Genomic DNA, 42,635 nt, shown 5'->3' on the forward strand with positions numbered 1-42,635 from the left:
CCAAATAGAGCGGCGCCGTGTAGGACGCGATACCGACGGACAAGCCGAGAATCAGGCGAAAACCGATGAGCATGTCAACGTTAACGGCAAGGCCGGAACCGACAGAGCCGACGATAAACAGGGCGGCCCCGGTAAGCAGGCTTCGCTTTCTACCGATGCGGGCCGTCATAAACGCGGCACACAAGGCCCCGATGGCAGCCCCTACCATCATACAGCTGACTACCCGTTCTTGAGCGGCGCTGTTGAGGCCCCATTCAGCCGTAATAAAAGGCAGCGCCCCGGCGATGACCCCTTGGTCGAGGCCGAATAACAAACCTGCCATACCGGCCGTAAAATAAATGAACTTTCGTACTCGTGAAGCGTGAGACTTCTCTAACACTTTGTCGTCACAAATCATGGCTGCTTCTTGATTCATCATGGTCACATCTCTCCTAACGTCATTTATAAAGTTGCCAAATCTTGATAACATCCGGCTAATTGCCGATATAATTTCTGATATAAAGCGTGGCCTTTTTCATAATAGGCGTGTGCTGTCGGGTCGGGCTGGCAGTATGTCTTAGTATCGATGAAATCACGGCAGGCCGTGACGACGTTCTTAAACAAACCGGCTCCGACACCGGCCAGGATCGCTGCCCCCAGGGCAGGACCTTCCTTCGACGATACCGTTTTGACTTCGCAGTTATACATATCAGCCAGCATCTGACGCCACAAGGGACTCCGTCCACCGCCACCGCAGGCCATCATTTCCTGAACGACGATGCCCATATCGCGGAGGATATCCTGGCAGTCGGTCAAGGAATAGCTGACGCCTTCCATAACGGCGCGGAGCATATCGTCCTGCGTATGGATAGCCGATAACCCGAAGAATACACCGCGGCAATCCGGATCGAGGTGCGGCGTCCGTTCGCCCATAAGATAGGGTAAATAAAGGAGCCGACGACTGCCTATGGGCACGTGTTCGACGTGGTGATCCATGACGACATAAGGATCAAGACCGGCCTGTTCGGCTTCTTTCATATAGTCATGTCCCAGCGTATCACGGAACCAGCGAAGTGACAAGCCGGCCGCCTGAGTTACGCCCATGACGTGCCAACAACCGGGAACAGCGCAGCAGAATGAATGGACGCGCCCTTTGGGATCGATATGAAGATCGCTCGTATGGGCAAAGACGACGCCGCTGGTTCCGATCGTCGTAAAGGCTTTGCCGTCACTGACGATGCCCGTTCCGACGGCAGCCGCTGCATTGTCACCAGCGCCGCCGACGACGATGGTCTGCGGGAGAAGTCCCGTTGCTGCGGCAAAAGCAGTTGTCAGCGTTCCGGTCACATCGGGCGACTCGTAGACTTTAGCCAGCCACGACGGATCGATGTCGAGGCGGTCCAGGATTTCATCGGACCAGCAGCGATGGCGTACATCGAGGAACTGCATGCCGCTGGCATCAGAAACGTCAGTCGCATACTGACCGGTCATGCGCAGGCGTACATAGTCTTTCGGCAGTAAAATGTGCCGGCACTGGCGATAATGTTCCGCTTCATGATTGCGCACCCAGAGGAGTTTCGATGCCGTAAAACCGGTCAGGGCCGGATTGGCCGTAATCTTCATCAATTTATCAGCACCGACGGTCCGGGTGATTTCAATACATTCCTTCCCGGTCCGCTGATCACACCAGATAATAGCCGGTCGAATGACTTCTTCCTTTTCATTCAGCATGACCAGACCATGCATCTGCCCCGATAAACCGATACCGACGATGTCTTTCGCATCTACCGGGGACTTAGCCAAGATTTCCCGTATCGTCTGGACAACGGCTTGATACCAGTCTTCCGGCTGCTGCTCTGCCCAGCCGTTCTGGGGCTGATACAAAGGATACTCGCAAGACGCCATAGCAACGGCCTGACAGGTTTCATCAAAGAGTACCGTCTTCGTCGCTGACGTGCCAATATCAATTCCCATTACATACTTCATATATCTTCCTCCCTATGTCCTCCATTTATTTCGAGGACCTTACGCCTTATTGCGTGCCTAAGCACATGTCTATGTTCGAAGTATACCATGACAAAATTAGATGGTCAACAGGAATCTTCATACATGCACTTTTGCTATATTCTAGGGTTTACCTGTATTTTTTCTGCATAATGCTGTCTTTCGTAAAAAAATGTCAAACTATGTATTGACAGAAATTTGACAAGCGTGCTATCATTCCCTTAACGAAATGTGCCTAGGCACTCAAAAATTTATAAGTATCCCTTACATGGGAAAGGAGACCTTATTATGAATATTCCTGAAGTGAAATGCGGTATTATTTCTGTCAGCCGTGACTGCTTTATTATTTCTTTATCACAGAACCGTCGTCAGGCTATCGTCGATGCCTACACGAAACAATATGGCGACCTCTATGAAGTACCGACGGTCGTAGAAAATGAAACGGATATGCTCAAAGCCGTTGAAGAAGCCAAAGCTGCCGGCTGTAACGCCCTCGTCGTTTTCTTAGGCAACTTCGGCCCTGAAACGCCGGAAACCTTAGTCGCCAAATACTTCGATGGCCCGGTCATGTACGCTGCTGCTGCCGAAGAAACGGGCAAGAACCTCATCAACGGCCGTGGCGACGCTTACTGTGGCATGCTCAACTGTTCCTACAATTTAGGCCTTCGTAAATTAAAAGCCTATATTCCTTCGTATCCTGTAGGAACGGCTGAAGAAGTCGCAAAAATGATTGCCGACTTCCAGCCCATGGCCCGTACCCTCATCGGCCTCAGCCAGTTAAAAATCATCACCTTCGGTCCCCGTCCTCAGGACTTCTTTGCCTGCAACGCACCGATCAAGCCGCTCTACGACTTAGGGATTGAAATCGAAGAAAATTCCGAACTCGACCTTCTCGTATCGTACCAGGCTCATAAAGATGATCCGCGTATTGCTGACGTCGTCGCCGATATGACCGAAGAACTCGGCAAAGACGGCAACCCCTGGCCGGACCTCCTGCCCCGCATGGCACAGTATGAACTGACCCTTCTCGACTGGGCCGAAGCCCACAAGGGTTCCCGTCAGTACGTAGCCTTTGCCAATAAATGCTGGCCGGCCTTCCCGTCCCAGTTCGGCTTTGAACCGTGCTACGTCAACAGCCGCCTCGTATCCCGCGGCATCCCCGTCGCCTGTGAAGTCGACATCTACGGCGCCGTCAGCGAATACATCGGCATGTGCGCCAGCGGCGATACAGTCACCCTGCTCGACATTAACAACTCCGTCCCCCGTGATCTCTACGAATCGGATATCAAACCGCCGACGAACTATACGCAGAAAGATACCTTCATGGGCTTCCACTGCGGCAACACCCCGCTGTGCAAATTGAAAAAGGGCGGCGTAAAATATCAGCTCATCCAGAACCGTCTCTTAGAAGACGGCGGCACGCCGGACATTACCCGCGGCACCCTCGAAGGCGACATTGCCGAAAGCCCGATCACCTTCTTCCGCCTCCAGAGCACGGCCGGCGGACAGCTGCGGGCCTACATCGCTCAAGGTGAAGTCCTGCCGGCTGCAACCCAGTCCTTCGGCGGCATCGGCATCTTTGCCATCCCCGAAATGGGCCGCTTCTACCGCCACGTCCTCATCGCCAAGCAGTATCCGCATCACGGCGCCGTCGCCTTTGCTCACATTGGGAAAGTCCTCTTCTCCATCTTCCAGTACCTGGGCATCGAAGACATCGCCTTCAACCAACCTAAAGGCATGCTCTATCCTACGGAAAATCCCTTTGATATCTAAGTTTTAGCTCATAAAAAGAGGCTGTAACGAAAGCGTTTTGAACTCGCATTTCGTTACAGCCTCTTTTTCAATTAATCAGCAATCCATCTTGAAGTCGGCTTTATTGGGTCTACACCGACACAATCCTAAATCGTACGGCAGACGGCTAGTCAAAAATCTCATCGAAGATATCACTGACGGCCCCAGCCACAGCACAGGCCGCCGTAAAGCCAATGATAACCGGAGCCGCCACAACAGCAGTACCAACCGTCGTTGCAGCCAGGGCCCCAGCAGCGGCATTGCCAGCAACGGCCGAAACGGCCCCGATCACACCGCCCTTAACACCGGCGCCGGCAATATCTACCGCCGCATCGACCACATCCTTTTTACCGTCCATGACATCAGTCACCGAGGACACGGCCTCCATGCCAGCCCCGAAAAGAGCTCCGGTGGCCCCACTGTTCTTCACAGCCATCAAAGGCCAAGAACCGACCGAAGCCGGATACCCCTTTTTAGCTACAGGAATCCCGACTTCTTTATAAAATTTCTGGTTGTTCATCATGATAATCCTCCTCTTGAAAAACTCTTACTCCTTATACAAATTGGGGCAAAATCAAAGAATTATAAATCCGAGATACAGCGTTGGCCCCGGTCCTCGATCCGCTTGGCGTTTTCGGCAAAGGGAAGCAATACCGATCATCGTTGTTATAGTAAAGCTTGTAATGCTTTCTGCCTTCAACAACGGTAATCCCGATTTCAGCCAACGCCCGCCGAATCGATGCATTCATCCTTCGATACTGCTTAAAAATTTTCTTTAACATTGCTCGAATATGCTGTGCTTCATCCAACACTGCTTTTTTCGCCATCCACAGATCTCCCTTCCATTTTAAGAGAACAAAAAGATCATGTTTCATATTACATTATCATTATATCAGTTATCTGTTGCTAATGCAATAGCAAATGCAATATATTTTTATTTTCTTCATATTACCCTGCCATTGATTATAAAATCGTTATATGTTAAAATAATGACAAAAGACAGAGGAGGTGATTTTATGCCATTACCCATATTGACAGCTTTGCGGGCAGCAGGAATCATTGCAGCGGGAGCTACCGGATCCCTTCCACTGGCCTTAATTGCAGGGGCAGTAACGGAAGCTATGGTCTCGACGGAAACTGATAACTCAGGAGAATCTGAGACGAAAACAGCCGAAGCCCAAAAAAACTCGACGGAGACTACGGATACACTTACGGAACCGACTGAGGCTGCCACAGCCGCAGGAATGGCAGCCGCAACGGAAGAAGCAGCTAAGACTATAGGAAACATCATGGAAAGAGCTTCTTTAAAAACTGGTGACAATTTCTCCGATGAAAAGAAAGAATATACCGTAGCCGAAGCTGCTGATTTGCTGGGAATCAGCCAATATACGGTAAAAAAGAAAATCCGTGAAAAAAAACTTCTCGGACGCATCGATGGAAAGAAATATATGGTTTTCGCGGAGTCAATCCAAGAGTATTCTAAAAACGCCAAAAAGTCTGGACATATTCTGGGAGATCCAGTAAGCGGCGAAGAGTCCGCTACCGAGGCGTGGAAAAATCCCGCTCTACTGGAAAAATCTATTGAAAGTGCAAGATTACAGCAAGAGATCTTCTCTCTAGAAATGGAAAAACTTGAGTTATCAAAAAAAATGGCCAAGAAATCAAACGACGAAGATCAAGTAGACAAATTGAGCCAACAAATTATCGATAAAAAAATTCAAATATTAGAGATTTCTAAAGAGATAAAGATATTCGAAGCCCAAATTCTGTATTTATCAGAGCATCCTGACCTCTCCCAAGACAACGATGAGGATATCAATATAAAGTCTTTTATGGAAGACGATTCGGATTTTTTCACGAAAGATGATTCGGACCTTTTCCCAGAAACTGATAGAGCTGTTGAGAAAGAGCCTAACAGAAAAAAAATACCCAAGAGAAAATAAAAGTCTTTACGGGTACAAAAAAAGGGGCTGAAAACATTGTTTTCAGTCCCTTTTACATTTCTATAAGAAAACCTTGGATGATCGGTTTATTCGTCATCCAAGGTTTTTTTTGATCAATATATCCCCTTTTTAAAGAGGGTCATCATTTCCATCGTAAGGCTGGCTTTTTCTAAGTCATCGGGAATATCCTGTCGGTCGATCCAATCGGCAGTTGCCAGTTCCCGGTGATCGACTTTCAGCGTATCATCACCGTCAAGGTCACAGAAAAATCCCAGGAGCAGGGTATCGGTAAAGCACCAGGGCTGACTCTTATAGAAGGTCAGGTTCTTGACCTTGATGCCTACTTCTTCCATGACTTCGCGATGGACCGTATCTTCGATAGACTCGCCGACTTCGGCAAATCCGGCCAATAGGGCGACATTCTTATATTCCCTGCCTGCGTATTTTGAAACCAGGAGTTTATCGCCATAGCGGACGGCTACGATGACAGCCGGGCAGATGCGCGGATAGATCATAGTATGGCAAGCATCGCAATGGACCATACGCTCTGTGTCGCTGTGTTTCATCGGACGGCCGCAGTGACCACAAAAGCGGTGGTTGCCGTACCAAACGGATAAGGACAGGCCGACGATGCCGGCAAAGGCCAGGTGACGCGGTGAAGCTCCCCGCATAAAGTTAATATTGACGTAAGAAAATCCGTCTTTTTCCGGCAAGGCTTCGTCAGCCAGATAAAACTGCTGACTATCTTCGGCAAAGAGCCAACGGAACCGATTGGCCTCCAGGCCATCGTAATCACCATAAGTCGGATAGGTGAAAGATTTTTCGCCGGTCAGCTTTACCAGGACCTCCCGACCGCGATAAGACAAGAGAATACCATCCCGTGCCAAAGGCACCGGACGGTATTCAACATGATACGTATGATCTCCGATATCTTGAATCATCAGATGAGCTTCGCTCCTTCATTACTGCATTTTAAAACGTGGCCCGTTGCTTCAATGCCGTGGTCGTTAAAGCAGTTGATCATGGCTTCCATGATGGCCGCTTCATTTCCCGTAGCAAAGGCGATGAGCGTCGAACCGGATCCGCTGATCGTAGCTCCGAGGGCACCGGCTTCTACAGCCTTCTTCAAGACTAAGTCACCGCTGGGGATGAGGCTCAGCCGGTATGGCACGTGGAGCTTATCCTGAAGGCCATAGGCGATGCGATCGTACTGTTTGGTAAACAGCGACGATACCAGGAAGCTGACGCGGCTGACGTTAAAGACGGCGTTTTGATAATCGATGGTCTTAGGCAGTGCCTTTCGCGCTTCTTCCGTCGAGATTTCGATTTCCGGACTGACGGTCACGAAAGAGAGTTCATCGTCAAGGGGAATCGAATTGGTCAAAGTCTTGCCGTCGACCATGACAGAAACGGCCAAACCACCGTAAATGGCAGGGGCCACATTGTCCGGATGGCCTTCGAGGACCGTTGCCAGGGACAACATTTCGTCGCGGCTCATAGTGCTTCCCGTCAAGGCGTCACCGAGGAGGATGCCGCCGACAAGAGCTGCCGAGCTGCTTCCGAGGCCGCGGGCCGGCGGAATGGCATTGACCAGTTTCAAGGTGCCACCCTTGGGAAGGGCCTGGCGTTTTTTGACGGCAACGGCTTTCATCGCCTGGCCGACCATATTTTCGTCAAAAACCTTGGGCAGTTTGTTGGCTCCGAGGCCTTCGATTTCCACGGTAATCGTGTCCTTGCCCGGTTCTTCCGTAAAATAAATGTCATTGTACAAGGTTAGAGCAATACCGACGGCATCAAAACCGGAGCCGACGTTAGCGGATGTTGCAGGAATCTGTGCATGCAATGTTTTTGTCATATCTTACACCTCAATTACACGAATGGCATTTTCAATTTTGCGGACGCACGACAATTCTTCGATTTTCTGGAGCGATGCCTGGACCAGACCATCGGCGGATTTGTCGATAAGGATGACGATTTCCGCAATTTCTGTCGTTTCATCCTTTTGAATCAGAGAGCGGATACTGATATTGTGTTCAGCCAGAACCTTCGATACCGACGACAAGACGCCCGGCGCATTGTTGACAATCATCCGCAGGTAGTAGGGCGAGCAAATTTCCGCCTGGGGCTTCAATTTCGCTTCGTGCCATACATAGCCGCGCTTACCGGTCATCTTCAGGTTGCGGTGGAGGATGACGTTCATGACGTCACTGACGACAGCGCTGGCCGTCGGAAGAGAACCTGCGCCCGGACCGTAGAACATGACGTTGCCGACGCCATTGCCGCGGACGCAGACGGCATTATAGGCACCGTCGACGTGGGCCAGGGGATGGTCTTCCCGAATGAAGGCCGGATGGACGTTGAGGGAAATACCGTCGTCCGCCTGGCGAGCAATGGCCAAAAGCTTAATAACGTATCCCATTTCTGTCGCGTGTTCAATATCTTCCTTGGAGATATTTTGAATGCCTTCGACGGCAACGTCGTCAAAGGTAACGGCTGAATGGAAGCCTAAGGTTGCCAGGATGGCAATCTTACGAGCCGCATCATAGCCGCTGACGTCATTCGTCGGATCGGCTTCGGCGTAGCCTTTTTCCTGGGCTTCTTTCAAGACTTCTTCATACGACGAACCATGGGCCGTCATATTCGATAAGATAAAATTGGTCGTCCCGTTCATGATGCCAATGATTTCTTCGATGCGGTTGCTGTTAAGCGACGAATACATGGGACGAACGATGGGGATACCACCGGCGACGCTGGCTTCAAACTGGAAGTCGACGTCATGCTCATAGGATAAGGTCAACAAGGGAATCCCATAGTCGGCGATGAGGTCTTTATTGGCGCTGATAACGCTTTTGCCGCGCCGGAAGCACTGTTCAATGCAGTCTTTGGCAAAGTCGGCGCTGCCCATGACTTCGACGACGATTTCGATGTCATCGTCGTTGATGATGTCGCTAAAATCGGTCGTCAGTCGAATGGAATCGGGCAGGCCTTCCATCTTTTCATACTTGTTCAAATCACGGATAAGGATACGCTTGATATTGATTTTGGTATCGAGCTGTTCTTCAATGAGCGGACCGTTCATCGTCAGTAAATCGACGACGCCTTTCCCGACAGTACCGCAGCCTAACAGAGCAATAGAAACGCTTTTCATGGGCCTACCCCCTCTTTTATTTACTTACGCTTGTCCGATAATATTTACTTTGCTGACACCGGACAGTTTTTCCAACGTCTTCATCAAATCCTCGACCGATACGGTCATATCCTTGGTCTCAATGGATAAGCTGACTGCCGCCATACCCTGAAGGGGAATGCCCTGATTGATGGTCAGGATACTCCCATTGTTGGCAGCCACTGTATTGAGGACCTGCGACAATTCGCCGGGACGGTCAAAGATCATGACCGACAAGGTGACGATTTTGCCCTGCGTAACGTCATAAAAAGGAGAAACGTAATCCTTATATTTATAGTACGCACTGCGGCTCAAATCCATCATCTGGACGGCTTCATTGATCGTCCGCGTCTGATGGCGCTTGAGGATTTCTTTGACCTTGATGGTCTTCTTGATCGCTTCAGGCAAAATATCTTCGCGGACTAAGTAAAATTTGTGCTCCTTATCGTCTTTCACTTGGCTTCTTCCCTTTCGCAAAAATATTGATACATCGCCATGAGGCCGGGCATCAGGTTCATCTTGGGACGCCAGTGGAGTCCTTTCTCGGCCTTTTCAATATGCAGTGCCGAGCGGGATATGTCACCCTGGCGTGCATCTTCATAAGAGATAGAAATACCGGCATGCGTAAAATACAGTAAAATGACTTTTAGCGCATTGATCGTCGTCTCCATCTGCGTGCCGATATTATACGTTTCAGCCAGGATTTCATCGGCCATGGCCGCCAGATTGGCCCGGACGACGTCGCCAACGTAAATGAAATCACGAGACTGTTCTCCGTCGCCAAAGATGGCCGCATCTTCGCCGTAAACGACAGCACGGGTAAAGCGGCTGACGACGCTGTCCTCTTCTCCTTCGCCATATACATTGGCATAGCGCAAAATGACATATGGCAGGCCGTGCTGTTCATGATACTGGCGGACACAGTCTTCAGCAGCCGCTTTCGCCTGTCCCTCAAAGGTGATGGGACGAAGGTCATCTTCTTCGCGGACCGGAATGCGGACCGGTTCGCCATAGACGGCAGCAGACGAGGAAAAGATGAATTTTTTTACCCCGCAGCGACAGCACTGGTCGAGGACCGTCCGGAGTCCCTTAAGGCTCTCTCTGACATCGTCTTCCGAAAAGTCGTTTGACTCGGAAAGCCGCCGCTGCGGCGCTTCATGAAAGACGATATCGAAAGGCGTTTCGGCAAAGACAGCTGCGACGGCCTGTTCATCGGCAATGTCGCCGTCGATACAGCGGACTTCGTCGGGCAGCTGCGCAAAGGTCCCTTTAGAAAGGTTATCCAAGACCGTGACCTCATGACCTTCTTCAAGCAGGGCTTTGACCAGGCGGGACCCGATGAAGCCGGCACCTCCCGTAACTAAAATATGCAAGACAAGTCCTCCCGGGCCTTACGGCAGATCGCCGTAGGTAATGAGTTGAATCTCTCTTTTTTCGAGTTGACGGCGAATGGCCGGCGACATGAGAGCCTGAAATTCATCCTGCCAATGATACTCCCAGGAAAAGCTCTGGCTGAGAACGGCTGTACTGCGTCCCGGATGCATCATGATTTCATGAACGCCGAAGGGCAGCCGGTCGATGAGGTACTTCAGGTTTCCTTCGTTCATGTTGCCGCCATCGACCATGCCCCAAAAGAAATCCGTCGTCGTAAAATGAAGGCGCTTCACGGCATCCATAGCCTTCTGGGACAAGAAGGTCAGGCCGTCACGGCCGGCGATGCGCACGGGATTGGCCGAAAACAGTTTGTACGAATACGCTTCTCGCGGAATGCGCACCCGATGGATGCCGTACTTCATCATCAGCGACTGAACGATGTTCCAGATCTGCGGCAGGACGTGCAGGTGCTGATGGCTGTCGACATGGTCGATGGGAAGGCCCGTGGCCATGATTTTTTCCATCTGGGCATCGAGTTCCCGATATACCTGGCCGTAATCGAGATGCCCCTGGCAGGCCCGTTTAATGACTTCCGGATAACTGTCGGGGACCCGTCCACTGTCAGTCACCAAGGTAGGTACTTCCTGCGGGGACAAAACGGTGGGCAGCGACCCGACGAGGCATAAGTGGATACCGATACCCAGGCCGGGACAAGTCCGAGCCAGCGAGACGGCTTCCTCAAAGGCGGGTCCCGTCGGCAATAAGGACGTACTGGTCAGAACGCCCTGCTCACAAGCCTCGATAATGGCATGGTTAACTTCCGTATGGATACCGAAATCATCGGCATTAATAATGACTCTATTCATCTTTTACGCTCCCTGTCCTTTCAGGATGCACTGCACATCGGCTTAATGACTATTATACACGGACAATCGTATTTTGACAATATCCTCCCCGGGACTATTCCGTAAATTGGCGGTATGCCGCTTCCTTCACCTTTCGCTGCCATTCTTTTAACGGAATCCCCGTCGCTTCTGCCGCCTTCCTACAGTCATCGTATTCGGCGGAAATATTGACGATCTGTCCGCCGTAACGGCAAACTTTGCAGTGAAGCTCTCGACCGTCAATACAAACGGTCGTGATGACCCGGTCGCAGGCCATGCGACTCACGGGAAAGAAGCGAACGCCGATGGACGTCGTCTCCTTGACGATGATTTCCATCATATCGTCGAGGAGTTCTCTCCGGCAGAGGACGCAGAGCATCGACGCCATCCGTCCTTTTTTCATCATCATCGGCATGGCCCAGACGTCATTGGCCCCTTTATCGAGAATCCGCGAAAAGACGTACTCCATATTCTGGGGGTTCATATCGTCGATATTGGCTTCTAACTGCCATAAAGTTTCCATCGGATCACCTCAGGCTGTTCATCGTATCGGCCAATCTTCCGGCACCGAAGCCATTGTCGATGTTGACGACGGATATGCCGGCAGCACAGCTGTTGAGCATGGCCAAAAGGGCCGAGAGGCCGTGGAAATTGGCACCGTAGCCGATACTGGTCGGTACGGCGATGACCGGCTTGTCTACCAGGCCGCCGACGACGCTGGCCAGGGCTCCTTCCATACCGGCGACGACGATGTTGACGTTGGCCTTGCGGATATCGTCGACGCGAGCGAGCAAGCGGTGGATGCCGGCGACGCCGACGTCGTAGATCCGTTCGACTCTGTTACCCATGATTTCAGCCGTAAGCGCCGCTTCTTCGGCGACGGGAATATCGCTGGTGCCGGCCGTAATGACCGAAATCAGCCGATCGCCGTTAATGATCGTCTTATCCTTGTGCTGATAGACCATCTTGGCCAGTTCGTCGTATTGGGCAGCCGGAAATTTAGCCGACAAGATGTCAAAAATTTCTTTAGAAGCCCGCGTGCCGATGACATTGTCATATTTTTCCATCAAAATCTCTAAAATCTTGACCGACTGATCCGTCGTCTTTCCTGCACAATAGACAACTTCCGGAAAACCGCAGCGCTGCTGACGCTGTAAATCGAGTTTTGCAAAACCGAGATCAAGGGTGTCCTTATTTTCTTCCATCATTACGCCTCCAGACTATACGTGAAAACCATTTTTTTCCCAGGCCTTATACAGGACGATGCCGACGGCCATGGATAAATTGAGCGATTCCGTATCGGGCCGCATGGGAATGGTCAGTACGTCGTCACAGCATTCCAAAAATTCATCGGGCAGACCGTTTCCTTCATTGCCAAAGGCTAAAATAACCGGCCGGTTGTAATCGGCATCGACATAGGATACGCTCCCTTCAGCGGCCGTCCCATAGATGTTTCGATCCTCATCGCTGCAGAATTGGTCGAGCTGTTCATCGGTCACATCCTGGACGACGGGCACTTTGAAAATCGCCCCCATGGCGCTGCGGACGGTCTTATCGTTGTAGACATCGACACAGCCTTCACTGAGGAGGACTGCGCCGACGTTGGCCGCGGCAGCCGTTCGCAGGATGGTCCCTAGATTGCCCGGATCCTGGACGGAGCGCAGATAGAGGACGGCCTTTTCCGGATCAATGGCCGGCAGGGCGTCAAACGTATAGGCGAAAAAGGGCAGCATGGCAGCCAGTCCCTGAGGGGTCTTGGTATCCTTCAATTTATCGTAGACGCTGTCGGTAACGGCGTAAAAAGTCCAGCCTAATTCAAGGCCTCGGGCATATACTTCGTCAAAGCCGGCAAGGTCTCGTCCCTTCGGCGACACGAAGCAAATGGCATCGGGAATGCCCATGACAGCGGCATCGCCAATGACCCGCAGGCCTTCGACAAAGACGCGTTGATGGGCCTGGCGTCCTTTTTTCTGCTTCAAGGAACAGGCCATCTTCACCCACTGGTTATCGCGGGATACAATTTCGTTCATAATACCTCCTGTCATCAACATGGAAAAAAAGGCCCTGCCGCACGAGCGACAGGACCTCATAAGCCATCATTACTGCTGATCCGGCGTATCCTGATGTCCATTGTTCTTCAGCAGGCTTTCGCGATTCTGCTGAATGCTGGATAAGGTCTTTTCCAATGTCGATTCAACGTATTTGAGGACGTCGCCGGCATAGGTAATGGAGCTGTTTTTCAGCTGTTCCGACGAGTCATTGGCCGTTTGGATAACCTGGTTGGCACGTTCCTGAGCCTGCCGTACCAGTTCACTTTCTTCGGTCAGTTTGGCGATATAATCTTTCGCCTGGGCTACCATGCCGTCAGCGTGATGCTGGGCATCGGCAATGACCTTGTCTCTTTCGGCCAAAATCTTCTTGGATTGTTCCAATTCAGCCGGCATGGATTCTTTCAAATCGTCGATGATCTGAAGGATTTCTTCTTCTTCTACCATTTTTTTGTTGGTAAAGGGAACTTTTGAAGCGTTCATTACTAAGCTTTCCAAATCTTCTAACAGTTTATCCGAATTCATGTAGTCTCCACTCCTAAGCATTGTACTTGTCTGCAAACTTCACTTTTAGTTTCTTTTCAACGTAATCGGGAACCATATCATCGAGCTTGCCGCCAAAGCAGGCCAGTTCGCGGATGCCCGTCGAGCTGATATAAGAATATTTGGTACTCGTCATGATGAATACCGTTTCGATGCGCGGCTCTACTTTTTTCATGAGCAGGGCCCGCTGGAATTCATATTCAAAATCGCTCAGGGCCCGGAGGCCGCGAATAATGACGGTCGCACCATGGTCGATGGCGTATTCGTTGAGAAGGCCGTGAAAGCTGACGACTTCAATATTGGGAATATGTCTCGTCGTTTCTCTCAGCATCTCTTCTCGTTCAGCCATCGTAAACAACGGCTTCTTTACGGGATTTTCAAAAACAGCAACGATAAGTTTATCGACTAATTTGCTCCCCCGTTCAAAAATATCAATGTGTCCATTGGTAACAGGATCAAAACTGCCCGGACAAATACCGATTCGCACTTCTTTCAAACTCCTTCCTGGCGACGACGGATAAAAGCAATCCGCGTGTCATTTCCATAGGATTTTTCTCTGATGACCTCATACAATGTGTTCTCCGTTATACCTTCATTCCGGCTGTATTCCATCAGAATCAATCCACCAGGAGCCAACAAATCGTATTGACCTATCAAAACAATTGTATCGTTCACCAAATTTTTGTTATACGGCGGGTCGGCAAAGATGTAATCAAACTGCCGCCCTTGCAGCCGTGCCAAAGCTTTTGCCGACGGGAGACGCAGTACTTCAGCGCGTTCACCAAACCCGCAGAGCGACGCATTCTGGCGAATGAGGGCCTGCGTATAATGGTCGATGAATACAGCCGAATCTGCACCGCGGCTCAAGGCTTCTAATCCCAAGGCACCTGTACCCGCAAAGATATCGAGAACCCTTGCCCCGGCCAGACTGCCTCTGCTTTCAAGCATATTAAAAAGACTTTCCCGCGTGCGGTCTAAGGTCGGCCGGGTCAGCATTCCTTTCGGCGACTTCAAAATTCGCCCTCTGGCACTACCCGATATGATTCTCATAAGATCACCTGCTCGTACATAATCAATTATACACGTTTTTTAGTACATATCAATCTATTTTTTCTGAATTCGTTCGACCTTCAGTTCCCGTCCCTGTATCAGGCGGATAATATTATCCTTATGACGGACGACGACGAGGATCGCAGCCAAGAGACCGAAAATCGTAAGCGGCAGCGGTTCGCCAAAAAAGTACATCAGGATCGGCACCAAGACGGCGGCTACGATGGAGCCCAGGGAGACGATGCGCGTAATGGCAACGATGACGACCCAGACGGCAAAGACGATGAGCGTTTCCCAAGGGGCCAGGAACAAGATGATGCCAAGGCCGGTAGCGACGCCTTTCCCGCCTTTGAATTTCAGAAAAATAGAGCACGAATGACCGATGATGGCCAAGAGGCCGCCGGCGATCATGAGATAGATCTGATCGGCCGGGGTTCCGATGCCGGCCTGGGAGGCAAGCTGCCCCAAGTAGACACCGAACATCCCCTTAGCGACGTCACAGATGAGAACCAACAGGCCGCCGACGGCACCGAAGACACGGTAGGCATTGGTCGCCCCCGTATTATGACTGCCGTACTCGCGGGGATCGGTATGGTACAGGACCTTGCCGATGACCAGGCCGCTGGGGACAGAGCCTACCAGATAGGCCAAGATCAGGCAGAGGATACCGGTCATCATAAGCGGTCACCATCCTTCTTGCCACGCAAGATGAGCCGGATGGGAGTGCCTTCAAAGCCGAAGGTTTCGCGCAGTCGGTTTTCCAAGAAGCGCAGATACGAAAAATGCATGAGCTGGGGCTCATTGACGAAGAGAATAAACGTCGGCGGCTGGACCGAAGCCTGGGTCATGTAGTAGATTTTCAGCAGCCGTCCGCCTTTGGCCGGCGGCGGATTGGTGAGCTGGGCATCTTCGATGAGTTCGTTTAAGACGCTCGTCGATATGCGCATATGCTGCTGTTCCGATACGAATTTGACCATATCGGCCAGGCGGTTAATGCGCTGCTTGGTCAGGGCCGAAGCGAAGAGAATCGGGGCGTACTGGAGGAAGGCCAGTTCCCGTCGGATATCTTCTTCGAACTTATGGCTCGTCTTGCTGTCCTTTTCAACGAGATCCCACTTGTTGACGACGATGATGCAGCCCTTGCCCGCTTCGTGGACGTAGCCGGCGATTTTCGTATCCTGTTCGGTAACGCCTTCCGTCGCATCGATGACCAGGACGGCGATATCCGAGCGGTCGACGGCGCGAAGGGCGCGGACGACGCTGTACCGTTCGACCGGCATGTCGATCTTGGCCTTGCGGCGCATGCCCGCCGTATCGATGAGGACGAAGTCCGTTCCTTCATAGGACCAGTGGGTATCGATGGAATCGCGCGTCGTACCCGGTACGTTGCTGACGATGACCCGGTCCTGCCCCAAGAGGGCATTGGTCAGGGACGATTTGCCGACGTTCGGCCGGCCGACGAGGGAAATATGAATCGTATCGTCGTCGTCTTCAAGGGCCGGAACCTCTTTAATATTCTTCAGGACTTCATCGAGGAGGTCGCCGAGGTTCATCAGGTTGACGGCTGAGATGCCGATGGGATCGCCTAAGCCGAGGTTATAAAATTCATAGATGTTTATTTCCTGTTCGACGCTGTCGATCTTGTTGACGACCAGGATGACCGGTTTGCCGCACGAGCGCAGGATGTGAGCGATTTCTTCGTCCTGCGGCTGGATGCCGACCTTGCCGTCGACGACGTACAGGATGACATCGGCTTCGCGAATGGCCAGTTCCGCCTGATAGCGCATACTGGTAAAGATGTGATCATTGGAATCGATAAATTCAATGCCGCCCGTATCGATCATGGTAAATTCCCGACCGAGCCATTCGGCATCAAAGTAAATTCTGTCGCGGGTAACGCCGGGAATGTCTTCAACGATGGAAATCCGTTTCTTGACAATGGCGTTAAACAGCGTCGATTTGCCGACATTCGGCCGACCGACGACGGCGACTAAGGGTTTATACATGGCATTATCCTTTCTATAAACGAAAAAAGGATAACCGGTACAGCCCGGCTATCCTCTTTTTACAAAGCCTTAGTTGTTTTCTTCTTCGTTATCCTGGTTAGCGAGGTAGTCGCGAACTTCCTGTTCTTCTTCATCTTTCTGAATAGCCAGAACGCTGAGAGAAATCTTCTTCTTATCCGTATCGATGCCGATGATCTTAACGTTCATGACATCGCCGATGTCGACCAGGTCTTTGACAGCCACGCCGCGTTTTTCAGTTAATTCAGAAATATGGAGCAAGCCCTGCAATTCCGGATCGATGGCTAAGATAGCACCGAACGGCAAGAGTTTCTTAACTTCGCCTTTTACGATATCGCCGACTTCAAATTTTTCGATAGCCGCAATCCAGGGGTTCTTCTGAAGAGCTTTCAAGGAGAGGGAAATACGATTCCGTTCCTGATCGAACTTCTGAACGAGGACTTCGAGTTCTTCTCCGGCCTGGAGAACGTCTTCTACAGCATTGATGCGCTTCCAAGAAATATCAGAAATGTGGAGCAGGCCTTCTACGCCGCCGAGATCGATGAATGCGCCATAGGGCATGATCTTAACGACAGTGCCTTTGATGACAGCCCCTTCTTCAATGTTCTTAAGGGCTTCTTCGCGTTTTGCTTCGCGTTCTGATTCAAGTACAGCCTTGCGGGACAGGACCAGACGGTTTTTGTGTTCGTCAATGTCGATGACTTTGACCTGGAAGGTTTCACCGACGAGGTAGTCCAAAGACTTCACGAATTTGATATCGCCCTGGGAGAGGGGGATAAATCCGCGGAGGGATTTGATCGAAACGACGAGGCCAGCCTTATTCGTTTCTTTCCCAACACATTCGACGAGCTGATCATTTTCGAAAGCTTCGCGAACTTCTTTCCAGTCTTCGACTTTCTTCATCTTGACGAGGGAAACGACAATAGCTCCTTCTTCTTTGATGTTGTTGGCAATTTCAACTGTCAGTTCATCGCCGACTTTGACAAAGTCACTCGCTTTTTCCGGAGCGGGAACAGCCATTTCCTTTTTCGGCAGAATTGCTTCCGCTTTCGTACCGATGGAAACATAGGCAGCATCATCATTCACAGAAATAACCGTGCCTTTGACCACGTCACCTTTCTTTGGATTTTCTTCATAGTCATACTTGTCCAACAATTCTTCACTCATTACTTCTGTGCCTTCAGCTTGCAAATTTTCCATAATCTTAACAACCTCCTGTATTATCCAATCCGGCGTAGAAGCGCCGGCTGTAATGCCTATATGATTCATACCACTGAACCAGGCCGTATCCAATTCGGCTGCTGTTTCAATGTGGTATGTCGGGCAATCCTGTTCACGGCATACCTGCGCGAGGCGGCCGGTGTTGGCGCTGTTCTTGCCGCCAATGACGATCATGGCGTCCACCTGACCTGCCAATTCTATCGCTGCCTGCTGACGCTGCTGCGTCGCCGTACATATGGTCATATGCACATCGAGATGATTAGTCTTTTGTTGCAGGATAGCGGCGATACGCTTGAATTGCTCTTGAGAGAACGTCGTTTGGACGACGACTCCCATAGAATCGCAAAAGGGAATCTGTTGAGCCTCTTCTTCCCTGTCTATTATAATAGCACGATTTGCCCCCCATTGTGAAATACTAATTACTTCAGGATGGGCCTTTTCGCCTACTATTATAAGCTTTTCACCTTTTTCGATGATATTTTTGGCGTCTTGTTGGGCCTTTTTGACGTGTGGACAGGTAGCATCTATGACTTTTAGTTCTCGATTTTCGGCTTGTTCATAGACTTCCGGTCCTACGCCATGGGAGCGTATCAAGACGACAGCCCCCTTATCGACCTCATCCAAAGAGTCTACCGGCGACACGCCTTGTTCGGCGAGACGCCAGACAACTTGCGGATTGTGGATGATAGGTCCTAAGGTATGCGTTCCTTTTTCAGCCTGTCCGGCCAGTTCAACGGCTCGTCGGACGCCATAGCAAAAGCCACAGGCTGCGGCGAGAGTTACTTTCATTTTTCGTCCCCTTTATACTGATTTTGCATAGTCACGATGGAATCGCGAATTTCTTCGGAAAAGGCCGTGACTACGTCGTGATCGGAGGCTTTTCCGGCCGGAGCCATGATGGGTTTGCCAAAGATGACTCGAACGGGCCCCGTCTTTTTCGGCAGAAATTCCGAATTTACGATGGCTGCCGGCAGCACTGGAACCTTGGCCTTAATGGCGATACCGGCAAAGCCTTCATGAAAGGGGCCGACGAAACCGCCGCGGGTCCGCTTCCCTTCCGGGAAAATCCCCAAAACCGCACCGCCTTTCAAGACCTTAAAGGATTCCATGACCGCCTTGCGGTCGATGCGGCCGCGGTGGACCGGGAAGGTATGGACGTAACGCAGGAACCAGCCCATGACGGGATTTCGGAACAGTTCTTCCTTGGCCATGAAGTGGATGAGATGATGCCGCATGGCCGTTCCTAAAAGGGGCGGATCAAAGTTGCTGGCATGATTACAGGCTACGATGAAAGGCCCTTTTTCAGGGATATTTTCTTCGCCGATGACTTCCATATTCAAGAAGCCGTACGTGGCCACATTGAAGATCCGGCGAATCGTATTATACATAAATTCGTGCATCAGCCTCGCTCCTTCATAAGACCGAGAATGACGTCGGCCGTCTGTTGTAAATCGAGATCACTGTTGTCGACGACGACAGCGTCATCGGCTTTCTTCAAAGGGGACACCTGGCGGTGAGAGTCCATATCATCGCGGGCAGCGATGCTGGCGGCGATGGCGTCATACGATTCAGTACCGCCTTTGGCCTTCACTTCCAAATAACGGCGCTGGGCCCGGGAGGCAACCGATGCCGTGAGGAAGATTTTAAGATCCGCGTCGGGCAGGACGACGGTCCCGATATCGCGGCCGTCTAAGATGACGCCGCCTTCTTTGGCCATAGCCTTTTGTAATTTTACCAGTTTTTGCCGTACGACTGCAAGAGCTGCAACGGAAGAAACGTGAGAAGATACACGCTGAGTCCGAATGGCATCGGTAACTTCCGTATCGCCGACGTAGACCCGACACAGGTCGGCCATCGGTTCCAGGCGGATATCGACGGTATCTACCAGGGCCTTGACGGCTCCTTCATCGGAGATGTCGACGCCCTTTTCTAAGACCGCCCAGGTAAAGGCCCGGTACATGGCTCCTGTATCAATGTATAAATAGCCGACTTTATTGGCCAGCAGTTTGGCAACACTGCTCTTTCCGGCCCCTGCCGGGCCGTCGATGGCAATGGTTAATTTTTTCATAGTCAGCCCTCCTTAGCAGCAGCGGCCGTTCCGGCTACGAACCCTGTCGAAAAGGCTGCCTGTAAATTATAACCGCCTGTAAAGGCGTCGATATCGATGACTTCCCCTGCAAAATAGAGGCCCGGAACGATTTTCGACTCCATCGTCTTGGGATCGATTTCCTTGACCGACACGCCGCCGGCCGTCACGATGGCTTCACTGATCGGCCTCGTCCCGGTCACCGTAAGGGGCAGGGCCTTAAAAGCTTCGACCAGACGCTGGCGCTGTTCGCGGGAAATCTGATTGACCGGACAGTCTTTGGCGATTCCGGCCTGATCGAGTAGGACTGGAATCAGTCGCTGGGGCAACAGATCCTTTAAGCCGTTGACCGCTTCTTTGCGGATATATTTTTCAAAATCCCGACGCAGGCGGGCATCGAGTTTTTCCTTCGACAAGGCCGGCTTTAAGTCGATGCGAAGTTCCAAGGGAAAGGCGGCGCTCTTTTTATGAGCCGCTGCCGTACTGAGCATCAGGATAATCGGCCCGGACACACCAAAGTGGGTAAACAGCATTTCTCCGAAGTGGGCATCGATTTTTTTCCCACGGCGCCACAGCGAACCTTCGACGTTTTTCAGGGACAGTCCCGATAAGTCATGGGGCCAGTCTTCTGCCGTCGTAAAGGGGATGAGCGACGGCTTTAATTCCGTCACCTCGTGACCCAGGGTCTTAGCGAAGCCATAGCCGTCGCCGGTGGATCCGGTTACGGGATAGGACATGCCGCCCGTCGTGATGATGCAGGCATCGCCTTCGTAGGTCTTCGACACCGTTTGGACAACGAAGCGATTCCCCCAGGCTTTAACGGCTTTGACGCCTTCCTTTAAATGCAGTTCGATACCCTTACGGCACAATTTATGGTAGAAGAGCTTTCGCACTTCGATGGCACTGTCGGACTGTGGGAAAATACGGCCGCCCCGTTCTTCTTTGGTCAGAAGGCCCCAGCCGTTCAGTTTGTCCAATAAATCGACGTTCGTAAACTGCTGGTAAGCACTGAACAGGAATTTTCCGTGCCCCGGCGTGTGAGCGATGAAATCGGCCATGCTGCAGGAGTTGGTCAAGTTGCAGCGCCCCTTACCGGTGATTCCCATTTTCTTACCTACAATATCATTTTTTTCAAATAAGTGTACCCTGGCGCCCGATTCGGCAGCCGCCAGCGCAGCCATGATGCCGGCCGCACCGGCACCGATGACGAGGATTTCCTTCATAGACACTCCTATTATTTATATTTGTAGAGTTCGGCCACTTCTTCACGGGTCAAGGCGCGATAGGCACCGCGCTTGACGCCGCTCAGGGTCAAAAAGGCATACTGGATGCGGCGCAGGTTATGAACCTGGAAGCCGAAGTATTCCAGCATGCGGCGGACCTGGCGATTGCGGCCTTCGTGAATGGTGATTTCCAAGCTGGTCAGATTCGTCCGCGGGTCGTAGTCGACATAGACGACGTCAGCCGGTGCCGTCATCCCGTCTTTCAGTTCGACGCCGTCGGCTAAATGCTGCAGGATCGAGTCGGCAATGTGCCCTTTGACCTTGACTTCATAGGTCTTATCGACGAGGCGGCTGGGATGCATCAGGATGTTGGCCAGTTCGCCGTCGTTGGTCATCAGCAGCAGGCCTTCCGTATTTTGGTCCAGACGACCGACGGCGTAGATACGGTCTTTTTCCTTTTTGAAGTAATCCATGACCGTCGTCCGTCCCTGGTCGTCGCTCGACGTTGTAATGACGCCCTTGGGCTTATTAAATAGATAATAATGCTTGGCCTGTACTTCCAGGGTCTTGCCGTCGACGGCAATGCGGTCTTTATCGGGATTGACTTTGGTGCCTAATTCCCGGACGATGACGCCGTTTACCCGGACCCGTCCTTCCAATATCAGTTTTTCCGAAGCGCGCCGTGAGGCCACACCGCAGTTACTCATTACTTTCTGCAACCGTTCTTCCATTAGGTCCATCCTCCGTAGTATCTACCGACAAGCGGCCGGCTAAATCAGCAAGGGAATCCATGCCGATACATTCCAAAAAATAAGCAGACGTACCGTATAAAATCGGCCGCCCCGGACTGTCCTTACGGCCAAGATCAACGACCAGTCCCTGCTGTACGAGGGACGTCAGAACGCGCTCTGACGAAACGCCGCGCAGTTTTTCAATATCAGCCCGGGTGACAGGCTGCTTGAAAGCGACGATGGCCAGGACTTCAAGGGCCATGGGCGACAGCTCGGTCTTCCCCGTCCGCACCCACTGCAGTGCGTCGTAAAGGTCGGGCCGGGTCACTAACTGATACCCGCCAGCCACGCGGATAAGCCGAAGGCCTCGTCGCTGATCCTCCAGTACATGCTGCAGGCGCTCAGCGATTTTTCCGACGTCTTCCACCGGCCAGCCCAGGTGGGCACTGATGTCAGCTTCGGTCATAGCGTCGCCGCTCAAAAAGAGAAGGGCTTCTAACAAGGCCGTCGGTTCGCGGTTATCCTTTTGGCGTGTATCGTAAGGCAATGGTATTCCCATCCTTTCCCTCAGCGACGGTCGCGCATTGACCGACCTTGAGCAATTCCAAAACGGCCAAAAAGGTCACGACGAGTTCGACGCGAGAGCGGCAGGCCTGAAAAATGGCAGCTGCCGTCATCGTCCCCTTGGCTCGGCGCAGGGCGTACGTAACGCGGCGCATGCACTCACCGACGCTGTAGATTTCTTTCTGAATCCGTATCTCTACGGCTTCCGGTTTCGGCAGGGCCTGACACACCTGTTGAAAGGCGTCGTAAAGGGCCTGGGTGTCGATATGCCCTTCAAAGCGTGGCTCATAGGGCATGGGCGCCGGCTGGCGTCCCATCATCAGACTGCGGGCATCCCACAGCCCGCCCATGGCCTGAGACAGGGCCTTCATCTTTTTATACTCGACGAGCTGCCGGACCAGGACTTCCTGTGGGTCTTCTTCGTCGTCAGCCAGTTTCGGCTGTTTGGGCAGAAGCAGTCTGGATTTTATCTGTAAAAGAGTCGCTGCCATGACAAAAAACTTGCTGGCATAGTCGACATCAAAGACGTCGATGTCGGCTACATAGGCATTGAATTGATCGGCAATGGCCACGATGGGAATGTTATAAATGTCGACTTTGTTCTTTTCGATCAAATAGAGCAGGAGATCTAAAGGTCCTTCAAAATCTGATACTCTATACTTGTATTCAGTCATATTTCATTATAACCCATTTTCCAGATAATTTAAACGGACTGCGAAAAGGAGCTGTCCAAAGACAGCTCCTTTGTTTTGCAAGGACTTCGGCCACGGCCAACGCCGCTTACACGTTGTTGATTTGGTGCCGGGGACCGGAATCGAACCGGTACGGATATTTCTATCCGACGGATTTTAAGTCCGTTGCGTCTGCCAGTTCCGCCACCTCGGCATGACGAAAGAAAAAAATATGGAGGCGGCACCCAGAATCGAACTGGGGATGAAGGTTTTGCAGACCTCTGCCTTACCGCTTGGCTATGCCGCCATATATGGAGCGGAAAACGAGGCTCGAACTCGCGACCCCCACCTTGGCAAGGTGGTGCTCTACCACTGAGCTACTTCCGCATTGGTGGTGCTCAGGGACGGAATTGAACCGCCGACACGGGGATTTTCAGTCCCCTGCTCTACCGACTGAGCTACCTGAGCATTTGGCGACCCCGATCAGATTTGAACTGACGATCTTCGCCGTGACAGGGCGACATGTTAAACCGCTACACCACGGGGCCATTTGCTTTCATGATTCGGGGCCGTCTCGGTATTTCTTAGTGCCTCGAACAAAAACTATTCTACTACAAAACGGTGACTTTGGCAAGTATTATTTTTAAATTCAATAATATTTTTTCACGACACATACCGTCCCGGTCCATCAGGCCGCAGCCCGCCTTTCAATTCGATACGTCAAGAGACGGTTTCAGAAAGGAAAAAGGTCGTCCAGAAGGACGACCTTGCAACCCAATATAAGATTATTTTGCATAATCGACCATCCGCGTTTCGCGAATGACGACGACTTTAATCTGTCCCGGATATTCCAGTTCAGCTTCAATGCGTTTAATGATGTCATGGGTCAAGAGGACGCAATCGGATTCATCCAACTTATCCGGTTTGACCATGACCCGGATTTCACGTCCGGCCTGGATAGCAAAACAGTCTTCAACACCATCAAAGGACTCGGCAATTTCTTCGAGCTTGGTCAGGCGCTTCAAGTAGTTTTCCAAGGTTTCCCGACGGGCACCCGGACGAGCAGCCGATACGGCATCAGCAGCCGCTACCAAGACGGCTTCCACACTCTGTGCTTCTTCATCGCCGTGGTGGGCAGCAATCCCGTTGATGACCAACTTCGATTCGCCGTATTTCTTGGCGATTTCGACACCGATAGAGACGTGGGTCCCTTCCAGTTCATGGTCCAGGGCCTTGCCGATATCGTGAATCAAGCCGGCGCGTTTAGCCAGTTTTTCATCGACACCCAATTCGGCAGCCATAATGCCTGCCAGCTGGGAGACTTCGATAGAATGGCGCAGTACATTCTGGCCATAACTGGTGCGGTAGCGCAGCCGACCGAGGATCTTGATGAGTTCCGGATGGAGTCCGTGAACGCCGGCTTCGTACGTTGCCTGTTCCCCGGCTTCGCGAATCTTCTGATTGATTTCTTTACGAGCCTTTTCAACCATTTCTTCAATGCGTGCCGGATGGATACGGCCGTCGGCAATCAGTTTTTCTAAGGCAATACGGGCGATTTCCCGACGGATCGGATCGAAGCACGACAAGATGACGGCTTCCGGCGTATCGTCGATGATGAGGTCAACCCCGGTCAGCATTTCAATAGCCCGGATATTCCGACCTTCACGGCCGATGATACGGCCCTTCATTTCGTCATTCGGAAGCGACACAACGGATACCGTCGTTTCGGCTACATGGTCAGCAGCGCAGCGCTGAATCGCCACGGAAATGATTTCCCGAGCCTTGCTTTCTGCTTCTTCATGAGCCTGTTCTTCCAGCATCTTGATCATCTGTGCCGTTTCATGTTTTACTTCACTCTGAACGTTGTTCAAAAGCAATTCTTTAGCATCTTCATATGTCAAGCCGGAAATTCGTTCCAATTCAGCCATTTTCTGTTCGTGAATGGCTTCGATTTTTTCCTGCATGCGCGTGACTTCTTCTTCCTTGCGCTGCAAGCTGTCTTCTTTCTTTTCCATGGAATCGGATTTCTTGTCTAAATGTTCTTCTTTTTGCAGCAGACGCCGTTCAAAGCGCTGTAATTCCGTGCGGCGTTCCTTGTGTTCCCGTTCGGCATCGCTGCGCAGTTTATGGATTTCTTCCTTGCCTTCGAGGACCAGTTCTTTCTTGCGGGCTTCCGCATTTTGCTGGGCCGTCACAATGATCCGCTGCGCTTCGACTTCGGCCTGGCCGATTTTGCCTTCGGCAATCTTCTTACGATAGATATAACCGGCACCGCCGCCGATGAGACCACAAATAATGGCCGCAACAATAGTAGTAGTCAGCATAGTAACAAATTCACCTCCCCTTCACAAAAAAAAGCCGAACCTACCGTCCGGCTTTTTTTATGAGTATGTAAAATTTACTTCATGTTCAAAAAACCTACAATTATGCAAAATATGGACCAGTGTATCAAACCGGCTCCTTTAATTGTAATTTTTTTTCATATCAATGTCAAGACGATTCGGTGTCAGAAATCCTTATTTCGACTGCCCGTCAAGGCTGGTCATCACCGGCTGTAAAAGAGGCGATGATCTCGGAGATGACGGAAGGAGAAAAGCCGCGGTACTGTAAGTATCGCGCCGCCTTTCGCCGCTCCTCAAAGTGACGGGAAAATTTCCGCTCGACAAGTGCCTCGGCCAAAGCATATTCATCAGGCCGTGTGATATCCTCCGGCACGGCCAGCTGCCGGCGCCGGAGGCAGTTTGCAATATATAAATGGCCGTACTGCCCTTTGCGGACATAGTTGGCATAGACCTGTCGGGCCAGGCGGTCGTCGTCGATAAAGTGCTCGTCCTTCAACATGGCCATCACTTCGTCGATGACGTCGTCACTGACGTCGCGCCGCCGCAGTTTGGTGCGCAGTTCGCCTTCACTCAAAAAGCGGACATTGAGTAACTGCAGCGCCTTTTCATAGGCCTCGCTATAAGTCATTTATTCTTCTTCGTCACTTTCCGGTACGGCTGCTGCCACGGCATCCGATTCCATCAATTCTTCGTCCATGACATCGTCGAATTTTTCCGGTTCCGCTGCCAGGGTGTCGCGGATGATCTTTTCGACTTCGTCCGTGATTTCCGGATGTTCCTTCATGAAGATCTTGACATTTTCCTTGCCCTGGCCCAGTCGTTCACCCTTGTAGGAGTACCAGGTACCACTCTTTTCAATGATGTCCATGGACGTCCCCAGGTCGAGGACCGTCCCTTCACGGGAAATGCCCTGGCCATACATGATATCGAATTCGCAGTGTTTAAAGGGAGGTGCCACTTTATTCTTGACAACCTTGACCCGAGCCCGGTTGCCGATGACGTCGCCGCCGGCTTTGATGGCTTCGCCTTTGCGGATTTCCATGCGGATCGACGCGTAGAATTTCAAGGCCCGGCCGCCCGTCGTCGTTTCGGGGTTGCCGAACATGACGCCGACTTTTTCACGGAGCTGGTTGATGAAGATGACCATGGCCTTCGATTTAGAAATGATCCCCGTCAATTTACGCAGGGCCTGGCTCATGAGGCGGGCCTGGAGGCCGACGTGAGAGTCGCCCATTTCGCCTTCGATTTCAGCTTTCGGGACCAGGGCGGCAACGGAGTCGACGACGATGACATCGACAGCACCGCTGCGGACCAGTTCTTCTGTGATTTCAAGGGCCTGTTCGCCGTTATCCGGCTGGGAAATGAGCAGTTCGTTGGTGTCGACGCCAAGGTGGCGGGCATAGACCGGATCGAGGGCGTGTTCGGCATCGATGAAGGCTGCAATGCCGCCGTTTTTCTGGGCTGACGCAATGGCGTGCAGGGCCAGGGTCGTCTTCCCTGACGATTCAGGGCCGTAGATTTCGATGACTCGGCCCCGAGGATATCCGCCAACGCCGACGGCTAAGTCGACGGCTAAGGATCCCGATGAGATAACTTCTAAGTTCATCTTGTCAGCAATGTCGCCGAGACGCATGATCGCGCCTTTCCCAAAGTCTTTTTCAATCTTGCGCATTGCATTTTCAAGTGCTGTCTGTTTCGCGTCCAAAATCATTCCTCCTAACGGTTATTTGTTTTTATGGTTCACAAGATAACGCACTACATAATAGATGGCCCGTACGGCAGCACGGCGTTTGATTTCAGCACGGCCGCCGTGGTAGACGTCGCGGTGAACGAGGGTTCCCCAAGGGCCGCTGACGCCGGTGTAAACAAGGCCTACGGGCTGTTCTTCCGTACCGCCGCCGGGGCCGGCGATGCCGGTCGTGCTGACCGCGATATCACTGCCGTAAAGGCGGCGGCTGCCATCAGCCATTTCAGCCGCTGTTTCGGCGCTGACGGCGGTATATCGTTCAAGGGTCTCATGAGAGACGCCGAGGAGTTTCTCTTTCATTTCGTTGCAGTACGTCCCGGCGGAGCCGCGGAAGTAGTCGGACGCACCGGGTATGTCGGTAATGAGCGAACCGATCAGGCCGCCCGTGCAGGATTCGGCAGCGCTGACGATATAGCCAGCCTGACGGACTTCCCGTCCCAAGACATCGGCCATCGTTTCGTCATTAAAGCTGACGATCTGGTCATTCAGACGGCTGCGTACTTCTTCTTCCAAGGGTTCCAGAAGGGCCTCAGCCTGTTCTTCACTGTCAGCCCGTGCCGTCAATCGGACTTCTACGAATCCCGGCCGGGCGTACATAGCCAGGGTCGGATTCGACTGGTCTTTGACGAGATCCATCAGTCGTTCTTCAATAAAGGCTTCGCCCATATCATAAATCTTGATATAGAGCGAGCGGATACTGCCCTGACTGCCAAAGGTTTTAAGGAGCCAGGGTTTCAGGCGATTTTCATACATCCAGCGCATTTCGCTGGGCGGCCCCGGCAAATGTACCAAGTTTTTTCCGCCGCCCTGCATGGCGACGCCCGGTGCCGTCCCGGCTTCGTTATCAAAGATCGCGGCTCCTTCGGGAATCATGGCCTGGCGCTTTTGATTTTCGGTCATCGTCACCGTGCCGTGATGGGCGGTCACCCAGGCCTGGACGGAATCGGCAATGGCCTGATCATAGATCAGGGGACGATTCATCAGTTCGGCCCCGATGATCTTGGTCATATCGCCCTGGGTCGGCCCGAGGCCGCCTGTCGTAATGACCAAATCGGCCCGCGATAAGGCCGTCTTTAAGACGTCCTTCATGCGCTGGGGATTATCGCCGACCGTCGTATGGTAGACGACGAAGTACCCCAATTCATTGAGTTGTTTCGATAAATAGGCGGAATTGTAATTGGTGATTTCGCCTAACAGTAATTCAGAGCCTGTCGTAACCAGTTCTACTAGCATTTACAATCACCTCGGTTAATCGAGCCGTTCAGCCACGAGATCATAGGCAAAGCCCTGGGCAATGCGGACCGGAATCATATCGCCGGGCTGTACGCCCTCAGCATCTTCCAAATAGGTCAGGCCATCGACATCGGGCGCCTGGATTTCAATGCGGCCCACGGCCTGGGTCACGCCTTTTTCTTGTTCTACTTTTTCGACTAACATGGTATGGACGGATCCTTCCAGTTCCTGGTTCCGGATTTCCGATACCTTGGCCTGGATGGCCATGAGCTGGTGATAGCGTTCTTCTTTTACCTCTTCGGGAATCTGTCCGTCCATGGTCGCTGCCGGCGTCCCCGCTTCCTGGGAATAGGTAAAGACACCGACGTCGTCAAATTCCGTTTCCTTTACGAAGTCACAGAGGGCCTGGAATTCCGCTTCGGTTTCACCGGGGAAGCCGACGATAAAGGTCGAGCGCAAGGTGAGCTTGCGGCCGTGGCTGCACAATTTTTTGATGAGGCGGCGCACATCGTCTTCGGAATCGCGGCGGTTCATGCGGCGCAGGACCGGTTCGGCAATGTGTTGAAGCGGCAAGTCGACGTAGGGACAGATTTTGTCTTCCTCGACGATGAGATTCATCAATTCATCTGTAAAGTAATGGGGATAGAGATAGAACAGGCGAATCCAGCGAATCCCTTCGATGGGAACCAATTGGCGCAGGAGATCCGGCAAGAGCGAGTGGCCGGCGATATCGACGCCATAGCTGGTCGTATCCTGAGCGATGAGGTTGATTTCCTTTACGCCGTCGGCAGCCAGCTGCTGCACTTCAGCGACAATTGATTCGATGGGACGACTGTACAGTTTTCCCCGAACGTGTGGAATGATGCAGAAAGAACAGCCGTTATTACAGCCTTCGCCGATTTTGACATAGGCGCTATAGGTCGGCGTCGTCCGCATGCGGCTCGTATTTTGGTCGTATAAATGGCTGACATCGTCGATGAAGCAGGCTTTGCGGCCTTTTTTGACAGTATCGATAGCTTCCCAGATGCGATCCCAAGAACCGGTACCCAAGAGAGCGTCGATTTCCGGCATTTCCTTCATCAGTTCTTCTTTATACTGCTGGCTGAGACACCCCGTTACGATGAGAATCTTGCAGTTGCCCTCGGTTTTATAGCGGGCGGCCTGCAAGATAGTGTCGATAGATTCCTGCTTTGCTTTTTCAATAAAGGTACAGGTATTGACGATAATAATGTCAGACTGGGCAAGGTCCTCGGTGATTTCCATGTGGCGATCGCGGAGGATGCCCAGCATGACTTCTGTATCGATGAGATTTTTAGAACAGCCTAAGCTGACAAATCCGATCTTTTCCATGTATCGTTATTTTTCCTTTCCGAAGCGAATTGATTTGATCCACCATGACTGTAAGTTGCGGCGGCCTTCATCAGAATATAATTTTTTTACCGGGAATAAGACGAGTCCCCGTCCGTTGGCGTCGAGATCAGGCTGGGCCTGCGGCAGGGCATCGCTCATGAAAATGTGTTTTTGCTGTAAGACGGCATTGGCTTCCGGCGAATAGATCCAATCGGCAAAAGCATTGGCCAGTTCCCCGTCTTCACACCAATTGGTGACAGCAATCCCCGTCAACCAGTACGACGTACCGTCTTGGGGGTAGATGATATAAATAGGCGCTCCGTCATTTCGATACTGACGGGCAGACGAAGCGTCGGCTACGCCGATATCGGCTTCCCCGCTGGCAACGCGGCGGACGTTGACCGACATCGATTTCGAATACGAAGCGACGTGACTTTGCAGGGCACGCAGATAGCGTTCACTTTCATCGAGACCTTTTATCTCTACGAAAGAGCAGAGGAATTCGCCGGCCATATCCATGGCGGCCAGGTCCGGAAAGGCCAGCAGCATCTGCGGATCGGTCAACAGGTCATCCCAGGTAGACAGGAGCTGGCCCCGCCGCTCATAATAAGACTGACTGACGACAAAGACCATGGGATTATACCATAAACCGCTCCACAGGCCGTCGGCGTCCTTCATGGACGCCGGGACATTGTCGGTATAGGCCGACTCATACGGCTGGAGAATGCCATTTTGCTTTTGCGTACGCAAATCATCTTCCGAAGCGATGAGGATATCCGGCTTGGGGCCGTTGAGATTCCCCAACGACTGGCGCATATCACTGTCGGTCTTGGAATAAATCTGCACCCGCAAATGCTTCTGCTTATAAAATTCTCGGGCCAAACCGTCATTGACATCCTGCGGCAAATCCGAAAAGACGACGAGATGGCGGCCGGCTTCATAAGCCCGTTGTGCTTCTTCCTGCTGGTGCTTCATCAAGATAGGCCATGCCAGTCCCAAAAGTAAGATGACGAAGACGCTGAGCACGACAAAAGGCACGTATTTCTTCATTGTATTCACCTGAATTTTCTAGTTCGATTCAAATCCTTCCGCCCTTGTCCGGCACGGACAGGAGAACGGCCATGACGGCCATTGCTGAGCGGATGGCCTGACTGACGTGAATGGCGCCGCGGTGCAACGAGGCACTTCGGCCCGTAACCGATGAGGTCACGGCGGCCGGTCAGGCATAAGGCCTTATAGACAATATCATAATTGGCCGGGTTCTTATACTGCATAAGGGCCCGCTGCATCTGTTTTTCTTCTGCCTTGCGGGCAACATATACCTTTTGCCCGGTCAAGGGATTAATTCCCGTATAATACATGGCCGTCGACAAGCTTCCCGGCGTCGGGATAAAATCCTGTACCTGTTCGGGCTGCATATGCATATCCCGCAAAAATTCGGCCAGGGACACGGCATCTTTTAAGGTACAGCCTGGATGACTGGACATGAAATACGGAACCAGATACTGTTTCTTTCCCAGTTCCCGATTGGCTTCATCGAACCAGTCCTTAAAGGTCAGAAAGGCGTTGACATCGGCCTTTCCCATGAGGTCGGTCACGTGTTTGACGACGTGTTCCGGCGCCACCTTCAACTGGCCGCTGACGTGATACTGGCAGAGTTCTTTGACGAATTCTTTATTGCCGTCGGCCAGCACGTAGTCATAGCGAAGGCCGGAGCGGACGAAGACTTTCTTTACCCCTTTTACATGGCGGATTTTCCGCAAAAGCTCCAAGTAGTCATCATGAGACGTATTGAGGTTGCGGCAGGTTTCGCTGCCGATGCAGTGGCGATTGCGGCACACCCCATCGGTCAGCTGCTTTTGGCAGGCCACATGGCGGAAGTTAGCCGTCGGACCGCCGACGTCATGGATATAACCTTTAAAGCCCGGAAGTTTCGTCATCCGTTCCGTTTCGCGAACGAGGGACTCCTGGCTGCGGTGCTGAATGATGCGCCCCTGATGGCTGGCAATGGCACAGAAATGACAGTGGCCGAAACAGCCGCGCTGGCTGGTCAGGCTGAACTGTACTTCCTGCAGGGCCGGAACCCCGCCGGCAGCATCGTAATCGGGATGCCAGCGGCGCTGGAAGGGCAGTTCGTAAATGGCATCCATCTCTTCCGTCGACAGGGGCAGGGCCGGCGGCGTCTGGACGACGAAGCGGTTTTCCGACGGCTGGATGATGGTCTTGCCGTAAAAAGGATCCTGCTCTTCATACTGCATCTTAAAGGCCTTGGCAAAGGCCGCCTTATCATCCCGGACCGCTTCATAAGATGGGCAGACGACGGTCTTGTCCGAAACGGGCGGTTTCCCGGTCACATAGCAGATGCCGCGGATATCGTACATCTCGGCAACCGATTTGCCTTCAGCCAGGGCATCGGCAATTTCGACAATGGAGTGTTCCCCCATGCCATAACTGAGGATGTCGGCCTTGCTGTCGAGGAGGATCGAATGGCGTACTTTATTGGACCAGTAGTCATAATGAGCAAAACGGCGCAGGCTGGCCTCGATGCCGCCGATGATGATCGGCACATCTTTATAAGCCTCGCGCATACGGTTGGCATAGACAATCGTCGCCCGTTCCGGCCGGTGCCCCGTTTCACCGCCCGGTGAATAACTGTCGCGGCTGCGGAATTTTCGAGCCGCCGTCTTTTCATTGAGCATAGAATCGAGGTTCCCTGCCGTAATCAAAGCGGCCAGCCGCGGCCGGCCCAACGCTTTAAAGGCATCGGCACTGTGCCAATCCGGCTGGGAAATAAGGCCGACACGATAGCCCCGGCTTTCGAGGACGCGGCCGATGAGGGCTGCGGCAAAACCGGGGTGATCGACATAGGCGTCGCCATTGATGTAGACAAAATCAAGTTGATCCCAGCCGCGTCGTTTCATATCTTCTCGACTGGTTACTAAGAAATTCTCGCGCATATGGCTCCTTATTTACATTAAAATCCAAATGATGAGCAACAGGAAGATGATGATGCCGGCCACAATCGTAATTTCCGGCCAATTTCCCTGCCGCGTCTTTTTCTTCTTACTGTCTTTCCTATTTTTTTGATGTTTAGCAGGAACGATGGTCCGCACTTCCGGTCTCGGCGTCCGTTCTTCCACAGAGGCCTTATATTCCTGGACCAGGGCGATGCCGTCCAATTCCAAAAAGTTGCCGTAGTTGCGAATAAAGCCTTTGACGAATACGGCACCGGGAATGGCATCATATTCATTGGCTTCCAAAGCTTCCAGGTATTCCCGCTTTATATTGAGGGCCTCCGATACGTCTTGTAAAGTCAGGCCCTGTTGTTCTCTCGCTAATCGTAATACGTCACCGATCGAAGATTCCTTCACTGTCTTTCTCTCCCTATCTACTATAATCGTATCCTTTATTATATAACAGATACGACAAAGGGTACAGGGGGTCAGCCCAAATACTTCTGTTGGACTTCATCGGCCGTCATCAAAATATCCCGCGGCTTACTGCCGTTATTGGGTCCGACGATGTGCATGGCTTCCATCATGTCGATCATGCGGGCAGCCCGCGTATAGCCGATGCGGAAACGGCGCTGGAGCATGGAGGTCGAAGCCTGGCCGGTCTCGAGGACCATGTCGATGGCCTGACGCATGAGGTCGTCTTCAAAAAAGTCGACGCTGTCTTCGGCATTTTCAGACTGGGCCTTTTGGACCGACTCATCGTAATGGGGCCCGTCCTGGCCCTTGATGAATTCGACCATCTCGTCGATTTCCGAATCGGAAATAAAGGCACCTTGGACGCGGAGCGGTTTGGACGCCCCGAGGGGATAAAAGAGCATATCCCCTTTGCCGATCAGTTTATCGGCGCCAGACATGTCTAAGATGGTACGCGAGTCGACCTGACTCGATACGGCGAAGGCGATACGGCTGGGCACGTTGGCCTTGATGAGGCCGGTCAGGACATCGACCGACGGCCGCTGCGTAGCCAGGACTAAATGCATGCCGCAGGCACGGGCTTTCTGGCCCAGACGGATGATCGACTTTTCAACGTCGTCAGAGGCCATCATCATGAGGTCCGCCAATTCGTCGATGATGATGACGATAAAGGGCATGGTTTCATCCGGATGAAGTTCATTATAGCGGGAAATATCCCTCGTATGGGTGAGGGCAAAGCGCTTATAGCGGTCATCCATTTCGCGAACGGCCCAGCGCAGGACGCTGGCAGCCTTCTTGGGATCGGTGACGACCGGCGTCAGTAAATGTGGAATTCCATTATAGTTTGACAATTCAACGACTTTGGGGTCGATGAGGATCAATTTTACATCTTCCGGGCGCTGCTTAAAGAGGATGCTGGCAATGAAGGTATTGATGCAGACACTCTTGCCGGAGCCCGTCGAACCTGCCACCAAAAGGTGGGGCATCTTGGTCAGATCGGCTACGATGGGGTTGCCGGCAATGTCTTTCCCTAAGCAGACGGGAACGCCTCTGGCGGCCTTTTGGAAGGTGTCACTTTCAATGACGTCGCGCAGGTTGACGCCAGTCAGTTTTTTATTCGGCACTTCAATGCCGACGGCGGCTTTCCCCGGGATAGGCGCTTCGATACGGATATCCGTCGCCGCCAATTTAAGGGCAATGTCGTCGGCCAAATGGACGATCTTACTGACCTTGACGCCGGCCGCCGGTTCCAATTCATAGCGCGTAATCGACGGCCCCTGGCTGGCATTCAAAATCTTAGCGTCGATATTGAAGCTCTGCAGTGTTTCTTTTAAAATTGCGGCATTTTCCCGCACTTCGTCACTGAGTCCGACCGTATGCTGGGGACCGGGTTTCAAGATGGAAACAGACGGCAGGCGGTACATCTTCATTCCCTCCGCCTTAGGAACGGCACTACTGCCTTCCTCGCTGATTTCGACGGCTACGCTGCTCTGTTCGACTTCAATCGGTTTGATATCGTCCATATCGTGACGAAGGACATCTCGTTCTTCAGCTAAAGACGGAGTATTTACCGGCTGAACGTCGTGCGCCGTCGGTTCCGTATCGGAAACGACGTTTTCATGAATCTGGCTGTAATCGGGAACGTCTTCCATCTCTTCGGCGCCCTGTTCAAGGATGTCATCCCAATAATCATCGGCCCCTTCTGCAGGCATTTTTTCTTCAATAGGCCGGGCGTCAAAGGTGACTTCTTCGACACCGTTTCCCAGATCACGGGCATCGGAAATCTGGATCCCCTCCGGCTGTGCTTCCGGAACGGCAGTCGCTGCCTTCTCCGGTTCGTCCTGAGGCGCCTGATCCAGAGCCTGAAAATCGAAAATCTTCCGTTTTTCATGCCATTGACGCAGGGAATGGGAGGCATCCTGCAGGCCTTCGACGGCTTTTCCGGAAACACGGGCCGCTTCCTGGCCGGCCTTGTCGGCCACGACGGCGACAGGCTGAGAAATTGACCAGTTCTTCCAAATCAAAAAGGTAACGATAGCGGCGCCCACGATGGCCAAAAAGGCCCCAAAAAAGCCGAGAAACTGCTGCAGCACCGAGGATACGATAGCCCCGATGATACCTCCTCCGACGGATAAGCTGGACGGCAGGAATGCCGTCCCTTCCGGAATGACCAGTAAATGAATGAGACCTAAGAGCAGCACATAAATCCAAGTACCGACAAGCCAGGACCGCGATACGGGGCAGGCTTTGCGGACGACGATATACTTCAGGCCCAGGACGACCAAAGACAGACTGACGACGATCCGCCCCAGTCCAAAAATGTAGGATAAGACATTATCGATACTGTGCCCGATTCGGCCCGTATCGACGCCGATAAAACCGACGGTTGCAAAGACACCGAATAAGATGCAGCAAATCCCAATAATCTCGTATTTTAAAAGGGGCGATTTCTCAGCCCGCTTGGCCGTCCGTGCCCGCCGTGTCGTCCGCTTGCGGCGGGTAGTTTTAGGGGTCCTTCCGTTTGCCAAAATAGTTCACCTTCCACTAATAGATTACTTGTCACTGCGGCGCTTATGCCAGGCAGCGGCCATATCTTTTTCATGGCCATAAGGTCTTTCATGATAATACGACGCCCCCTTCAGGGCTTCAGGCAGGTACTGCTGAGCGACCCAGGCGCCGTCAAAATCGTGGGGATACTGATAGTTTATGCCGTGGCCCAGCTTGGCCGCTCCGCTGTAATGACTATCCCGCAAATAATCGGGAATATCCCCGCAGTCTTTGCGGCGCACATCACTGAGGGCGGCGTCGACGGCCAAATAGGCACTGTTGCTCTTGGGCGCACAGGCGACATAGATGACGGCTTCCGATAAGATGATCCGTCCTTCGGGCCAGCCGACGAATTGAACGGCCTGGGCCGCTGCATTGGCAATGACCAGCGCTTGGGGATCGGCAAGGCCGACGTCTTCAGCAGCGCAGATGACCAGACGGCGGGCAATAAAGGACGGCTGCTCACCGGCTTCGATCATGCGGGCTAGGTAATGCAGGGCCGCATCGGGGTCAGAGCCGCGCATGCTCTTGATAAAGGCCGATACCGTATCGTAATGGGCATCGCCCTTCTTATCATAGGTATAGACTTTATGACCGGCTACTTTTTCGATAGCTTCCTGGGTCAACGTTCCGCCGACGGGAATGACCATGGCAACCTGTTCCAACAGATTGAGGCCTACGCGGGCATCGCGGTCAGCCAGGCGGGCAATGGTTCCGAGCATCTCGTCACTGCCTTCAATGCCAAGGTTCCCCAGCCCTTTCACCGTATCGGTCAGGGCTCGGCGCAGCACGGATACGACGGCCTTTTCGGACAAGGGCTGGAGGGAAATGACCCGCAGCCGGGATAATAAGGGGCGATTGACTTCAAAATAAGGGTTTTCCGTCGTCGCTCCGACCAAAATGACTGTCCCGTCTTCGACATAAGGCAGGAGTACATCCTGCTGACTCTTATTGAAGCGGTGGATTTCATCGATAAAGAGAATCGTCCGCTTCTGATATAAATGAACCGCTTCCTTGGCAGCTGCAATCACTTTGCGCAGCTCTGCCGTCCCGGCGGTTACGGCATTCAAGGTCACAAAGCGGCTGTCCGTTTCCGTAGCGATGACATGGGCCAGGGTCGTCTTGCCGACACCGGACGGGCCATAGAATAAGAGCGACGGAATCGTATCCCGTTCGATCATCATCCGCAGGAAGCTCCCCGGACCTATCAATTCGTCCTGCCCATAGACGTCATCCAGTGATTCCGGCCGCATCCGGACGGCCAGCGGCGCATACTCCCTGCCGCTCCGTTCATCGGCCATGGAAAATAAATCGTCTCCGCTCATTTGTTTGCTCTCCAGACTAAATAGAACGCCGCCAAGAGGTTCTTAGCGGCGGAAACATACATACATTCTTAAACAAGAAAAGAGCCCCACCATGCCGTTTATAAACCGAGTTTTGAGCCTGCCTAAGCAGGTGGGTGTCCTCCTATATGGGTCGACAGTCCAGTGAAGGCATTGCCTCACAATATAGAGACCGAACTCCCAATGTAAAAAGTGTTGGTTCAAAACATCGAGACCATTTACGTACACAGTAGGGTTTCTTCTTGTACATAGTATAATAAAATACTCAAGAAAAATCAAGCCTTGACAATAGGAAAAGGGGCTGCCGCCCATGCAGCATCCCCTTTTCGAGACATCAGCAGGTCTTCGTAAGACCTGTTGACGACTTTATGCACCGATGAAAATCGGTCTTATTTTACAACTTTTTTAACCGTTTCAACAACATGTTCTGTCGTGAAGCCAAATTTTTTGAACAGCGTGCCTGCCGGAGCGGATGCACCGAAGGATTTCATAGAAACGGTAGCACCGTCGAGGCCGACGTATTTGCCCCAACCAAAAGCAGAAGCGGCTTCTACAGCAACGCGAGCCCGAACGGCTTTCGGGAGGACCTGTTCTTTATAAGCTTCATCCTGCTGTTCAAAGAGTTCCAAGCAAGGCATGCTGACGACGCGTACGTCGATGCCGCTCTTAGCCAATTCAGCCTTGGCGTTGACAGCCAGTTCAACTTCAGAACCGCTGGCCATGATGATGGCATCGGGAACGGCTTTCGAAGCGTCGGCAATTACATAAGCACCTTTAAGGGCATCCTTGCTGCTGCCAGCGAGCTGGGGCAGGTTCTGACGAGTGAGAACCAAGGCCGTCGGCGTCTTCTGGCTGGTAACGGCTAAGTACCAACCGGCAGCCGTTTCCGTAGCATCGGCCGGACGGAAGACGTTGACATTCGGAATGGAGCGCAGCATAGCCAGCTGTTCAATCGGTTCATGTGTCGGGCCATCTTCGCCAACACCAATGCTGTCGTGGGTCAGGACGTAGGTCGTCGGGAGTCCCATGAGTGCAGCCAAGCGGATCATCGGTTTCATGTAGTCACTGAAAACGAAGAAGGTACCGGCATAGGGGCGGACGCCGCCGTGAAGGGCCAAGCCGTTGGTCATAGCGCCCATAGCCAATTCGCGGACGCCGAAGTGAATGTTGCGGCCACTGTAATCGGCTTTTCCGAAGGAACCTGCACCCTTCATTTCCGTCTTGTTCGACGGTGCCAGGTCAGCACTGCCGCCAAAGAGCTGCGGAATGCGGTCTTTCAAGCGGTTAATCATCGTACCGGACAGGTTGCGCGTTGCCTGCGGTTTATCTTCATAGGCCCAGAATTCTTCGTCGTTTAAGAGCGCTTCAGCATCGATATCGGAATGGAAGGCATCCCATTTCGCTTTCATGTCCGGGAAGGCTGCGACATAAGCATCGAACAGTTTCTGCCAATCTTTTTCAGCAGCCCCTGCTTTCTGGCTCAGTTCTTCATAATGAACATAGACTTCGTCGGGAACGTAGAAGGTTTCTTCCGGTTTTGGCCAGTTGAGGTTTTTCTTCATAGCGACGATATTGTCTTCACCAAGGGGCGAGCCATGGGCATCGGCCGTCCCCTGTTTAGCCGGGCAGCCATAACCGATCTGAGTCTTGATGGTGATGAACGACGGATGTTCTTTGTCAGCCTTTGCTTCTTCGATGGCTTTGCCGATGGCAGCCATATCCGTTCCGTCTTCGACGGTGATGGTCTGGAAGCCGAAGGCCGCCATGCGGGCCTGAACATTTTCCGTAAAGGCCAGATCCGTACTGCCTTCGATGGAAATGCTGTTGCTGTCGTAAAGGATAACCAGTTTAGACAGGCCAAGGGTTCCGGCCAAAGACAGGGCTTCTGACGAAATGCCTTCCATCAAGCAGCCGTCACCACAAAGGGCAAAGGTGTAGTGGTCGACGACCGGATAGTCCGGTTTATTGAAGACAGCCGCTAAGTGAGCTTCTGCCATGGCCATGCCGACAGCCATGCCAAGGCCGGCGCCGAGGGGCCCCGTCGTAGCTTCAACGCCCGTCGTATGAGCATATTCCGGATGTCCCGGTGTTAAGGAGCCGTCTTGACGGAACTGCTTAATATCATCCAAAGTCAGGCCGTAGCCATATAAGTGAAGCAGCGAATACAGCAGCATCGAGCCGTGGCCTGCAGAGAGGATAAAGCGGTCCCGGTTCGCCCATTTCGGGTCTTTTGCATTGTGGTTCATGTGATTTGCCCAAAGTTCGTAGGCAATCGGGGCAGCGCCCAAGGGCAGGCCGGGATGGCCGGAGTTCGCCTTTTGGATCGCATCAGCCGATAAAACACGAATGGCATTTACACAAGTCGTATCAATGGTGCTCATTAGTCAAATCGCTCCTTTTTTAGGTTCGTTAAATATAAATAAACATTTACACTTTATTATGTAAAAAAAGGACTGTTCTGTCAATGGCAAAATATCTTTTTGAATATAAATTCATCCGCTTCTCCAGCATTCCAGATAGCCAAAAAGAATTATGCTATAATAAAAAGACCTTTATATTTCGCATAGAAAGGATAGGACCATGACTAAAAAATACTTCTTCTTTGATATTGACGGGACCTTAGGGCTTGGGATTTCAAGCATCATTCCGGCAGACAGCCTCTATTGCCTGCGCCGCCTCATGCAGGCCGGCCACTTTGTATCCATCGCGTCAGGCAGGTTGCAGCACGACGCCCAAACCTTTGCCGACCGCTATGGGATTCCGGCCGTCGTAGCCGACGGCGGCAACAGCCTGTCCTTACAGGGAGACGTCTTCGAAATGACGGGGCTGCCCCTTGAAAACTGCAAGGCCCTCCTCTACGAATTGGACCGGCGAGGCTTTCCTTGGGCCGTCGTCACCGACAACACGATCAACCGCTACACGCCCTATGAGACCTTTCCCCACGCCGATCCGCGCAATTATATGAAAACCGTCGTCAAGCCCGTCGATATCGACGAGTTGACGACGGTCTATAAAATCATGTACGCCCGGCCGGAGAAAAAAGACGATGAACCCGGTACCTATGATCTGCCACACCTGGAATATATCGACCATACGTACCTCATCGAACCGACCGATAAGCGCCGCGGCATCCTGCGCATGCTGGACCGCGTCGGCGGAAAGCCGGAAGATACGGTCGTATTCGGGGACGGTTTCAACGACATCGCCATGTTCGAAAAACCCTTCTTCTCCATCGCCATGGGCAACGCCCGGGAGGCCCTGAAAGAACGAGCCGACTATATTACCGATGACCACGACAAGGGCGGCATCTTAAAGGCCTGCAAGAAATTCGGCTGGTTATAAGGGATCGTTCCGGCCGGCACCTTTGAGGAGGGCATCTTTCAGCCGATCTTCGATCTGAAGCAATTCCTGTTCGGCTGCCTGCCGCTTCTGGCGGCCTTCGCTCTGAATGCGCAGCGTGTCTTCAATAGTAGCAATCAAATCGTCATTGACCTGCTTTACCGTCTCAATGTCGACGATAGCCCGTTCATTTTCGACCGCTGTATCGTGAGAATTCTGCTTGAGCATGGCCGCATTGCGCTTCAAGAGATCGTTCGTCGTTTCGGACACGGCCTGCTGCATCTTGAGGGCTTCCTGCTGCCGGCTAAGGCCGAGAGCCAGGATCATCTGATTCTTCCACAGCGGAATCGTATTGTAAATGGCACTCTGGATGCGGTCGACGAGAATCTTGTCGTTATCCTGGATGATCCGGATCTGCGGCGCCGTCTGAATGGCAATGGTCTTGCTGATTTTCAGGTCATGGACCTTCTTTTCAAAGCGGCTGACGGAATTTTTAAAATCCTGAACGACCTGTGTCGCCATCGGGTTGTCTGAGGCCTTGGCCTGGGCTTCTAATTCAGGGATCGTCGTTTCATTCAATTCCTGGATCTTTTCCTCCCCGGCTTTGATGTAAAGCTGGAGCTGCTTAAAATATTCCAGATTCTTATCGTACAAGCCGTCGAACATGGCAACGTCCTTCATGAGGACCATCTTTTGCTTGTCGAGGCCGGCCTGAATATTGTCGATCTGAGCCGACAGCGTCAAATAGGACTGCTGCAAGGCCGGTACTTTTTTAAACAAGGAACCGACGACGGGGAGATTCGTCAAGAACCCTTTGCCGCCCTCTTGTTCTTCTTCAAAGTCATGAACTTTCTTTACCAAGTCGTTAAGAAGGTCACCGGCTGCCGTCTTGTCCGTGCTCTTTATGGTCGATAAGATGCTGTTAGAGAAAGACGCGATATTGTTCTGGGCGGCAATGCCGTACTGAGCAATGGCATTGGCCGTCACCAGGTTGATCGACTCTTTGATCGTATCGACTTGCTGCCGTTCTTCGGCTGTAAGCGTTTCCACCTGACGATTGAAATTGACCAGTTCCTTCTTTTCATAGCTTTTGGGAGCGCCCTCATCGGACTGTCTGTTCTCTAAGAGGTCGTTCAAGTTGATATCCGCCATAATAAACACCCTACTTTCGTTTTGTATTTAAGAATTTATCCGTCAAATCAATGATCGAATTGACCAAATCATTATTGCGGTCCGGGATTTTTCGGCTCTCGGGAATTTCAGGCTTTAATCCGTCAGCCACCATATTGTCTTTCATGACCTTCATTTCTGCATCGAGGTCCATGAGCTGGGCATTGAGGACCTTGGAAAATTGGTCGGCATAAGCTTCATCAAAATTATTCAACAGTCGTTTAATCTGAAGCTTGGACTGTTGGACTTCGGCAGCGTCAAGGCCGGTCTGTTCCAGTTCTTTATACTTTTGCACCAGCAAAATAGCTCGATCCTGATAATAATCGACGAAGCGGCGGGACAGACTGATCCGTTCCGGATGGCCCTGCAGATAGGTGAGAAAATTCTTGGCAATGCCCTGCATCTTACCAATCTGCTTACGCAGCTCTTTATCGCTCAAAGTCTTCATTTCCCGGTCAAGGGTATTGAAGTCTTCGACAGCTCGTTTAAAGAGTTCCGTATTGAGTTTGTCGAGCTCTTCGTTGCCGGTTGAGATATTGACCTTAGCCTTAAACTTTTTCTTTCCCCGGAAAGCAAAACGAAGGGCAAAGATCCCGACGATCAAGGCAAAGATCCCCGTCGGTTCAATAGATCCCGAGCTTCCTGAAAGCGAATATCCGGCAGTGACAAAACAAAGAAGGGCTATAAAAAACATAAAAATGCGCATAATTTGGCCTCCTCAGTCTAAAGAATCTCTTTGTGTTAATCATACCATATTTCCCGGACATTTGTCGTCATTCTGTCAATATTCGCAAAAAAAGAGCTGCCTATGATGTGACCCCAAAAAGTTAGACC

The 42,635-nt window shown here is 52.1% G+C and carries 41 protein-coding genes, 5 tRNA genes and 1 other RNA gene (1 of these 47 only partly in view); 3 read left to right on the plus strand and 44 right to left on the minus strand.

Features of this window, described 5'->3' with window-relative positions; all coding sequences use genetic code 11:
- Together HMPREF3201_RS05670 and xylB are read right to left on the minus strand one after the other, a co-directional pair.
- On the minus strand, positions 1–418 hold the start of the coding sequence (locus HMPREF3201_RS05670; protein ID WP_082709401.1) for a sugar porter family MFS transporter. It extends 1,022 nt beyond the left edge of the window; the window shows 418 of its 1,440 coding nt (coding positions 1–418); the start codon lies at positions 416–418; its stop codon lies off the left edge, out of view.
- Between the two features lie 23 nt (positions 419–441).
- Entirely contained in the window at positions 442–1,965 is a 1,524-nt protein-coding gene (gene xylB, locus HMPREF3201_RS05675; RefSeq protein WP_062412147.1) for a xylulokinase, read from the minus strand.
- A 306-nt stretch (positions 1,966–2,271) separates the two neighbouring features.
- Here xylB and HMPREF3201_RS05680 point away from each other — a divergent pair, with 306 nt between their 5' ends.
- A complete protein-coding gene (locus tag HMPREF3201_RS05680) occupies positions 2,272–3,756 on the plus strand; it encodes an L-fucose/L-arabinose isomerase family protein (RefSeq protein ID WP_062412148.1) in 1,485 nt (494 codons plus the stop codon).
- 145 nt (positions 3,757–3,901) lie between these two features.
- On the opposite strand, the gene HMPREF3201_RS05685 is transcribed toward HMPREF3201_RS05680, so the two are convergent.
- Positions 3,902–4,297 carry a hypothetical protein gene (locus HMPREF3201_RS05685; RefSeq protein WP_062412149.1) on the minus strand — a complete coding sequence of 132 codons (396 nt, stop codon included), beginning with the start codon at positions 4,295–4,297 and terminating at the stop codon, positions 3,902–3,904.
- 31 nt (positions 4,298–4,328) lie between these two features.
- On the minus strand, positions 4,329–4,601 hold the full coding sequence (locus HMPREF3201_RS05690) for a hypothetical protein (RefSeq protein WP_062412150.1): 273 nt from the start codon (positions 4,599–4,601) through the stop codon (positions 4,329–4,331).
- Between the two features lie 39 nt (positions 4,602–4,640).
- On the opposite strand from HMPREF3201_RS05690, the gene HMPREF3201_RS05695 reads away from it, so the two are divergent.
- A complete protein-coding gene (locus HMPREF3201_RS05695; protein WP_082709402.1) occupies positions 4,641–5,717 on the plus strand; it encodes a helix-turn-helix domain-containing protein in 1,077 nt (358 codons plus the stop codon).
- Positions 5,718–5,830: 113 nt separating this feature from the next.
- Here the strand turns inward: HMPREF3201_RS05695 and nudC are convergent, their stop codons facing one another.
- The 38 genes from nudC to tkt form a co-directional block, all read right to left on the minus strand.
- Positions 5,831–6,658, minus strand: a complete 828-nt coding sequence (gene nudC, locus HMPREF3201_RS05700) for an NAD(+) diphosphatase (RefSeq protein WP_062412152.1) — start codon at positions 6,656–6,658, stop codon at positions 5,831–5,833.
- A complete protein-coding gene (gene thrB, locus HMPREF3201_RS05705; RefSeq protein ID WP_062412153.1) occupies positions 6,658–7,572 on the minus strand; it encodes a homoserine kinase in 915 nt (304 codons plus the stop codon). Before thrB ends, nudC begins: the two co-directional genes overlap by 1 nt.
- Positions 7,573–7,575: 3 nt before the next feature.
- A complete protein-coding gene (locus HMPREF3201_RS05710) occupies positions 7,576–8,865 on the minus strand; it encodes a homoserine dehydrogenase (protein ID WP_062412154.1) in 1,290 nt (429 codons plus the stop codon).
- A gap of 24 nt (positions 8,866–8,889) precedes the next feature.
- The gene (locus tag HMPREF3201_RS05715; protein ID WP_044503234.1) at positions 8,890–9,339 is read right to left on the minus strand and encodes an ACT domain-containing protein; all 450 of its coding nucleotides are present in this window, start codon (positions 9,337–9,339) and stop codon (positions 8,890–8,892) included.
- A complete protein-coding gene (locus HMPREF3201_RS05720) occupies positions 9,336–10,256 on the minus strand; it encodes an SDR family NAD(P)-dependent oxidoreductase (protein ID WP_062412155.1) in 921 nt (306 codons plus the stop codon). The genes HMPREF3201_RS05715 and HMPREF3201_RS05720 overlap by 4 nt, the downstream gene beginning before the upstream one ends.
- Before the next feature lie 18 nt (positions 10,257–10,274).
- A complete protein-coding gene (locus tag HMPREF3201_RS05725) occupies positions 10,275–11,123 on the minus strand; it encodes a ChbG/HpnK family deacetylase (protein WP_062412156.1) in 849 nt (282 codons plus the stop codon).
- Positions 11,124–11,217: 94 nt separating this feature from the next.
- Positions 11,218–11,664: a nickel pincer cofactor biosynthesis protein LarC2 gene (gene larC, locus HMPREF3201_RS05730; RefSeq protein WP_062412157.1), complete on the minus strand. Its 447-nt coding sequence runs from the start codon at positions 11,662–11,664 to the stop codon at positions 11,218–11,220.
- A gap of 4 nt (positions 11,665–11,668) precedes the next feature.
- The gene (gene larB, locus HMPREF3201_RS11760) at positions 11,669–12,346 is read right to left on the minus strand and encodes a nickel pincer cofactor biosynthesis protein LarB (RefSeq protein ID WP_062412158.1); all 678 of its coding nucleotides are present in this window, start codon (positions 12,344–12,346) and stop codon (positions 11,669–11,671) included.
- A 15-nt stretch (positions 12,347–12,361) separates the two neighbouring features.
- On the minus strand, positions 12,362–13,171 hold the full coding sequence (locus HMPREF3201_RS11765; protein ID WP_062412159.1) for a TrmH family RNA methyltransferase: 810 nt from the start codon (positions 13,169–13,171) through the stop codon (positions 12,362–12,364).
- 69 nt (positions 13,172–13,240) lie between these two features.
- Entirely contained in the window at positions 13,241–13,714 is a 474-nt protein-coding gene (locus tag HMPREF3201_RS05745; RefSeq protein WP_044503240.1) for an ATP synthase subunit B family protein, read from the minus strand.
- A gap of 13 nt (positions 13,715–13,727) precedes the next feature.
- Positions 13,728–14,219, minus strand: a complete 492-nt coding sequence (gene coaD / locus HMPREF3201_RS05750; protein ID WP_062412183.1) for a pantetheine-phosphate adenylyltransferase — start codon at positions 14,217–14,219, stop codon at positions 13,728–13,730.
- Positions 14,220–14,224: 5 nt separating this feature from the next.
- Positions 14,225–14,746 carry a 16S rRNA (guanine(966)-N(2))-methyltransferase RsmD gene (rsmD, locus tag HMPREF3201_RS05755; protein ID WP_231726831.1) on the minus strand — a complete coding sequence of 174 codons (522 nt, stop codon included), beginning with the start codon at positions 14,744–14,746 and terminating at the stop codon, positions 14,225–14,227.
- A gap of 90 nt (positions 14,747–14,836) precedes the next feature.
- Positions 14,837–15,460, minus strand: coding sequence for a glycerol-3-phosphate 1-O-acyltransferase PlsY (plsY, locus tag HMPREF3201_RS05760; RefSeq protein ID WP_062412161.1), 624 nt, complete (start codon positions 15,458–15,460; stop codon positions 14,837–14,839).
- Positions 15,457–16,788, minus strand: a complete 1,332-nt coding sequence (gene der, locus HMPREF3201_RS05765; protein WP_062412162.1) for a ribosome biogenesis GTPase Der — start codon at positions 16,786–16,788, stop codon at positions 15,457–15,459. The genes plsY and der overlap by 4 nt, the downstream gene beginning before the upstream one ends.
- 69 nt (positions 16,789–16,857) lie before the next feature.
- Positions 16,858–18,816, minus strand: coding sequence for a bifunctional 4-hydroxy-3-methylbut-2-enyl diphosphate reductase/30S ribosomal protein S1 (locus HMPREF3201_RS05770; RefSeq protein ID WP_062412163.1), 1,959 nt, complete (start codon positions 18,814–18,816; stop codon positions 16,858–16,860).
- A complete protein-coding gene (locus HMPREF3201_RS05775; protein ID WP_062412164.1) occupies positions 18,813–19,427 on the minus strand; it encodes a lysophospholipid acyltransferase family protein in 615 nt (204 codons plus the stop codon). Before HMPREF3201_RS05775 ends, HMPREF3201_RS05770 begins: the two co-directional genes overlap by 4 nt.
- Positions 19,427–20,095 carry a (d)CMP kinase gene (cmk, locus tag HMPREF3201_RS05780; RefSeq protein ID WP_062412165.1) on the minus strand — a complete coding sequence of 223 codons (669 nt, stop codon included), beginning with the start codon at positions 20,093–20,095 and terminating at the stop codon, positions 19,427–19,429. Before cmk ends, HMPREF3201_RS05775 begins: the two co-directional genes overlap by 1 nt.
- Before the next feature lie 2 nt (positions 20,096–20,097).
- On the minus strand, positions 20,098–21,336 hold the full coding sequence (locus HMPREF3201_RS05785) for a BaiN/RdsA family NAD(P)/FAD-dependent oxidoreductase (RefSeq protein WP_062412166.1): 1,239 nt from the start codon (positions 21,334–21,336) through the stop codon (positions 20,098–20,100).
- An 11-nt stretch (positions 21,337–21,347) separates the two neighbouring features.
- Positions 21,348–22,067 (minus strand): pseudouridine synthase, encoded by a 720-nt coding sequence (locus tag HMPREF3201_RS05790; RefSeq protein ID WP_072272027.1) that lies wholly within the window; start codon positions 22,065–22,067, stop codon positions 21,348–21,350.
- Positions 22,036–22,614, minus strand: a complete 579-nt coding sequence (scpB, locus tag HMPREF3201_RS05795) for an SMC-Scp complex subunit ScpB (protein ID WP_062412167.1) — start codon at positions 22,612–22,614, stop codon at positions 22,036–22,038. Before scpB ends, HMPREF3201_RS05790 begins: the two co-directional genes overlap by 32 nt.
- On the minus strand, positions 22,586–23,305 hold the full coding sequence (locus HMPREF3201_RS05800) for a segregation and condensation protein A (RefSeq protein WP_062412168.1): 720 nt from the start codon (positions 23,303–23,305) through the stop codon (positions 22,586–22,588). Before HMPREF3201_RS05800 ends, scpB begins: the two co-directional genes overlap by 29 nt.
- 122 nt (positions 23,306–23,427) lie before the next feature.
- Positions 23,428–23,516 (minus strand) — tRNA-Leu (locus tag HMPREF3201_RS05805).
- A 19-nt stretch (positions 23,517–23,535) separates the two neighbouring features.
- Positions 23,536–23,609, minus strand: a tRNA-Cys gene (locus tag HMPREF3201_RS05810).
- Between the two features lie 5 nt (positions 23,610–23,614).
- Positions 23,615–23,689, minus strand: a tRNA-Gly gene (locus HMPREF3201_RS05815).
- A 5-nt stretch (positions 23,690–23,694) separates the two neighbouring features.
- Positions 23,695–23,770 (minus strand) — tRNA-Phe (locus tag HMPREF3201_RS05820).
- Positions 23,771–23,773: 3 nt separating this feature from the next.
- Positions 23,774–23,850, minus strand: a tRNA-Asp gene (locus HMPREF3201_RS05825).
- Between the two features lie 237 nt (positions 23,851–24,087).
- Positions 24,088–25,626: a ribonuclease Y gene (rny, locus tag HMPREF3201_RS05830; protein WP_195190545.1), complete on the minus strand. Its 1,539-nt coding sequence runs from the start codon at positions 25,624–25,626 to the stop codon at positions 24,088–24,090.
- 208 nt (positions 25,627–25,834) lie between these two features.
- Positions 25,835–26,272, minus strand: a complete 438-nt coding sequence (locus HMPREF3201_RS05835; RefSeq protein WP_062412169.1) for a regulatory protein RecX — start codon at positions 26,270–26,272, stop codon at positions 25,835–25,837.
- Positions 26,273–27,355, minus strand: a complete 1,083-nt coding sequence (recA, locus tag HMPREF3201_RS05840) for a recombinase RecA (RefSeq protein WP_172980546.1) — start codon at positions 27,353–27,355, stop codon at positions 26,273–26,275.
- Positions 27,356–27,367: 12 nt separating this feature from the next.
- A complete protein-coding gene (locus HMPREF3201_RS05845) occupies positions 27,368–28,624 on the minus strand; it encodes a competence/damage-inducible protein A (RefSeq protein ID WP_062412171.1) in 1,257 nt (418 codons plus the stop codon).
- Positions 28,625–28,639: 15 nt separating this feature from the next.
- Entirely contained in the window at positions 28,640–29,974 is a 1,335-nt protein-coding gene (gene rimO / locus HMPREF3201_RS05850; RefSeq protein ID WP_062412172.1) for a 30S ribosomal protein S12 methylthiotransferase RimO, read from the minus strand.
- A 6-nt stretch (positions 29,975–29,980) separates the two neighbouring features.
- Positions 29,981–31,024 carry an ABC transporter substrate-binding protein gene (locus HMPREF3201_RS05855; RefSeq protein ID WP_062412173.1) on the minus strand — a complete coding sequence of 348 codons (1,044 nt, stop codon included), beginning with the start codon at positions 31,022–31,024 and terminating at the stop codon, positions 29,981–29,983.
- A 5-nt stretch (positions 31,025–31,029) separates the two neighbouring features.
- The gene (locus tag HMPREF3201_RS05860; RefSeq protein ID WP_072272029.1) at positions 31,030–32,931 is read right to left on the minus strand and encodes a YgiQ family radical SAM protein; all 1,902 of its coding nucleotides are present in this window, start codon (positions 32,929–32,931) and stop codon (positions 31,030–31,032) included.
- A gap of 12 nt (positions 32,932–32,943) precedes the next feature.
- Positions 32,944–33,345 carry a helix-turn-helix domain-containing protein gene (locus HMPREF3201_RS05865; RefSeq protein ID WP_081651679.1) on the minus strand — a complete coding sequence of 134 codons (402 nt, stop codon included), beginning with the start codon at positions 33,343–33,345 and terminating at the stop codon, positions 32,944–32,946.
- Between the two features lie 71 nt (positions 33,346–33,416).
- Positions 33,417–35,930, minus strand: coding sequence for an FtsK/SpoIIIE family DNA translocase (locus tag HMPREF3201_RS05870; RefSeq protein ID WP_062412174.1), 2,514 nt, complete (start codon positions 35,928–35,930; stop codon positions 33,417–33,419).
- Between the two features lie 24 nt (positions 35,931–35,954).
- The gene (locus HMPREF3201_RS05875) at positions 35,955–37,274 is read right to left on the minus strand and encodes a replication-associated recombination protein A (RefSeq protein ID WP_062412175.1); all 1,320 of its coding nucleotides are present in this window, start codon (positions 37,272–37,274) and stop codon (positions 35,955–35,957) included.
- 79 nt (positions 37,275–37,353) lie between these two features.
- Positions 37,354–37,531, minus strand: a non-coding RNA gene (gene ssrS, locus HMPREF3201_RS05880) — 6S RNA.
- A 150-nt stretch (positions 37,532–37,681) separates the two neighbouring features.
- The gene (tkt, locus tag HMPREF3201_RS05885; RefSeq protein WP_062412176.1) at positions 37,682–39,673 is read right to left on the minus strand and encodes a transketolase; all 1,992 of its coding nucleotides are present in this window, start codon (positions 39,671–39,673) and stop codon (positions 37,682–37,684) included.
- A 199-nt stretch (positions 39,674–39,872) separates the two neighbouring features.
- Between tkt and HMPREF3201_RS05890 the strand changes: the two genes are divergently transcribed.
- Positions 39,873–40,634, plus strand: a complete 762-nt coding sequence (locus tag HMPREF3201_RS05890) for an HAD family hydrolase (RefSeq protein ID WP_062412177.1) — start codon at positions 39,873–39,875, stop codon at positions 40,632–40,634.
- Here the strand turns inward: HMPREF3201_RS05890 and HMPREF3201_RS05895 are convergent.
- A complete protein-coding gene (locus tag HMPREF3201_RS05895; protein ID WP_062412178.1) occupies positions 40,629–41,783 on the minus strand; it encodes a toxic anion resistance protein in 1,155 nt (384 codons plus the stop codon). The two genes, HMPREF3201_RS05890 and HMPREF3201_RS05895, sit on opposite strands and share 6 nt — an antisense overlap.
- A 10-nt stretch (positions 41,784–41,793) precedes the next feature.
- Entirely contained in the window at positions 41,794–42,507 is a 714-nt protein-coding gene (locus HMPREF3201_RS05900; RefSeq protein ID WP_062412179.1) for a 5-bromo-4-chloroindolyl phosphate hydrolysis family protein, read from the minus strand.
- Between the last annotated feature and the right edge of the window lie 128 nt (positions 42,508–42,635).

This window comes from Megasphaera sp. MJR8396C, from assembly GCF_001546855.1.
Taxonomy (GTDB): Bacteria; Bacillota; Negativicutes; order Veillonellales; family Megasphaeraceae; genus Megasphaera.

Excerpts from the sequence above, each read along its gene's own strand:
- xylB (WP_062412147.1), bottom strand. The coding sequence starts at position 1,965 with ATGAAGTATGTAATGGGAATTGATATTGGCACGTCAGCGACGAAGACG.
- HMPREF3201_RS05680 (WP_062412148.1), top strand. The coding sequence starts at position 2,272 with ATGAATATTCCTGAAGTGAAATGCGGTATTATTTCTGTCAGCCGTGAC.
- HMPREF3201_RS05685 (WP_062412149.1), bottom strand. The coding sequence starts at position 4,297 with ATGATGAACAACCAGAAATTTTATAAAGAAGTCGGGATTCCTGTAGCT.
- HMPREF3201_RS05690 (WP_062412150.1), bottom strand. The coding sequence starts at position 4,601 with ATGGCGAAAAAAGCAGTGTTGGATGAAGCACAGCATATTCGAGCAATG.
- HMPREF3201_RS05695 (WP_082709402.1), top strand. The coding sequence starts at position 4,641 with ATGTTTCATATTACATTATCATTATATCAGTTATCTGTTGCTAATGCA.
- nudC (WP_062412152.1), bottom strand. The coding sequence starts at position 6,658 with ATGATTCAAGATATCGGAGATCATACGTATCATGTTGAATACCGTCCG.
- thrB (WP_062412153.1), bottom strand. The coding sequence starts at position 7,572 with ATGACAAAAACATTGCATGCACAGATTCCTGCAACATCCGCTAACGTC.
- HMPREF3201_RS05710 (WP_062412154.1), bottom strand. The coding sequence starts at position 8,865 with ATGAAAAGCGTTTCTATTGCTCTGTTAGGCTGCGGTACTGTCGGGAAA.
- HMPREF3201_RS05725 (WP_062412156.1), bottom strand. The coding sequence starts at position 11,123 with ATGAATAGAGTCATTATTAATGCCGATGATTTCGGTATCCATACGGAA.
- larC (WP_062412157.1), bottom strand. The coding sequence starts at position 11,664 with ATGGAAACTTTATGGCAGTTAGAAGCCAATATCGACGATATGAACCCC.
- larB (WP_062412158.1), bottom strand. The coding sequence starts at position 12,346 with ATGGAAGAAAATAAGGACACCCTTGATCTCGGTTTTGCAAAACTCGAT.
- HMPREF3201_RS11765 (WP_062412159.1), bottom strand. The coding sequence starts at position 13,171 with ATGAACGAAATTGTATCCCGCGATAACCAGTGGGTGAAGATGGCCTGT.
- HMPREF3201_RS05745 (WP_044503240.1), bottom strand. The coding sequence starts at position 13,714 with ATGAATTCGGATAAACTGTTAGAAGATTTGGAAAGCTTAGTAATGAAC.
- plsY (WP_062412161.1), bottom strand. The coding sequence starts at position 15,460 with ATGATGACCGGTATCCTCTGCCTGATCTTGGCCTATCTGGTAGGCTCT.
- der (WP_062412162.1), bottom strand. The coding sequence starts at position 16,788 with ATGTATAAACCCTTAGTCGCCGTCGTCGGTCGGCCGAATGTCGGCAAA.
- HMPREF3201_RS05770 (WP_062412163.1), bottom strand. The coding sequence starts at position 18,816 with ATGAAAGTAACTCTCGCCGCAGCCTGTGGCTTTTGCTATGGCGTCCGA.
- HMPREF3201_RS05775 (WP_062412164.1), bottom strand. The coding sequence starts at position 19,427 with ATGCACGAATTTATGTATAATACGATTCGCCGGATCTTCAATGTGGCC.
- cmk (WP_062412165.1), bottom strand. The coding sequence starts at position 20,095 with ATGAAAAAATTAACCATTGCCATCGACGGCCCGGCAGGGGCCGGAAAG.
- HMPREF3201_RS05785 (WP_062412166.1), bottom strand. The coding sequence starts at position 21,336 with ATGAAGGAAATCCTCGTCATCGGTGCCGGTGCGGCCGGCATCATGGCT.
- HMPREF3201_RS05790 (WP_072272027.1), bottom strand. The coding sequence starts at position 22,067 with ATGGAAGAACGGTTGCAGAAAGTAATGAGTAACTGCGGTGTGGCCTCA.
- HMPREF3201_RS05800 (WP_062412168.1), bottom strand. The coding sequence starts at position 23,305 with ATGACTGAATACAAGTATAGAGTATCAGATTTTGAAGGACCTTTAGAT.
- rny (WP_195190545.1), bottom strand. The coding sequence starts at position 25,626 with ATGCTGACTACTACTATTGTTGCGGCCATTATTTGTGGTCTCATCGGC.
- HMPREF3201_RS05835 (WP_062412169.1), bottom strand. The coding sequence starts at position 26,272 with ATGACTTATAGCGAGGCCTATGAAAAGGCGCTGCAGTTACTCAATGTC.
- recA (WP_172980546.1), bottom strand. The coding sequence starts at position 27,355 with ATGATTTTGGACGCGAAACAGACAGCACTTGAAAATGCAATGCGCAAG.
- HMPREF3201_RS05845 (WP_062412171.1), bottom strand. The coding sequence starts at position 28,624 with ATGCTAGTAGAACTGGTTACGACAGGCTCTGAATTACTGTTAGGCGAA.
- rimO (WP_062412172.1), bottom strand. The coding sequence starts at position 29,974 with ATGGAAAAGATCGGATTTGTCAGCTTAGGCTGTTCTAAAAATCTCATC.
- HMPREF3201_RS05855 (WP_062412173.1), bottom strand. The coding sequence starts at position 31,024 with ATGAAGAAATACGTGCCTTTTGTCGTGCTCAGCGTCTTCGTCATCTTA.
- HMPREF3201_RS05860 (WP_072272029.1), bottom strand. The coding sequence starts at position 32,931 with ATGCGCGAGAATTTCTTAGTAACCAGTCGAGAAGATATGAAACGACGC.
- HMPREF3201_RS05875 (WP_062412175.1), bottom strand. The coding sequence starts at position 37,274 with ATGAGCGGAGACGATTTATTTTCCATGGCCGATGAACGGAGCGGCAGG.
- tkt (WP_062412176.1), bottom strand. The coding sequence starts at position 39,673 with ATGAGCACCATTGATACGACTTGTGTAAATGCCATTCGTGTTTTATCG.
- HMPREF3201_RS05890 (WP_062412177.1), top strand. The coding sequence starts at position 39,873 with ATGACTAAAAAATACTTCTTCTTTGATATTGACGGGACCTTAGGGCTT.
- HMPREF3201_RS05895 (WP_062412178.1), bottom strand. The coding sequence starts at position 41,783 with ATGGCGGATATCAACTTGAACGACCTCTTAGAGAACAGACAGTCCGAT.
- HMPREF3201_RS05900 (WP_062412179.1), bottom strand. The coding sequence starts at position 42,507 with ATGCGCATTTTTATGTTTTTTATAGCCCTTCTTTGTTTTGTCACTGCC.